The sequence below is a fragment of the Synechococcus sp. L2F genome (assembly GCF_024345695.1).
In the GTDB taxonomy this organism is placed as follows: Bacteria; Cyanobacteriota; Cyanobacteriia; order PCC-6307; family Cyanobiaceae; genus MW101C3.
This window is the reverse complement of the sequence record NZ_JAGQBP010000001.1, coordinates 889,392-945,539: the sequence shown is the minus strand read 5'-3', so window position 1 is coordinate 945,539 and position 56,148 is coordinate 889,392. Positions and strand designations below refer to the sequence as shown.

56 protein-coding genes and 1 tRNA gene (2 of these 57 running past the window's edge) are annotated in these 56,148 nt (G+C 66.3%); 23 read left to right on the top strand and 34 right to left on the bottom strand.

The genetic code is table 11. From position 1 onward, the window contains the following. The 3 genes from KBZ19_RS04725 to KBZ19_RS04715 all read right to left on the bottom strand — a co-directional run. Positions 1 to 1,035 carry the 5' portion of a WD40 repeat domain-containing protein gene (locus KBZ19_RS04725; RefSeq protein ID WP_255099970.1) on the bottom strand. It extends 66 nt beyond the left edge of the window, so only the first 1,035 of its 1,101 coding nucleotides appear in the window; it begins with the start codon at positions 1,033 to 1,035; its stop codon lies beyond the left edge, outside the window. A gap of 13 nt (positions 1,036 to 1,048) precedes the next feature. Further along, positions 1,049 to 2,032 carry a GTP-binding protein gene (locus KBZ19_RS04720; protein ID WP_255099969.1) on the bottom strand — a complete coding sequence of 328 codons (984 nt, stop codon included), beginning with the start codon at positions 2,030 to 2,032 and terminating at the stop codon, positions 1,049 to 1,051. A 191-nt stretch (positions 2,033 to 2,223) separates the two neighbouring features. Then, entirely contained in the window at positions 2,224 to 4,299 is a 2,076-nt protein-coding gene (locus KBZ19_RS04715) for a glycogen-debranching protein (RefSeq protein WP_255099967.1), read from the bottom strand. Between the two features lie 53 nt (positions 4,300 to 4,352). Here KBZ19_RS04715 and KBZ19_RS04710 point away from each other — a divergent pair, with 53 nt between their 5' ends. The 5 genes from KBZ19_RS04710 (at position 4,353) to KBZ19_RS04690 (ending at position 7,222) form a co-directional block, all read left to right on the top strand. Beyond that, on the top strand, positions 4,353 to 4,997 hold the full coding sequence (locus tag KBZ19_RS04710) for an MBL fold metallo-hydrolase (RefSeq protein ID WP_255099966.1): 645 nt from the start codon (positions 4,353 to 4,355) through the stop codon (positions 4,995 to 4,997). 228 nt (positions 4,998 to 5,225) lie between these two features. Further along, complete coding sequence (locus KBZ19_RS04705) at positions 5,226 to 5,501, top strand: HU family DNA-binding protein (protein WP_094510083.1); 276 nt, start codon at positions 5,226 to 5,228, stop codon at positions 5,499 to 5,501. Next, positions 5,501 to 6,469, top strand: coding sequence for a tRNA glutamyl-Q(34) synthetase GluQRS (gluQRS, locus tag KBZ19_RS04700; RefSeq protein ID WP_399220099.1), 969 nt, complete (start codon positions 5,501 to 5,503; stop codon positions 6,467 to 6,469). The genes KBZ19_RS04705 and gluQRS overlap by 1 nt, the downstream gene beginning before the upstream one ends. Positions 6,470 to 6,533: 64 nt before the next feature. Further along, positions 6,534 to 6,791, top strand: coding sequence for a hypothetical protein (locus KBZ19_RS04695; RefSeq protein WP_144036859.1), 258 nt, complete (start codon positions 6,534 to 6,536; stop codon positions 6,789 to 6,791). A gap of 149 nt (positions 6,792 to 6,940) precedes the next feature. Continuing rightward, the gene (locus KBZ19_RS04690) at positions 6,941 to 7,222 is read left to right on the top strand and encodes a hypothetical protein (protein ID WP_094510088.1); all 282 of its coding nucleotides are present in this window, start codon (positions 6,941 to 6,943) and stop codon (positions 7,220 to 7,222) included. 83 nt (positions 7,223 to 7,305) lie between these two features. On the opposite strand, the gene hypE is transcribed toward KBZ19_RS04690, so the two are convergent. The 16 genes from hypE to KBZ19_RS04610 form a co-directional block, all read right to left on the bottom strand. Continuing rightward, positions 7,306 to 8,388, bottom strand: coding sequence for a hydrogenase expression/formation protein HypE (gene hypE, locus KBZ19_RS04685; protein WP_255099964.1), 1,083 nt, complete (start codon positions 8,386 to 8,388; stop codon positions 7,306 to 7,308). A gap of 3 nt (positions 8,389 to 8,391) precedes the next feature. Beyond that, positions 8,392 to 9,564: a hydrogenase formation protein HypD gene (gene hypD, locus KBZ19_RS04680; protein ID WP_255099963.1), complete on the bottom strand. Its 1,173-nt coding sequence runs from the start codon at positions 9,562 to 9,564 to the stop codon at positions 8,392 to 8,394. Continuing rightward, a complete protein-coding gene (nifJ, locus tag KBZ19_RS04675; protein ID WP_255099961.1) occupies positions 9,561 to 13,181 on the bottom strand; it encodes a pyruvate:ferredoxin (flavodoxin) oxidoreductase in 3,621 nt (1,206 codons plus the stop codon). The genes hypD and nifJ overlap by 4 nt, the downstream gene beginning before the upstream one ends. Continuing rightward, positions 13,178 to 13,423 carry a HypC/HybG/HupF family hydrogenase formation chaperone gene (locus KBZ19_RS04670; protein ID WP_255099960.1) on the bottom strand — a complete coding sequence of 82 codons (246 nt, stop codon included), beginning with the start codon at positions 13,421 to 13,423 and terminating at the stop codon, positions 13,178 to 13,180. The genes nifJ and KBZ19_RS04670 overlap by 4 nt, the downstream gene beginning before the upstream one ends. A 48-nt stretch (positions 13,424 to 13,471) precedes the next feature. After that, complete coding sequence (gene hypF, locus KBZ19_RS04665; RefSeq protein ID WP_255099958.1) at positions 13,472 to 16,012, bottom strand: carbamoyltransferase HypF; 2,541 nt, start codon at positions 16,010 to 16,012, stop codon at positions 13,472 to 13,474. Then, complete coding sequence (gene hypB / locus KBZ19_RS04660) at positions 16,009 to 16,701, bottom strand: hydrogenase nickel incorporation protein HypB (protein ID WP_255099957.1); 693 nt, start codon at positions 16,699 to 16,701, stop codon at positions 16,009 to 16,011. Before hypB ends, hypF begins: the two co-directional genes overlap by 4 nt. Positions 16,702 to 16,821: 120 nt before the next feature. Then, positions 16,822 to 17,031, bottom strand: a complete 210-nt coding sequence (locus KBZ19_RS04655) for a hypothetical protein (RefSeq protein ID WP_255099956.1) — start codon at positions 17,029 to 17,031, stop codon at positions 16,822 to 16,824. Positions 17,032 to 17,375: 344 nt separating this feature from the next. Beyond that, positions 17,376 to 17,690, bottom strand: coding sequence for a P-II family nitrogen regulator (locus KBZ19_RS04650; RefSeq protein WP_255099955.1), 315 nt, complete (start codon positions 17,688 to 17,690; stop codon positions 17,376 to 17,378). Positions 17,691 to 17,742: 52 nt separating this feature from the next. Continuing rightward, positions 17,743 to 18,750: a sodium-dependent bicarbonate transport family permease gene (locus KBZ19_RS04645; protein WP_255099954.1), complete on the bottom strand. Its 1,008-nt coding sequence runs from the start codon at positions 18,748 to 18,750 to the stop codon at positions 17,743 to 17,745. A gap of 866 nt (positions 18,751 to 19,616) precedes the next feature. After that, a complete protein-coding gene (locus tag KBZ19_RS04640) occupies positions 19,617 to 19,859 on the bottom strand; it encodes a hydrogenase maturation nickel metallochaperone HypA (protein WP_094510120.1) in 243 nt (80 codons plus the stop codon). Further along, positions 19,852 to 20,343 (bottom strand): hydrogenase maturation protease, encoded by a 492-nt coding sequence (locus KBZ19_RS04635; RefSeq protein WP_255099953.1) that lies wholly within the window; start codon positions 20,341 to 20,343, stop codon positions 19,852 to 19,854. The genes KBZ19_RS04640 and KBZ19_RS04635 overlap by 8 nt, the downstream gene beginning before the upstream one ends. Continuing rightward, positions 20,340 to 21,854, bottom strand: a complete 1,515-nt coding sequence (locus KBZ19_RS04630) for a Ni/Fe hydrogenase subunit alpha (RefSeq protein WP_255099952.1) — start codon at positions 21,852 to 21,854, stop codon at positions 20,340 to 20,342. Before KBZ19_RS04630 ends, KBZ19_RS04635 begins: the two co-directional genes overlap by 4 nt. A gap of 3 nt (positions 21,855 to 21,857) precedes the next feature. Beyond that, positions 21,858 to 22,403 carry an oxidoreductase gene (locus KBZ19_RS04625; RefSeq protein WP_255099951.1) on the bottom strand — a complete coding sequence of 182 codons (546 nt, stop codon included), beginning with the start codon at positions 22,401 to 22,403 and terminating at the stop codon, positions 21,858 to 21,860. Beyond that, positions 22,400 to 23,113, bottom strand: coding sequence for a bidirectional hydrogenase complex protein HoxU (gene hoxU, locus KBZ19_RS04620; protein ID WP_255099950.1), 714 nt, complete (start codon positions 23,111 to 23,113; stop codon positions 22,400 to 22,402). Before hoxU ends, KBZ19_RS04625 begins: the two co-directional genes overlap by 4 nt. After that, on the bottom strand, positions 23,110 to 24,759 hold the full coding sequence (locus tag KBZ19_RS04615) for a NuoF family protein (RefSeq protein ID WP_255099949.1): 1,650 nt from the start codon (positions 24,757 to 24,759) through the stop codon (positions 23,110 to 23,112). The genes hoxU and KBZ19_RS04615 overlap by 4 nt, the downstream gene beginning before the upstream one ends. Next, positions 24,756 to 25,280, bottom strand: a complete 525-nt coding sequence (locus tag KBZ19_RS04610) for an NAD(P)H-dependent oxidoreductase subunit E (protein ID WP_255099948.1) — start codon at positions 25,278 to 25,280, stop codon at positions 24,756 to 24,758. Before KBZ19_RS04610 ends, KBZ19_RS04615 begins: the two co-directional genes overlap by 4 nt. A 244-nt stretch (positions 25,281 to 25,524) precedes the next feature. On the opposite strand from KBZ19_RS04610, the gene KBZ19_RS04605 reads away from it, so the two are divergent. After that, entirely contained in the window at positions 25,525 to 26,280 is a 756-nt protein-coding gene (locus KBZ19_RS04605) for an acyl-CoA desaturase (protein ID WP_255099947.1), read from the top strand. Positions 26,281 to 26,339: 59 nt separating this feature from the next. Here the strand turns inward: KBZ19_RS04605 and KBZ19_RS04600 are convergent. Further along, positions 26,340 to 26,413, bottom strand: a tRNA-Arg gene (locus tag KBZ19_RS04600). 40 nt (positions 26,414 to 26,453) lie between these two features. Here KBZ19_RS04600 and KBZ19_RS04595 point away from each other — a divergent pair. Next, complete coding sequence (locus KBZ19_RS04595; protein WP_255099946.1) at positions 26,454 to 27,410, top strand: hypothetical protein; 957 nt, start codon at positions 26,454 to 26,456, stop codon at positions 27,408 to 27,410. Here KBZ19_RS04595 and KBZ19_RS04590 read toward each other — a convergent pair. From KBZ19_RS04590 to rseP, 6 genes are all read right to left on the bottom strand, one after another. Continuing rightward, positions 27,389 to 27,631, bottom strand: coding sequence for a hypothetical protein (locus tag KBZ19_RS04590; RefSeq protein WP_094510144.1), 243 nt, complete (start codon positions 27,629 to 27,631; stop codon positions 27,389 to 27,391). The two genes, KBZ19_RS04595 and KBZ19_RS04590, sit on opposite strands and share 22 nt — an antisense overlap. 69 nt (positions 27,632 to 27,700) lie before the next feature. Further along, the gene (rsmI, locus tag KBZ19_RS04585; protein ID WP_255099945.1) at positions 27,701 to 28,678 is read right to left on the bottom strand and encodes a 16S rRNA (cytidine(1402)-2'-O)-methyltransferase; all 978 of its coding nucleotides are present in this window, start codon (positions 28,676 to 28,678) and stop codon (positions 27,701 to 27,703) included. A 51-nt stretch (positions 28,679 to 28,729) separates the two neighbouring features. Beyond that, a complete protein-coding gene (locus KBZ19_RS04580; RefSeq protein WP_255099944.1) occupies positions 28,730 to 30,850 on the bottom strand; it encodes a polyribonucleotide nucleotidyltransferase in 2,121 nt (706 codons plus the stop codon). A 102-nt stretch (positions 30,851 to 30,952) separates the two neighbouring features. After that, positions 30,953 to 31,255, bottom strand: coding sequence for a 30S ribosomal protein S14 (gene rpsN, locus KBZ19_RS04575; RefSeq protein WP_094510152.1), 303 nt, complete (start codon positions 31,253 to 31,255; stop codon positions 30,953 to 30,955). 34 nt (positions 31,256 to 31,289) lie between these two features. Further along, positions 31,290 to 31,973 carry an endonuclease III gene (gene nth / locus KBZ19_RS04570; RefSeq protein WP_255099943.1) on the bottom strand — a complete coding sequence of 228 codons (684 nt, stop codon included), beginning with the start codon at positions 31,971 to 31,973 and terminating at the stop codon, positions 31,290 to 31,292. Between the two features lies 1 nt (position 31,974). Next, positions 31,975 to 33,063: an RIP metalloprotease RseP gene (gene rseP / locus KBZ19_RS04565; protein WP_255099942.1), complete on the bottom strand. Its 1,089-nt coding sequence runs from the start codon at positions 33,061 to 33,063 to the stop codon at positions 31,975 to 31,977. Between the two features lie 265 nt (positions 33,064 to 33,328). Between rseP and KBZ19_RS04560 the strand changes: the two genes are divergently transcribed. From KBZ19_RS04560 to KBZ19_RS04540, 5 genes are all read left to right on the top strand, one after another. Further along, the gene (locus KBZ19_RS04560; protein WP_255099941.1) at positions 33,329 to 36,301 is read left to right on the top strand and encodes a hypothetical protein; all 2,973 of its coding nucleotides are present in this window, start codon (positions 33,329 to 33,331) and stop codon (positions 36,299 to 36,301) included. 103 nt (positions 36,302 to 36,404) lie between these two features. Beyond that, complete coding sequence (locus KBZ19_RS04555; protein ID WP_255099940.1) at positions 36,405 to 36,938, top strand: hypothetical protein; 534 nt, start codon at positions 36,405 to 36,407, stop codon at positions 36,936 to 36,938. Then, positions 36,935 to 37,504 (top strand): Tfp pilus assembly protein FimT/FimU, encoded by a 570-nt coding sequence (locus tag KBZ19_RS04550; RefSeq protein WP_255099938.1) that lies wholly within the window; start codon positions 36,935 to 36,937, stop codon positions 37,502 to 37,504. Before KBZ19_RS04555 ends, KBZ19_RS04550 begins: the two co-directional genes overlap by 4 nt. Beyond that, positions 37,501 to 38,127 carry a hypothetical protein gene (locus tag KBZ19_RS04545; protein ID WP_255099937.1) on the top strand — a complete coding sequence of 209 codons (627 nt, stop codon included), beginning with the start codon at positions 37,501 to 37,503 and terminating at the stop codon, positions 38,125 to 38,127. Before KBZ19_RS04550 ends, KBZ19_RS04545 begins: the two co-directional genes overlap by 4 nt. Position 38,128: 1 nt before the next feature. After that, a complete protein-coding gene (locus tag KBZ19_RS04540) occupies positions 38,129 to 39,778 on the top strand; it encodes a class I SAM-dependent methyltransferase (RefSeq protein ID WP_255099936.1) in 1,650 nt (549 codons plus the stop codon). Here KBZ19_RS04540 and serS read toward each other — a convergent pair. Together serS and KBZ19_RS04530 are read right to left on the bottom strand one after the other, a co-directional pair. Continuing rightward, entirely contained in the window at positions 39,720 to 41,006 is a 1,287-nt protein-coding gene (gene serS, locus KBZ19_RS04535) for a serine--tRNA ligase (protein ID WP_255099934.1), read from the bottom strand. The two genes, KBZ19_RS04540 and serS, sit on opposite strands and share 59 nt — an antisense overlap. Before the next feature lie 48 nt (positions 41,007 to 41,054). After that, positions 41,055 to 41,336, bottom strand: a complete 282-nt coding sequence (locus KBZ19_RS04530) for a NifU family protein (RefSeq protein WP_094510160.1) — start codon at positions 41,334 to 41,336, stop codon at positions 41,055 to 41,057. Between the two features lie 170 nt (positions 41,337 to 41,506). Between KBZ19_RS04530 and lepA the strand changes: the two genes are divergently transcribed. Then, positions 41,507 to 43,315, top strand: a complete 1,809-nt coding sequence (lepA, locus tag KBZ19_RS04525) for a translation elongation factor 4 (RefSeq protein ID WP_255099933.1) — start codon at positions 41,507 to 41,509, stop codon at positions 43,313 to 43,315. Between the two features lies 1 nt (position 43,316). On the opposite strand, the gene KBZ19_RS04520 is transcribed toward lepA, so the two are convergent. Next, the gene (locus KBZ19_RS04520; RefSeq protein ID WP_255099932.1) at positions 43,317 to 43,553 is read right to left on the bottom strand and encodes a hypothetical protein; all 237 of its coding nucleotides are present in this window, start codon (positions 43,551 to 43,553) and stop codon (positions 43,317 to 43,319) included. A 348-nt stretch (positions 43,554 to 43,901) separates the two neighbouring features. Between KBZ19_RS04520 and KBZ19_RS04515 the strand changes: the two genes are divergently transcribed. The 5 genes from KBZ19_RS04515 to KBZ19_RS04495 are packed head-to-tail and all read left to right on the top strand — an operon-like array spanning position 43,902 to position 46,494. Then, a complete protein-coding gene (locus tag KBZ19_RS04515) occupies positions 43,902 to 44,342 on the top strand; it encodes a hypothetical protein (RefSeq protein ID WP_255099931.1) in 441 nt (146 codons plus the stop codon). Beyond that, complete coding sequence (locus KBZ19_RS04510; protein WP_255099929.1) at positions 44,339 to 44,776, top strand: hypothetical protein; 438 nt, start codon at positions 44,339 to 44,341, stop codon at positions 44,774 to 44,776. The genes KBZ19_RS04515 and KBZ19_RS04510 overlap by 4 nt, the downstream gene beginning before the upstream one ends. Further along, on the top strand, positions 44,773 to 45,294 hold the full coding sequence (locus KBZ19_RS04505; RefSeq protein WP_255099928.1) for a GspH/FimT family protein: 522 nt from the start codon (positions 44,773 to 44,775) through the stop codon (positions 45,292 to 45,294). Before KBZ19_RS04510 ends, KBZ19_RS04505 begins: the two co-directional genes overlap by 4 nt. A gap of 17 nt (positions 45,295 to 45,311) precedes the next feature. Continuing rightward, a complete protein-coding gene (locus tag KBZ19_RS04500; RefSeq protein ID WP_255099927.1) occupies positions 45,312 to 45,992 on the top strand; it encodes a hypothetical protein in 681 nt (226 codons plus the stop codon). Positions 45,993 to 46,029: 37 nt separating this feature from the next. Beyond that, a complete protein-coding gene (locus KBZ19_RS04495) occupies positions 46,030 to 46,494 on the top strand; it encodes a PilZ domain-containing protein (RefSeq protein WP_315856317.1) in 465 nt (154 codons plus the stop codon). A gap of 45 nt (positions 46,495 to 46,539) precedes the next feature. Here the strand turns inward: KBZ19_RS04495 and KBZ19_RS04490 are convergent, their stop codons facing one another. Next, on the bottom strand, positions 46,540 to 47,124 hold the full coding sequence (locus KBZ19_RS04490) for a hypothetical protein (protein WP_255099924.1): 585 nt from the start codon (positions 47,122 to 47,124) through the stop codon (positions 46,540 to 46,542). Positions 47,125 to 47,551: 427 nt separating this feature from the next. On the opposite strand from KBZ19_RS04490, the gene KBZ19_RS04485 reads away from it, so the two are divergent. Next, a complete protein-coding gene (locus tag KBZ19_RS04485; protein ID WP_255099923.1) occupies positions 47,552 to 48,922 on the top strand; it encodes an ATP-binding protein in 1,371 nt (456 codons plus the stop codon). Here the strand turns inward: KBZ19_RS04485 and KBZ19_RS04480 are convergent. Further along, positions 48,885 to 49,619 carry a response regulator transcription factor gene (locus KBZ19_RS04480; RefSeq protein ID WP_255099921.1) on the bottom strand — a complete coding sequence of 245 codons (735 nt, stop codon included), beginning with the start codon at positions 49,617 to 49,619 and terminating at the stop codon, positions 48,885 to 48,887. The genes KBZ19_RS04485 and KBZ19_RS04480 overlap by 38 nt on opposite strands. A gap of 272 nt (positions 49,620 to 49,891) precedes the next feature. Between KBZ19_RS04480 and KBZ19_RS04475 the strand changes: the two genes are divergently transcribed. Continuing rightward, complete coding sequence (locus tag KBZ19_RS04475) at positions 49,892 to 50,698, top strand: ABC transporter permease (RefSeq protein WP_315856323.1); 807 nt, start codon at positions 49,892 to 49,894, stop codon at positions 50,696 to 50,698. Positions 50,699 to 50,953: 255 nt separating this feature from the next. Further along, positions 50,954 to 51,391 carry a prepilin-type N-terminal cleavage/methylation domain-containing protein gene (locus tag KBZ19_RS15095; RefSeq protein WP_315856316.1) on the top strand — a complete coding sequence of 146 codons (438 nt, stop codon included), beginning with the start codon at positions 50,954 to 50,956 and terminating at the stop codon, positions 51,389 to 51,391. Between the two features lie 215 nt (positions 51,392 to 51,606). On the opposite strand, the gene KBZ19_RS04465 is transcribed toward KBZ19_RS15095, so the two are convergent. Further along, a complete protein-coding gene (locus KBZ19_RS04465; RefSeq protein ID WP_255099918.1) occupies positions 51,607 to 53,790 on the bottom strand; it encodes a tetratricopeptide repeat protein in 2,184 nt (727 codons plus the stop codon). 242 nt (positions 53,791 to 54,032) lie between these two features. On the opposite strand from KBZ19_RS04465, the gene KBZ19_RS04460 reads away from it, so the two are divergent. Next, on the top strand, positions 54,033 to 54,221 hold the full coding sequence (locus tag KBZ19_RS04460) for a helix-turn-helix domain-containing protein (RefSeq protein ID WP_255099917.1): 189 nt from the start codon (positions 54,033 to 54,035) through the stop codon (positions 54,219 to 54,221). Between the two features lie 353 nt (positions 54,222 to 54,574). Here KBZ19_RS04460 and KBZ19_RS04455 read toward each other — a convergent pair whose 3' ends face one another. Beyond that, positions 54,575 to 54,736 (bottom strand): hypothetical protein, encoded by a 162-nt coding sequence (locus KBZ19_RS04455; protein ID WP_255099915.1) that lies wholly within the window; start codon positions 54,734 to 54,736, stop codon positions 54,575 to 54,577. 120 nt (positions 54,737 to 54,856) lie between these two features. On the opposite strand from KBZ19_RS04455, the gene KBZ19_RS04450 reads away from it, so the two are divergent. Beyond that, entirely contained in the window at positions 54,857 to 55,471 is a 615-nt protein-coding gene (locus tag KBZ19_RS04450) for an integrase core domain-containing protein (RefSeq protein ID WP_255099914.1), read from the top strand. 659 nt (positions 55,472 to 56,130) lie between these two features. On the opposite strand, the gene KBZ19_RS04445 is transcribed toward KBZ19_RS04450, so the two are convergent. After that, positions 56,131 to 56,148, bottom strand: partial view of an FkbM family methyltransferase gene (locus tag KBZ19_RS04445; RefSeq protein WP_255099913.1) — the end only. The gene runs 2,382 nt beyond the window's last position; only the last 18 of its 2,400 coding nucleotides appear in the window; its start codon lies beyond the right edge, outside the window; it ends in the stop codon at positions 56,131 to 56,133.

The following is a 56,148-nucleotide window of genomic DNA, read 5'->3' as shown; positions in this document are numbered from 1 at the left end:
CCACCAGCGGCCCTGGTCGCCGCCGGCCGCCAGGTGCCGGCCGTCGGGTCGCCAGGCCAGCGCCTGGAAGCCCTGGCCTTCCCCTTCCAGCGCCTGCAGCAGGCGGCCGCGGCCATCCCAGAGGCCCACGCTGCCATCGGCGGAGGCACTGGCCAGCAGGCGGCTGCCGGGCGCGAAGGCCAGGGCCGTGACGCGTTGCTGATGCCACAGCAGCGGTTCGGGCTGCCAGCCCTGTTCGCTGCGGTCGCGCTGCTCCCACAGCACCACGTGGTCGGCGGCGGCCACCGCCAGCGCAGGTGCCAGCTTCCCGGGCTGATCGCTCCAGGCCAGTGCGCGCACCTTGGCCGGGAAGCCGCTGAACTGCCACGGCCGCCCCTCGCCTGCCTCGGGCCAGAGCAGCAGGGAGCGGTCCATCTGGCCGCAGGCCAGCAGCTCGCCCACCGGCGAGAAGGCCAGGGACAGCCCCACCGATTCGGTGGGGGCGCGCCGGGGAGCCGGTGTGGCCGGATCGAGCGGTTGCCACAGCGCCAGCTCGCCGTGGCAGCTGGCCGCCAGCCGCCTGCCGTCGGCGCTCCAGGCCAGGCACTGGGCGGTGCCGGGCAGCTCGAGGCTGTCGGGGCGCCACTGGCGCAGCGCCCCATCCCAGAGCCGTACCCGGCGGCCGGCGGCCACTGCCAGCAGCAGCCCCCTGGGCTGCCAGGCCGCCGCATCCAGCCAGCCGGCGCCGAGCGGCTGCGGCGCGAAGGCGATCGGCCGCACCCCGGAGCCGCCCAGTTCCCACAGCAACAGCTCGCCGGCCTGGCCCACCGCCACCAGGAACTGCCCGTCGGCGCTGAAGCCGATCGCATCGAGGCTGGTGTCGCTCAGGCCCTGCAGCAGCTCTTCGCAGCCGGCGCGGAAATCAAGCAGCAGCAGTTCGCCGCCGGCCGTGGCGATCGCCAGAAACTCGCCATCCGCCGACCAGCTCAGCGCCGTGATCGCCTGCTGCAGCTCCCCGCAGAGCCGCTCCCGCACCAGGGGCTGCGTTGAGGTCATGGCGCTAGACCGCTCAGGCCACGCAGGCGGTGAAGCCCGCCCGCAGGCCCTCGGCATCGAGATCGCGGCCGATGATCACGAATTCGGTGCAGCGCCGCTCGCCTTCTTTCCAGGGGCGATCGAAATCGCCATCCAGCAGCATGTGCACCGCCTGGAACACATAGCGCTCATCCTTGCCTTCCAGCTGGATGATCCCCTTCATCCGGAACAGATCCGGCCCCCGCTCGGCCACCAGATCCGACAGCCAGGTGCCCAGCTTGTCGAGATCCATCGGCCGCTCTTCTACGAACGCCACCGAGCCCACGGCGTCGTCGTGCTCGTGGGCATGCTCCTCGGCCAGGAAGCCGGGATCGAGGCTCAGGGCCCGCTCCAGCTCGAACGCCCCCACGCCGAGAAGCTGATCGATCGGGGCATCGGCGTTGCGGGTGGTGAGCAGCCGCGCCATCGGGTTGATCGCCCGCACCCGTTGCTCGATCGCCTGGCGTTCGCCCTCCTCCACCAGATCCGCCTTGTTGAGCAGCAGCACATCGGCGAAGGCCAGCTGTTCCTGCACCTCCTCCGCCTCCCAGTGCTGCTGCACGTGCACCAGATCCACCAGGGTGATCACCGCATCCAGCCGCAGCTCATCCCGCAGCTCTTCATCCACGAAGAAGGTCTGGATGACAGGGGCGGGATCGGCCAGGCCGGTGGTTTCGATCACCAGGTGATCGAAGCGATCCCGCCGTTTCATCAGATTGCCGATGATGCGGATCAGATCGCCACGCACGGTGCAGCAGATGCACCCATTGTTCATCTCGAAGATCTCTTCGTCGGCATCGATCACGAGCTGATTGTCGATGCCCACCTCATCGAATTCGTTCACGATCACCGCCACCTTGAGGCCGTGTTCGTGGGTGAGGATCCGGTTCAGCAGGGTGGTTTTGCCGGCACCGAGATAACCGGTGAGCACGGTCACCGGCAGGCGATCGGCGGCTGGAACGGCGCTGGTGAAGGCCATGGCGAGGGCGGGGGCGCGGCGGGTACCGCAGAGTCCCCATCGGAGTGAGAATCGTTGTCGTTCTAGCAGCGGTGCTGCCGGCTGGGTGGGGATGGCTGACCTGGTGATCGCCGGCGGCGGGCCGCAGGCCCTGCGGCGCTGCGGCAGGGCCGCTGAACCAGCGCCCTTGGCACACCCGCCATCCGCACAACTCAGAGCGCCTTCCCGTTCAGCAGGTGGGGCGCGAGCATCAGCATCAGGCTGCGGCTCTCCAGCGGCGCGCCGTCGTGCATCCAGCGGCTGGGCTCATGGGGAATGTCCTGACCGGCCGGCAGGGCCGTGTCGATCACCCGCAGCCAGCCTTCCGGCGCCGTGGGCAGCTCGAAGTGCATGGGCTTGCTGTAGGCGTTCATCCCGCACCAGAGCAGGGGGCCGTGGGCGTGGTCGTGCAGGCTCCAGGCCAGCGTGTGCGACCAGCTGGCCCAGTCGGGTTGCTGCAGTGCCACGCCGTGCCACTCCCGCCACAGGTGATCGCCGGGCACGCCGGCCCCCTGGGCCCCTTCGGCGTAGGGGGTTTCCGGGTTCAGCAGGCTGAACAGATGGGTGCGCAGGTGCACCAGCCGTTGCAGGAAGAGCCTGAGGCCGAGGTCTTCGCCATCGGGGCGCCAGTTCATCCAGCCGAGTGGATTGTTCTGGCACCAGGTGTTGTTGTTGCCCCCCTGGCTGCGGCGCACTTCATCGCCCATCAGCAGCATCGGCACGCCCGGGGCCAGCAGCAGGGTGGCGAGCAGGTTGCGCAGCTGGCGGTTGCGCAGATCGTTCACCCCGTGGTCGGTGGTGGGACCCTCCACGCCGTGGTTCCAGCTGTTGTTGTGGTTGTCGCCGTCGCGGTTGTCTTCGCCGTTGGCGAGGTTGTGCTTGCCGTTGTAACTGACCAGATCCGCCAGGGTGAAGCCGTCGTGGGCGGTGATGAAGGTGATGCTGCGCCCCACCGCTGGCGGGCGGCCGCCGTAGAGATCGGGGCTGCCGGACAGGCGCTGGGCCATCGCCCAGCAGCAGCTCTCGTCGCCCTTCCAGAAGCGGCGCACGTCGTCGCGGAAGCGTCCGTTCCAGGTGCCCATGCGCCGCGCCGGGAAATCGTGGAGGCGGTAGAGGCCGCCGCAATCCCACGGCTCGCTCACCATCTTCAGATCGCTCAACCGCGGATCCGCCTCCAGTTCCTCGAACAGGGGCGGCTGGTCGAGCGGCGCCAGGTTCTCGCCGCGTGACAGGGCGATGCCCAGGTCGAAGCGGAAGCCATCGATGCCGAGTTCCAGCGCCCAGCAGCGCAGCGCTTCCATCATCAGCTGCCGCACCAGCGGGCGGTTGGCCGCCACCGTGTTGCCGCAGCCGGTCACATCGAGGTAGTCCCCGTCAGGGTTCTGGTGGTAGTAGAGGCGATCGGCGAAGCCGCGCCAGCTGAGCGTGGGGCCATCCTGGTTGCCTTCGCTGGTGTGGTTCAGCACCACATCGAGCACCACCTCCAGGCCGGCCTGGTGGCAGGCCATCACCAGCGCCCGCACCTGGTTGCGGGCCTGCAGCGGGTCGTCGCCCAGCAGGTAGCCGTGATGGGGGGCCATCCAGCTGATCGGGCTGTAGCCCCAGTAGTTGTGGCGGCCGGGCGGGGCATCCTGCGGGTCGAAGGCCATCACCGGCAGCAGCTCCAGGGTGGTGACCCCGAGGCTCTTGAGATAGGGGATGGTGTCGATCAGGCCCAGCAGGCTGCCGCGCCGCTCCGGTGCCACCGGGCTGCTCTCGCCCTGGCTGAAGCCGGCCACGTGCAGCTCGTACACAACGGTGCGCTGCCAGCTGTGGCGCGGGCGGGGCCCGGCGTTGAAGTCGAACAGGTCGCGTTCCGTGACCACCCCCTTCAGGCAGGAGGCGGTGTTGGGCGCGGTGCCGGTGGCATCGGCGCGGCGGTACCGCGACCAGCCGCTGATCGCCCGCGCGCAGGGATCCAGCAGCACCTTGGAGGGGTTGAAGCCGTGTGCCCCCGGCTGCAGCGGCCCGTAGATGCGATAGCCGTAGCAGCAGCCGACGCCCACCCCCACCACTTCCACGTGCCAGTGATCGCCGGAGCGATGGCGGGCATCGAGCGGAATGATGCGGAAGGGTTCGGGCGCGTCGCCGTCGGCGAAGAGCAGCAGCTCCACCCGGGTGGCCAGCGGTGCCACCACTGAGAAGTTCACTCCTCGCACAGTGACGGCGGCGCCGAGGGGCCAGGGGTGTCCCAGGTGGGTCGAGGACACGGGCTGTGAAGTGCTGCGGTTCAAGCTAGTCGTGTGTTGGCCCTCTGGTGCGGATGTCGGCGTTCTTGCCCGCGGCGTTGGAGGAGGGGCGGCCGCCGCAGCAGGTGCTGCCCGGGCTGTGGGTGTTTCCCCCCAACCGCGACACCCAGGGGGGCACCGCCTGGCTGCTGTCGTTGCCGCAGCGCCCGCCCGTGCTGATCGACTGCCCGGCGCTGACGGCGGCGAACCTGGCCGCGCTGGCGGGGCCGCCGGGTGTGATCGTGCTCACCGGCCGCGTCGGCCACGGCCGCTGCCGCCGCCTGCAGGAGGCGATCGGCTGGCCGGTGCTGGTGCAGGAGCAGGAGGCCTACCTGCTGCCAGGGCTGCCGGAGCTGCGGCCCTTCGGTGCCGCCCACGACCTGGCTGACGACCTGCGGCTGCTGTGGACCCCGGGCCCCTCGCCCGGGGCCTGCGTGCTGCATGCCACCGGAGCCCACGACCTGCTGTTCTGCGGACGGCTGCTGGTGCCCCTCGCTCCCGGACGCCTGGGGCCGCTGCGCACCGCCCACACGTTCCACTGGCCGCGGCAGCAGCGCAGCCTGGAGCGCCTGCAGCACTGGTTGCCGGCGGGGTCGCCCCGCTGGATCGCCACCGGTGCCGGCCTGGGTGCCCTGCGCGGCGAGAAGTTGGTGCCCGGCACCGCTCAAGCGGCACAATGAGGGGTGATCAGGGGCGGAAAATCGGGAAAAACCTTGGCCAAGCAAGCGGTTTCGGTTGCCCAGGTCGCCCTTCCCCCATACGATTAGCCCGCCAGGTGATCCGGCCGAGCGTCCAGCCGTTGGTTGGTCTCCGTGGTCGGTTCGTTTTCACCGCATGGCGGGAACGGCTTCTTCCGCTCCGCCCCACTCCCGCCCCTCTCCAGATTTCTGCCCCCAGATTCCCGCCCAATGAACAAAGCTGACCTCGTCAACCTCGTTGCGGCTCGCACCGAGCTCACCAAGACCGAAGTGTCGAAGGTCGTCGACGCCGCCATCGAAACCATCATTGATTCGGTGGTCGAAGGCAAGAAGGTATCCATCCTCGGCTTCGGTTCCTTTGAAGCCCGTGAGCGTTCCGCCCGTCAGGGTCTGAACCCCAAGACCGGCGAGAAAATCGCCATCCCCGCCAAGCGCGTGCCCGCCTTCACGGCCGGCAAGCAGTTCAAGGATCAGGTTCAGGGCTGATTCCTCCCGCCTCCACCGGTCTGCCCTCACACCTTCAGGGGCTGATCGCAACGGGAGAGCAACAGCGAAGCCGCCACCACCGCGGGCGCTTCGCTCCGTCTCCCACGGGCCCCCTGCACCGCGGCAATCTGCGCACCGCCCTCGTGGCCTGGCTGGAAGCCCGGCTTCAGGGGGGTGAGCTCCTGCTCCGCATCGATGATCTCGACACCCGGCGCAACCGCGCCGGTGCCGAAGAGGCGATCCTGGCCGACCTCCGCTGGCTGGGCCTTCACTGGGATGGCCCGCCGGTGCGCCAGAGCGAGCGCACCGGCCTCTACGCCACGGTGCTCTCCGCTCTGCGCCGCCGGGGTCTGCTCTATCCCTGCCGCTGCAGCCGCCGCTTGCTGGCGGATGTGTCTGCGCCGCAGGGGGCGGTGTCGGTGTATCCGGGCTTCTGCCGCACGCGCGCCCACGGCTGGGGCGTGGAGAACGGCCGCCTGCCCAGCTGGCGCCTGCGTCTTCAGGACGCTCCGCTCTGTTGGCCGGAGGCGATCGCCGCTCCCGGCCGGCTGGAGGCGGCGCGCCAGGTGGGGGATGTGGTGCTGCGCCGCGCGGATGGCTTCCTGGCCTATCACCTGGCCACCGCCGTCGATGAGCTGGCGCTGGGCATCACCACGGTGGTGCGCGGCGAAGACCTCTGGGCCGCGACGGCGCCGCAGGTGGCCGTGATGCAGTGCCTGGGTGCCACGCCCCCGACCTACTGGCATGTGCCGCTGTGGCGCGACGACCGCGGCGAACGGCTGGCCAAGCGGTCGGGAGCGGAGGGGGTGGCGGGGCTGCGCGCACAGGGGCTCGATGCGGCGGCGGTGATCGGCCTGCTGGCCGCCAGCCTCGGCCTGGTGCCGGCGGGAAGCCGCCTGAGTGCCGCGGAGTTGCTGCAGAACCTGAGCAACGCGGCGTTGAAACGGCGTTTATGCGGGAAGGCTTAAGGAAGTGGCGTCAATCCGGGGGGTCTGGCCGACCACACTGAAATCAACACCAAAACGGGGATTGATGGGCGAACCCACACAGGCGGGCCTGCCACAGGGGGTACTGCCGTCAGCGCGGCGAGAGACGGAGGCGCAGCGATGCCCCCGTTGTGGCGGCAGCGGCGTGCTGCGCCTCAGCGACCAGAAATTCCGCACCTGCCTGGATTGCCTCGGCCAGGGCCGACTGCCCCAGTTCAGCGTCGAGCCCTCGCTGGAGTACAGGCTGCGCCGTCAGGATGCCCGGGCGCTCAACGCCGACCCGCTGTCTTCTGGCGCCAGATGAAGAAAGCGGCAGTGGCCACCACAACGGCCAACGGCGCTGCGGTGAGCAGGAGCAGGATGACGGCGGTCCAATCGGTATACATCGCTGCAGGACGAACGTTGATCCATCATTCCAGTCGCCCTGCCACGCGGCGGTCGCAGGCCGTTGTGATGGCTGCTACCCGCCGCCTGGGCCGGACGGCGCTGCTGCTGGGTCTGGGAGCCGGGCTGCTCCTGCCCGCCGCGGTCCGGGCTGATGTGCGCTTCGACGACTGCGTGACCGGCAGCGACGGCAGCGTCACCTGCGACACCCGGCCGGAGGGCAACACCTTGATGGATGACGAAGCCGCCCGCTTCGGTCTGCTTGACGGCGGCGATCCGGGCTGGCCTGAGTTCGACCCGGCGGGCGACGGTGGCATGGGCGATGGCTTCGGCGACGGCTACTGGCCCTGAGCCGCAGCCGGTTTTCCGGGAAGGGCAGAACGCAAGGGTTGCAACCCAGCGCCGCCCCCAGGCCCGCGCCCCTTGCCTGGCGCTCAGCAGATGCGCGGCAGCTGCTCGCCCCGGCCCAGTGTCAGGCGCCGCTGCACGCCATAGGCGTTCCGCACCAGCACTGTCCCCCTGGCGATGGCGGGCAACAGGCGGTTGCCGGCCCCGGACTCGCTATCTCCAGGCATCCCGGCGTCAGCCACCGCGCCGATGATCGCGGCCTCGGGCTGGAAGCTCTGCAGCACGGCCAGGGCCTGCGCCGCCTCAGCGGCGGGCAGGAACAGCACCAACCGCCCTTCGTTGGCCATCGCCAGCGGATCCAGGCCCAGCAGCTCGCAGGCGCTCGCCACCGCCGGCGCGATCGGCACCGCCTCCTCCTCGATCTGCAGGAGAAGGCCGGTGTCGCGGGCGATCTCAAACAGGGCGCTGGCCAGCCCACCGCGGGTGAGATCCCGCAGGGCGTGCACCTTCAGCCCCAGCCTCAGCAGCGCCTGCACTGATGGCAGCAGCGAGGCCAGGTCGCTGCAGAGCTCCGTGCGGAAGCCCAGTTCGTGGCGTGCCGCGAGGATCGCCACCCCATGGCGTCCCAGATCGCCGCTCACCAGGATGGCGTCGCCCGGCCGCACCGCCGGCGGGCCGATGGCCGGACCCGGCCCCAGGCTGCCCACACCGCTGGTGGTGATGTACAGGCCGTCGCCCTTGCCCCGTTCCACCACCTTGGTGTCGCCGGTCAGCACCGGCACACCGCAGGCGGCGGCGGCCGTGCGGATCGAGGCGACCACCTGCCGCAGCGTGCTCATCGCCAGGCCTTCCTCCAGGATCAGGGCCAGGCTGAGCGCCAGCGGCCGGGCCCCCACCATGGCCAGATCGTTCACGGTGCCGATCACCGCCAGCCGGCCGATGTCGCCGCCGGGGAAGATCAGCGGCCGCACCACGTAGGCATCGGTGCTGAAGGCCAGCGGACCCGGGCCGGCCTGGAACGTGGCCGCGTCATGCAACACCCCATCGCCCGGCCCGAAGGCCGGCACCAGCAGCTCGGCGATCAACTGCTGGCTGAGGCTGCCGCCGCCGCCATGACCCAGCTGCACCCGCTCGATGGCCTCGCTGTCGCCGGGGCTGGCGCTGGCCATGGGTCAGGGCTCCGCCTTGTCGGACAGGCTGCTGGCCTCCGCCGCCCGGGCCAGGGGCCTGGCTGCTGCAGAGTTTTCCGCCCGATCGCCGTGGTGCCAGTAGGCGGCACACGCCCCTTCCGATGACACCATCGGCGCTCCGAGCGGGCGCTCCGGCGTGCAGGTCCGGCCGAAGGCCGGGCAGGCGGTGGGCCGGGCCAGACCCTGCAGCACCTGGCCGCTGATGCAGGCCGCGGCAGCATCGGGCCCAGGCCGATGCTCGGTGGCCTGGCCGGGCAGCCGGGCGGCGTCGAGGGCGGCGTAGGGGGGGCGCAGCCGCAGGCCGCTGGCGGGAAACAGGCCGAGGCCACGCCACAACTGATCCACCGGCTCGAACACCCGGGCGATCAGGGCCCGGGCTGCCGCGTTGCCCTCCGGGCGGCAGGCACGGCCATAGGCGTTCTCCACCCGGCCCTCGCCCCGCTCCAGCTGACGCACGCAGCACAGCAGCCCCTCCAGCAGATCCACCGGCTCGAAGCCCGTGACCACCACCGGCACATGGAAGCGTGCGCTGAGCGGCTCCAGCTCCTCGCTGCCCATCACCGCGCAGACATGGCCGGCGGCCAGGAAGCCCTGCACGCGGTTGTGCGGGGAGGCCAGCAGGGCCTCCATCGCCGGAGCAATCCGCACGTGGCCCACCAGCAGCGCCAGGTTGCTGCAGCCACAGCACCAGGCCTGATGGGCCAGCAGCGCCGTGGCCGGTGCGGTGGTTTCAAAGCCCACCGCGAAGAACACCACCTGCTGCCCCGGGCATTCACGGGCGATCGCCAGCGCATCGAGGGGCGAGGTGACGACCCGGACGCAGGCCCCCGCCGCCCGCAGATCCAGCAGGCTGCGGCCATCGGAACCGGGAACTCGCAGCATGTCCCCGTAGGAGCAGAGGATCACCCCCGGGCGGGCTGCCAGCTCCAGGGCGCGATCGATCGTGGCCGCCGGGGTGACGCACACCGGGCAGCCGGGGCCGTGGATCAGCTCCAACCCCTCGGGCAGCAGCCGGTCGAGGCCATGGCGCAGCAGCGCGTGGGTCTGCCCGCCGCAGACCTCCATCAGAGTCCAGGGGCGGCTGATGGCCTGCTGCAACTGCCCCACCAGCTGCTGCACCGCCTCCGGCCGGCGGTAGGGGGCGAGTGGGTTCACCCGGCCCCGGGCGCCGGCAGGGCGGCCAGCTGGCGGTAGTGCTCCCAGCGGGCGTCCACCTGCTGCTGGGCCAGCAGCGCCAGGCGCTCTGCCTGTTCCGGATCGCTGTCGCTGAGGCTGCGAAAGCGGTTCTCGCGCGCCATCGCTTCAGCCACCGGCAGCGAGGGGGTGCGGGAATCGAGCACCAGGGGGTTCAGGCCCGCAGCGCTGCGGCGCGGGTCGTGGCGGTACAGCAGCCAGCGGCCCGACTCCACGGCCTGCCGTTGCTGGCTCATGCCCTTGGCCATGTCGATGCCGTGGGCGATGCAGTGGGAGTAGGCCAGGATCAGCGAAGGCCCCGCAAACGCCTCGGCCTCCAGGAAGGCCCGCAGGGTGTGCTCGTCGCGGGCGCCCATCGCCACGCTGGCCACGTAGACGTTGCCATAGCTCATCGCCATCAGGCCCAGATCCTTCTTGGCGGTGCGCTTGCCGCCACTGGCGAACTTGGCGACGGCACCGATCGGGGTGGCCTTCGACATCTGCCCGCCGGTGTTGGAGTAGAGCTCGGTGTCGAGCACCAGCAGGTTCACGTCCTGGCCGCTGGCGAGCACCTGGTCGATACCGCCCGCGTCGATGTCGTAGGCCCAGCCGTCGCCGCCGATCATCCACACGCTGCGCTTGGTCAGATCGTCGGCCAGGGCGAGCAGCGCCTCGATCTCCGCCTGCCGCTCCGGCGCCTGCTGCACCTGCCCCAACCGCCCGCGCAGCTCCACAACCCGCTGCCGCTGCTCGAAGATCCCCGCTTCCCCGCTCTGATCCGCCTGGATCAGCGCCTCCGCCAGCACCGGCGGCACCGGCGCCTCGCTGCCCCCTTCGCCGGGTTCGGCCAGGCGACGCAGCAGGCGCACGGCGGTGGTGTGCCGCTGGTCGTAGGCGACGCGGAAGCCCAGCCCGAACTCGGCGTTGTCTTCGAACAGGGAGTTGGACCAGGCCGGCCCGCGGCCCTCGCCGTTGCAGCTCCAGGGGGTGGTGGGCAGGTTGCCGCCGTAGATCGACGAGCAGCCGGTGGCGTTGGCCACCACCATCCGGTCGCCGAACAGCTGGGTGGCGAGTTTGATGTAGGGGGTTTCGCCGCAGCCGGCGCAGGCGCCGGAAAACTCGAACAGCGGCTCCTGCAGCTGCTGCTGGCCGATGTGGCGCAGGTTCAGCTGGCTGCGCTCGGTGTCGGGCAGTTGCAGGAAGAACTCCCAGGCGCCGCGGGCCTGCTCGCGCAGGGGGCGCTGCGGCGCCATGTTGATGGCCTTGTGGCTGGGCGTGTCCCGCTCGCGTGCCGGGCAGACCTCTACGCAGAGGGCGCAGCCGGTGCAGTCCTCAACCGCCACCTGCAGGGTGAAGCGGTTGGCGCTGCCGTGCGGTTCGCGGGCCGGCGCGCTCAGGAAGCCCGGCGGTGCCGCCGCCAGCGCGGCCGGCTCCACCACCTTGGCGCGGATCACGGCATGGGGGCACACCATCACGCATTTGCCGCACTGCACGCACAGCTGCTCCTCCCAGACCGGCACGCTGTCGGCGATGTTGCGCTTCTCCCAGCGGGCGGTGCCGCAGGGGTAGGTGCCATCGGCGGGCAGGGCACTCACCGGCAGCCGGTCGCCCTGACGGGCCAGCTGGGGCACGATCACGCTGCGCACGAAGGTGGGGGCGGCGGCGAAGCGATCGGCCTCCGGCTCTGGTGGGCCGGCTGGGTCCTCCGCTGGAATCGGCACCGGCAGCAGCCGTGCCAGGGCGGCATCGACGGCCTGCAGGTTGCGCTGCACCACCGGCTCTCCCTTGTGGCCGTAGCTGTGGCGGATCGCGACGCGGATCGCGTCCAGTGCCTGCTCCAGCGGCATCACCCCGGCGAGCGAGAAGAAGCAGGTCTGCATCACGGTGTTGATGCGCCCGCCCAGCTCGAAGTCGCGCGCGATTGCGGCCGCATGGATGGCGAACACGCGCAGCTGCCTGACGCGGATCTGGGCGCGCACCGCCGCCGGCAGCAGCTCCCAGATCTGTCCGGCCTCCCAGGGGCTGTTCAGCAGCAGGGTGGCGCCGGGGCGCGCCGTGCTCAGCAGGTCGAAGCGGCTGAGGAAATCCCACTGGTGGCAAGCCACCAGATCGGCCCGCCCCACCAGGTGGGTGGCGTGGATCGGCCGCGGGCCGAAGCGCAGGTGCGACTCCGTGACCGAACCGGATTTCTTCGAGTCGTAGACGAAGTAGCCCTGGGCGTGCAGGTCCGTGCCTGCGCCGATGATCTTGATCGTGTTCTTGCTGGCGCCCACGCTGCCGTCGGCGCCGAGCCCGTAGATCACGGCCTGGAACTCCCCCTCCGTTTCGGCGCGGAAGCTGGTGTCCACCGGCAGGGAGCGGTGGGTGAGGTCGTCCTCGATGCCGACGCTGAAGGAATGGGGCGCCGCATGGCCGCGCAGGGCCTCCAGCACCGCCTTCACCATCGCCGGGTTGAACTCCTTCGAGGCCAGGCCGTAGCGCCCGCCCACCACCCGGGGCTGCGGTCTGGCGTCGGTGGCGGCCGTCCGCCCCCAGCAGCGCCGCACCGCATCGCTCACATCGAGGTAGAGCGGGTCGCCGCCGGCGCCCGGTTCCTTGCAGCGATCCAGCACGGCGATCGCGCGCACGCTGGCCGGCAGCGCCGCCACCAGCCGCTCGGCGCTGAACGGCCGGTAGAGCCGCACCTTCAGCACCCCCACCCGCTCGCCGCTGGCGATGAGGGCATCGACCGTGAGCTGGGCCGTCTCGCAACCCGATCCCATCAGCACCAGCACCCGCTCCGCCAGCGGATCGCCGTGGTACTCGAACAGCCGGTAGGCGCGCCCGGTGAGCGCGGCGAAGCGGTCCATCGCCTGCTGCACCAGCGCCGGGGCGGCGTCGTGAAAGGGATTGGCCGCTTCACGGGCCTGAAAGGCCACGTCCGGGTTATGGCTGGTGCCGCGGATCACCGGACGGTCGGGGCTCAGCCCCCGGGCCCGGTGGGTGGCGATCAGCCCCGCCGGAATCAGGGCGGCGAGGGTGGCGTCAGAGAGCGGCGCCACCGTGTGCAGCTCGTGGGAGGTGCGAAAGCCGTCGAAGAAATGCAGGAAGGGCAGGCGGGCGTTCAGGCTGGCCAGAGTGGCGATGGCGGCGAAGTCGCCGGCCTCCTGCACCGACGCCGAGCAGAGCAGGGCACAGCCGCTGCCGCGGGTGGCCATCACGTCGCTGTGGTCCCCGAAGATCGAGAGCGCCTGGCCCGCCAGGGCCCGGGCGGCCACGTGCACCACCGTGCTGGTGAGTTCACCGGCGATCTTGTAGAGGTTGGGCAGCATCAGCAGCAACCCCTGTGACGCTGTGAAGGTGGTGGCGAGCGCTCCGGCCTGCAGGGCGCCATGCAGCACCCCGGCGGCGCCCCCCTCGCTCTGCATCTCCACCACGGTGGGCACGCTGCCCCAGAGGTTGGGGCGGCCGGCCGCGGCCCAGCCATCGGCCCATTCCCCCATCGGCGTGGCCGGGGTGATCGGGTAGATCGCCATCACCTCGTTCAGCCGGTAGGCCACGCGCGCCACCGCTTCATTGCCATCGACGGTGATGCGGCCATCGGCGCGGGAAGGGCTCATGACTCCACCACCACGCTGAGCGCGAAACCCACGTGCACCAGCAGCAGATCGCCGGGGCGGGCCTCCGGCACGCAGGCCAGGCTCACCTCCCGCTGCACGCCGGAGAACTCCACCACCCCCACCCGCCAGAGCGCGTCGTCGTCGTTGTCTTCGCCGTCGCCGTCGCCGCCAGCGTCCGGCGCGAGGCCGGCCGGGCGGCGGTGCTCGATCCGGATCAGCTCACCCGGCACAGCCAGACACATCACGCTCCTCCGCCGCCAGCGGCGGCCTCCGCAGGGCCTGCCTCTCCTCTATAGGGCGAGAAGCGGCGCCTGAACCCCCGGCTCTGTGCCTTCCTCACATGCCGACCAGGCCAGCGCCAGCAGCTGGCCGAGGGCCAGGCCGCCGTCGTTGCAGGGCACCCGCTGGGGCCACACCGCTTCAACGCCGGCCGCCGCCAGCGCCGTCACGGCCAGTTCCAACAGCAGGCGGTTCTGGAAGCAGCCGCCGCTCAGCAGCAGGCGGTGCAGCTGCAACCGCTGCGCCAGCTCCACCAGCAGGGCCGCCAGGGCGCGGTGAAAGGCCAGCGCGATCGACGGCACGGGGCGGCCGCGGGCCAGATCGTCGAGCACGGAAGTCAGCAGGGGGTGCCAGTCGAGCAACCACGGTGCGGCCACGCCGCTGGCAGCGGCAGCTTGTGCTCCGGCGCAGATGGGGAGGCGGTACGCCGGCCAGTCCGGCGGCTCCGGCGCATCGAGCGCGGCCTGGGCCGCCGCCTGCAGCCGCAGCGCCCCCTGCCCCTCGAAGCTGCAGCGCTGCACCAGGCCGAGCAGCGAGGCGAGGGCGTCGAACAGGCGGCCCATGCTCGTGCAGAGCGGCGTCTTCAGGTCCGTCTGCAGCAGGCGCTCCAGCAGCAGCTGCTCCCCCTCGCCGAAGGCGGCCCGGGTGGCGGGCGGGGTGTGGGCCTGGCTGTCCGCCCCGAAGGCGGCGACCAGCAGCCCGAGTGCGGCGCGGCGCGGTTCCCGCAGGGCCCGTTCGCCGCCGGGCAGGGGGAAGGGCCGCAGCCGCGCCAGGTGCGTGAAGCCGAGCGCGGCGCCCGCCCGCGGGGGCTCCAGCCGCAGGCATTCGCCGCCCCAGAGCAGGCCGTCGGGGCCGAAGCCGGCGCCATCCCAGGCCACGCCTGTGGCCGGCAGGGGCAGACCGTGCTCCGCCAGGCAGGCCAGCAGGTGGGCGTGATGGTGCTGCACGGCCAGCACCGGCAGACCGCCCCAGGCCTCCGCCAGCTCCCGGCCGAGGCGGTGCGCTCTGTAGCCGGGGTGCAGGTCGATGGCGAGCCGCGACGGGCGCAGCTGCTGGCGCTCCAGCCAGCTGAGCAGGGTGGCGGTCAGCCGCCGTTCGCCGGCCAGCGTGCCGAGGTCGCCGAGATGGGGCCCCAGCTGTGCGAGCCTGCCCTGGCCGATGGCGATGGCGCTCTTCACCTGGCCGCCCATGGCGAGCAGCACGTCGGACTGTCGGGGCATTGCGGCCGGCGGGGGCGTGGGATCCGGCAGCGCGATGGCGGTGGGCGCGGTACCGCGTGCCTGGCGCAGCACCATCACCGCTCCGGCCACCACCTGGGCCACGCCGTCGTCGACGGGGTTGGCGATCGGCCGGTTGTGGCTCAGCAGACCATCGGCGAGGTCCGTGAGCAGGTCCAGCCCATCGGCCTCGCTGAAGCCCAGCGGTTCGCCCGAGCGGTTGCCGCTCGTGCATACAAGCGGCTCCCCCACCGCCTCCAGCAGCAGGGCATGCAGGGGCGAGGCCGGCAGCATCACCCCCAGCCAGGGGGTGTGAGGGGCCACTCCGTCGGCGAGGGGGGCGGCGCGCCTGCGCAGCAGCACGATCGGTGCCGCCGGCCCCACCAGCAGCCGCGCCTCCGCCGCCGATACCCGGCAGTGACGCCGCACCCAGGCCAGGTGGGGAACCAGCACGGCAAAGGGTTGCTCTGGGCGCCACTTGCGGCGCCGCAGCACAGCGACGGCCGCCGCTGAAGCAGCCCGCACCAGCAGCTGAAAGCCCCCCACCCCCTGCAGGGCCACCACCTGGTCGCGCTGCAACGCCGCCGCCGCTGCCGCCAGCGCGGCGGCGCCGGGCCCGCTGTCGCCGTCGCCGCTGCCGATCCCGCCGGCGTCCCGCTGCCGCCAGCTCAGCTGCGGTCCGCAGGCGGGGCAGCCGATCGTCTGGGCGTGAAAGCGGCGGTCGCCCGGATCGTGGAATTCGCGGTGGCAGGCGGCGCAGAGTTCAAATCCGGCCAGGGTGGTGTGGGCCCGCTCGAACGGCAGGGCGCGCAGCAGGCTGTAGCGCGGCCCGCAATGGGCGCAGCTGTTGAAGGCATACCCATAGCGGCGGTTGCGTGGATCACGCAGCTCGGCGCGGCAGGCGCCGCAGGGGGCCAGATCGGCCGGAACCAGGCCCGTGAGCGCGCTGGTGGGGTCGGAGCCACAGGCCGAATCCGGGTGCGGCCCGCTGGCGGGGGCTGCCGGCAGGATCCTGAACACGTCCGGCTCTTCCCCCAGCTCCTCGCGCTGCTCCTCTCTCGGCGCCCCCGCAGGCGCAGCCAGGGGCGTCAACCAGCGACGCGCCAGGCGGTCGATGCGGCTGTGCGGCGGGCGCCGGGCCTGCAGCGCGTGCAGGAAGGCCTCCAGCGCGGCGGCGTTTCCCTCTACCTCGATCGACACCCCGCCTGGGGTGTTGGTGACCCAGCCGGCCAGTTGCTGCTGCGACGCCAGCCGATGCACGAACGGCCGGAAGCCCACGCCTTGCACGACCCCCTCAATGTCGAGCCTCAGGCGCCGCCAGGGGGCGCCGCTCATGCGCAGGCCGGGACTGCACCCTGGCGCTGGTGCTCCAGCCAGTGCAGCAGCGCCTCAACGCCGGCACCGGTGCGGGCTGAGAGTTCGAAGAGGCGGGCGTGGGGCGCCACCGCTGCCAGGTGGGCCAGAGCGGCGGCGCGATCGAAGCCCACGGCCGCGGCGAGATCGGTTTTGTTGATCACCACCGCATCGGCGGAGTGGAACAGGGCCGGGTATTTGAGCGGCTTGTCTTCCCCTTCGGTCACCGAGAGCACGGCGATCCGCAGCTGTTCGCCCAGATCGAAGGCGGTGGGGCACACCAGGTTGCCCACGTTCTCGATCAGCAGCAGCTGCATGCCGCCGCAGTCGAGCTGATCGAAGGCTCCCGCCACCAGCGACGCTTCCAGGTGGCACAGGTCGCCCGTCTGGATCTGCACGGCGCGGGCGCCGGCGGCCTGCAGGCGGCGGGCGTCGTTGTCGGTGGCGAGATCGCCCACGATCACCCCCACCGGGCCGTGCCGCCACTGGCGCGCGACAGCTTCGAGCAGGGCTGTTTTGCCTGCGCCGGGGGCCGAGAGCACATTCACCACCAGCAGGCCGGCGGCCGCGAAGCGCTCGCGGTTGCGCGCGGCGTTGCTGTCGTTGCGCTCCAGCAGGTTGTGGCGCAGCAGCAGGGTTCGCGGTGCGGGGGCTGCCGCCACGCTGGCCATCGGCTGGCCGCAGGAGCAGTGGGAGCACATGGCGCAGCCGGCGGCGATGGTTCCAGTCTGGGGAGAGGGCAGGAGCCCGGCCCACCGGCGTAGCCCTTCCTCACCGTGGACCGGCGCCGGTCAGCGGTTCAGGCTGGCGGTCCTCAGGCTTTCCTCCAGCTTGATCGCCGGCAGAAACAGCGCATACTCCCACCCTTCTCCAGCCGGCTGATCTTTTTTGGCGATCACGTCCTGGCGCGGCGGGCCTTTGCCTTCAGCGCCTGAATAGCGCTCCACGGCATGAAAGACCACCGCTCTGGCATAGGCATAACCAAGCAGGTAGAGCGTCAAGGTTCCAACCAGAACGGCCGGGAGTTTGCTGAACTGAGACATGGGGCTGGGCGAACACATGAAAAAGCGAGGCCTGGCACTTACGCGTGCTGGCCTCGCTGATGCAGGGAACCTGCCGGTGACGCATCCCCCCAGAATTGAGTGAAACCAGGGTTTCAGCAACCCTGGGGAGACATGGGAATCAGGGGGCAAGAACCCCCGTGAATCCCACGGGCGCTTGAGTGAGCAGGAAGCCTGTGCCGAATGCGGAGGCTTGAAGGGCAAGGCCTCGCCGATCGCGCCGCTGAACTGGCACAGGATGAACTGACACGGATTCCGCGGCAGCCAGCCGCATCATTCCTGAATCAGAACTTGTGATCGCGCAGGGCTTCCACCGGGTAGATGTAGGTGATGATCGAGTAGTCGGCGTAATACTTTGCCGCGATCTCGTTGGTGATCTTGTCGGCCAGCTCGCGGGTGCCGGTGAGCACTTCGATTTTCACGTTGGAGAGGGTGTGCGAGACGCTTGGCTCTCCCGTGGAGCGCACGTTGCGGCTCCCTTCGCCACCGGCTGCATTGACGGTATAACCGGTGGCACCTGCAGCTTTGATGAGCTTGACGAGCTTTTTGGAGAGGATTTCCTCCCCAACGATCACCAGCTTCCAGACCTGTTGACTCATGGGTTTGTCCTCAAAGGATGGTAGTCAGGAATTGGATCAGTGGGTTGCGAATTTACTTGCCGAGCAGCACCTCTGCAATCCCGATGAACAGCGGAATGCAGATGGCGATCGCGACGGGTGTGCCGATGGCGGTGGAAGCGCCGATGTAGGCCGAGGGGTTCGCCGACGGGATGCCGGCACGAAGGGTGGGTGGGCCGGAGATGTCCGAGCTGGAGGCGGCGATCACAGCCAGCACAACCGCACCACCGATGCTGAAGCCGGTGATCTTGTGGATGAGCAGGCCTACGCCGAAGGCAATAAAACCATGCAGGATGGGGGAGATGAAGGCGTAGATGGCAAACCATTGGGCCACCTTGCGCAGCTCATTCATGCGCTGGGCCGCTTCCATCCCCATGATGATCATGAGAACGGCAAGGAAGCCGCGGAACAGGGGGTTGAAGAAGCTCTCATAGACGGGTTCGGGCTTGGTGAGGATGCCGAGGGCCACGCCCAGCAGCAGCGACGTGACGGCCGAGCTCTGAATGCTTTCCTTGATGATCGGCCAGATCTCCACTTTCTCGGCGGTGTTGCCGGTCTTCTTGGAGAGGTAGACGCTGGCCACCACGATCGCCGTCACCAGCGCCGGAATGTCCATGAAGGGATAGAGCGCCGCCGTCCAGGCCTCATAGGGGATCTTGGCGGAATCCAGCTGCGGCAGAACCGCCGCCAGCGTGGAGCCGCTCACCGCGCCGAACAGGCCGCCGGTGGCAACCGCGTCAGGCACGGTGATGCCAGGCAGTTTCCCCAGGGTGTAACGAGCGATGAACACGATCACGATGCCAATCCCCACGGCCGCAAGCGCCGGAAGAAAAATCTCCGTGGGGTTGGAGTTCCGAATGGCGATGCCGCCCGTCAGGCCGATCTTCATCAGCAGGAAGAAGCTGATGAACTTGTAGATCGAATCCGGAATGGCCAGCTGGCTGCCAAGCGCGGCCACGATGATCCCGCCGATCAGGAATCCGAGGGTCGGGGACTGAACCTGCTCCAGGAAGAGCGGAATGAAGTCAGAGAGGAATGTCACGTGGCGCTTTTGGTGATCTCAGAGAATTTGTCCGGCGGACTGTAGCAGTTGGCACAGGGGATTGGGTCTTTGCCGAAAACCACGGTAATCACTGGGTTCTTGGCCCTCTGCCGCCATCCGATGGCCGGGTGGCTTGGCCCATTCGAGCCTGGGTTCTTGATCGCCTGGACGCCTGCTTGGCTTGATGGCCTGAGCGGTTTGCCCGTGGTGGGGATCGCGCCCCATTCCCGACAACGGGGCGGGGAAAGTCCGCGACCGACGAAGGAGATCCTGCGAGAGGAAGAAATGCATCATCCCGCTACATTTCTTGGCCAGAGCTCTTCTGAGCCGGCGAGGTTCTCAGGCTTGCAAGGGGCTCGGGCGCTGAGGATTTGAGCCGTTGCGCTTTCTGGGCTCTTCCTTGTTGGATGCAGCAGAGTCAGTGCGCAGGCTGAGCAATCGTTGGCACTGATCAGCTTTTGCTGCTGGCACTCGGCCCTGCCTGTGGCCTGCCGATGTCGCTGCTCGGGTGCTGTCGCTATGCCGCTGAGTTGAAGGGGCCTCCGCCGGAAGATGCCTGGGATGCTGCACCCCCGTACAACCTCCCAGCCTCAATCCCCACTCCCCAATCCCGACTACCGAATCCCCAATCCCGGAGTCGCAAGTCCTGAGTCCTGAGCCCGCGCCACTGCCGGCACCATCACCCTCCTTACCCTCCACCAGCTGATGAGCAAGTCAGTGACCGCTTTCCTCGATCTTGAGCGGCCCTGGTTGTCGGAGCGGCTGGTGGCCTGGCCGATCCTCGCCAGCGGCGAGCTGCCGCGGGAGTCGGCGCTGAGCGTGCGGGAGTGGGGGGATTCCTCACGGCCCCCCAGTCCGATGAAACCTCACGACACATCCAGCCCGATCAGCTCCAGCTCCCGGCCTGCGGACAGCTCCAACTCCAGGCTGGCCCCCTCGGCGATGCCACCGGCCATCACCACCTCAAAGGCGAATCGCAGCGCGTCGGGATCCACCCCGGCCCGTTGCCCCACCCGCAGGCGCAGCCCATGAATCCGCGCGGCCCCTTCAGCCGCGGCGGCCGCCAGGGCGATCCGGTGCACCTCCTCCATCAGCGCCAGTTCATGCATCGCCGCACCAGTGCCGCACCGCCGCCAGGGCCTCGGGCAGCAGGGCGGCGGTGGCCGGCGTGAGGTGGCTGCCCAGCCCGCAGCGGTGCGCGCGCACCAGCAACTGCCAGGCCGGGGGGGTGCGGCCATAGAGCTGGCCGGCCAGCTGCAGCAGCGCGCAGGGGCTGGCGTGATGGCTGAAGGGGGGGGGGGCGGCCGCCGTTGCTGCAGCATCAGCCGCCAAGCGCTCCAGCCGCCAGCCCGGCGGCGGACAGGCCGGCGCCAGCGCGGCATCCACGAACAGCACCCGGCGGGCCTCCGCCAGCAGCGGTGCCAGCTCCGGGGTGAGCTGCCGGGTGGCCAGCACGGTGAGCTGCCGCTGGTGCCAGCCCTGCACCGCAGCGGCGATGGCCAGGCCCACGCCGTCGTCCTGCCGCAGATCATTGCCCCAGCCGATCAGCAGATCGCGCCGCTGTGGTGCCGGCCCGCCCGGGGCGGCGCTCAAGGCCGCCACCGCTCCCGCAGCAGTTCCCCGCCAGGGCCGAGCAGTTGCACGTGCAGCGGCATTTCGCCGGCGGCATGGGTGGAGCACGACAGGCAGGGATCGAAGCAGCGGATGCCCGCCTCCACCCGGTTGAGCAGGGCCTCGGCGATCTCCGGCAGGGCGGTTTCAGCCCCGCCTTCCGCACCGGCGCTGGGGCCTGCCTGGATGTGGTGGCGCGCGATCTGGGTGATCGTGCGGTTCATCGCCCGGTTGTTCTGGCCGGTGGCGATGACCAGGTTCACCGCCTCGATCAGCCCGTCGCCATCCACGCAGTAGTGGTGGAACAACGTGCCGCGCGGCGCCTCGCTCACTCCCACCGCCTCGAAGGCATTGAGGTGGGCGCGGGCGCGCACATGGGGGTCGCCGAGGGCCGGATCATCGAGCAGGGCTTCGATCGCCTCCAGCGCCGCGAGGATCTCGATGAGCCGGGCCAGGTGGTAGTGGAAGGAGCTGGTCACCACCCGCCCGCCGCGCTGGCGCAGCTCCAGCAGTTCGCTGTCGGCGCCGGTGGTGCCGATGTGATCGCACACGTTCAGCCGCGCCAGCGGCCCCACCCGGTAACTGCCCGCTTCCGGCCCCAGCGGCTTGTAGTAGGGGAATTTCAGGTAGGTCCACGGTTCCACCGCCTCGGCCAGCAGCGCGTCGAACGGCCCGGCACCCAGGCCATCGGCCGGCAGATCACCGCCCAGCGGCGTGCCGTCGCCATCAATCAGGCGCAGGCGGCCGCCGTAGTGCTCCCACGCGCCGCCTTCCCCCACCAGCGCCATAAAGAGAGAAGGAAAGTCACCGAACACAGCGGCCTCCGCCGCCAGCGGCCCATCCAGCAGGCGTTTGAAGAGCGCCAGGGCCGCGCGGGTGGTGGTGAAAGCCTCGGGTAGCCCCGCACGGATCGCGTCGCGGTCAGTGGTGGCGAGAGGGGTGCGCACCCCACCGGCCACCGCCCAGGCCGGATGGATTTTGCGCCCGCCCAGCCGCTCGATCACCGTCTGGCCGAACTGACGCAGCCGGATGCCGCCGCGGGCCAGCTCAGGATCGGCGGCGATCAGGCCGAACACGTTGCGCCGCGCCGGATCGCAGTCCCAGCCGAGCAGGAAATCCGGGCTGCTCAGGTGAAAGAACGAGAGCGCATGCGACTGGATGATCTGGGCCAGGTTCATCAAGCGCCGCAACCGCTCGGCCGCCGGCGGGATCGTCACCGCCAGCAGCTGGTCGCCCGCCTTTGCGGAGGCCAGCAGGTGGCTCACCGGACAGATGCCGCAGATCCGCGCCGTGAGCGCCGGCATTTCCGTGAACGGCCGCCCGGCGCAGAAGGCCTCGAAGCCGCGGAATTCGGCCACATGAAAACGGGCGGCCGCCACGCTGCCGCTGGCATCGAGGTGGATCGTGATCTTGGCGTGGCCTTCGATGCGGGTGACCGGATCGATCAGGATCGTGCGTGGTGTCCCGGCCGGGGGGGTGGGGCTCTGGTCCATGGGTCAGCCGAAGCGGATCAGCTCCGCCCCCTCCATCACTGGCGTCTCGCCCCGCAGCAGCGCCTCCAGCACGGCGCGGATGCGCGCGGCTGGTGGCGGGCAGCCGGGCAGATACACGTCCACCGGCACCACCGCCTGCACCGGCAGCACCTGCTCCAGCAGCTCCGGCACGATCCCGGGTGCCTGCGGCAGGCAGCCGCTGCTGTCTGACAGCTGCAGATAGGCCCGCTCCAGCACGGTGTCAGCGCCGGGATGGGAATTGCGCAGGCCGGGCACGTTGCTGGTGATGGCGCAGTCGCCGAACGCCACCAGCACGCGCGTGCGCTGCCGCACCTGCCGGATCAGCGCCAGGTTGTCGCTGGTGCCCACACCCCCCTCCACCAGGGCCACATCCACGTGCTCCGGGTAGGTCTTCACGTCGGAGGCGATCGGCGAGAACACCACCTCCACCAGTGCGGCCAGCTCGATCAGCCATTCGTCCAGATCGAGAAACGACATGTGGCAGCCCGAGCAGCCCGTCAACCACACCGTGGCGAGACGCAGTTTCATGGCGCCGTCCCCGCACGATGGGCCCGCAGGATCACGGCCAGCCGCCAGGCCTCCTCGTGTTTCTCCTCGGCGCCGTCGCCCTTGTGGAACAGGGCGCCGGTGGGGCAGGCCATCACGCATTTGCCGCAGTCGGTGCAGGCGTCCACCGCTCCCCAGGGCTGATTCAGCCCGGCGACGATCCGGCAGTGCTCACCCCGCCAGCCCACGTCCCACACATGGGCCCCCTCCACCTCATCGCACACACGGACGCAGCGGGTGCAGAGGATGCAGCGGTTGTGGTCGAGCCCGAAGCGGTGGTGGGAGAGGTCCACCGAGCGCTGGGGGTGGCGGTACGGCAGACGCGTGTGGTCCATGCCCACCGCCACGGCCAGGTCCTGCAGTTCGCAGTGGCCGTTGGCCACGCACACGGCACACACGTGGTTGCCCTCGGTGAACAGCAGCTCGATCACGGTGCGTCGGTGATCGCGCAGGCGTGGCGTGGCGCTGTGCACCACCTGCCCTTCCGCCACGGCGGTGACGCAGGCGGGCTGCAGCCTGTCGCTGCCGGCGATCTCCACCAGGCAGAGGCGGCAGGCCGCCACCGGGCTCAGGCCCTCCAGGTGGCAGAGGGTGGGGATGGCGATCCCTGCCTGCTGCGCCGCCTGCAGCACGGTGGTGCCGGCGGCGGCGGCCACCGCCTGGCCGTCGATCGTGAGCGTGCAGACGCTCATGGGGCCCCTCCTGTGGCGGTGGGCGCCGCTGTCGGGTCCGGCCGCAGGCGCGCCTCGTAGTCGCTGCGAAAGAAGCGCAGTGTGCTGAGCACCGGCTTGGGGGCGCTCTGGCCCAGCCCGCACAGGCTGGTGTCCCGCACCATGTGGCACAGCGCTTCCAGCTGGCTCAGGTCGGCGGCTGTGGCCTCGCCGGCCAGGTGCTTCTGCAGCAGCCCATGCAGCTGCACGGTGCCGGCGCGGCAGGGCACGCACTTGCCGCAGGATTCCTCGCGGCAGAAGGCCATGAAGAAGGCCGCCAGGGCCACCATGTCGGTGGCGTGATCGAGCACCACCATGCCGCCGGAGCCCATGATCGTGCCCAGGGCCTGCAGGCTCTCGTAATCCACCGGGGTGTCGAGATGGGCGGCGGGCACACAGCCGCCTGAGGGGCCGCCGGTCTGCACCGCCTTGATGCCTGCCCCGTCCGGGGTGCCCTCGCCCATCTCCACCACGATCGTGGCCAGGCTGGTGCCCATCGGTACCTCCACCAGCCCGCCGCGGCGCACGTTGCCGGTGAGGCTGAACACCTTGGTGCCTGTGCTGCCGGCCGTGCCGATGGCGGCGAACCAGTCGGGGCCTTCCCGCAGGATCGGCACAACGTTGGCGAAGGTCTCCACGTTGTTGATCAGCGTCGGCAGGCCGCCCACCCCCTGTTCAGCGGGGTAGGGGGGGCGGGGGCGGGGCGTGCCGCGTCCACCTTCGATCGAGCGGATCAGTGCCGTTTCCTCGCCGCACACATAGGCCCCGGCGCCCACCCGCAGCTCCACCGTGAAGCTGAAGCGGGTGCCAAAGAGCTGCTGGCCGAGCCGTTGCCACTGGTGGGCCTGCTCGATCGCCTGCCGCAGACGGGCAATCGCCAGCTGGTACTCGGCACGCACGTAGATGAACCCCTGATCTGCTCCCACTGCATGGGCCGCGATCGCCATTCCTTCCAGCACGCGGTGGGGGTCGCCTTCCAGCACGCTGCGGTCCATGAAGGCGCCGGGGTCGCCTTCATCGGCATTGCACACCACCACCTTGTGCTCGCCCGGCATGGCGGCCACCGTGGCCCACTTCAGCCCGGTGGGGTAGCCGGCGCCGCCGCGCCCGCGCAGGCCGCTGCGGCGCAGCGTGTCCACCACCTCGGCGGGGCTTAGGGTCTGCACCACGCGGCACAGCTGGGTGTAGGCGCCGCAGGCGATCGCCGCCTCGATCCGCTCCGGGTCGATCCGGCCGCAGTGCTCCAGCACGATGCGCTGCTGCCGCGCAAAGAAGGGGGCGCCGGTGTCGAGCCGTGCGCCGCGGGACGGCTGCCACTGGAGCGGTCCGTCCTGTTCGGGTGCCGCCACCTGCGAGCGCTGGGCCAGGGCGACGATCAGCCCGTCGGCCTCAGCCGCCTCGACGCCGCTGAACAGGGCGCCCTCAGGGTCCACCGCCAGCAGCGGGCCCTGGCTGCACGGGCCCAGGCAGCCCACAGGGGTGATCACAAGCCGCTGCTCCAGGCCATGGCGGGCCACGGCCGCTTCCAGCGCCTCGCGCAAGGGGCCCGCCCCGCTCACCAGACAGCCGGCAGCGCTGCAGCAGCGCACCTGCTGCAGCGCTTCACCGCCGGGATGGGTGCCGCTCATGGCGTCAGCGCTTGCAGGGCCGTAAGGGCGCGGGCCGGGCTCTGGTGCGGCAACGCCACGCCATCGATCACCAGTACCGGCGCGGCGCCGCAGGTGCCCAGGCAGCGCACGCCCTCCAGGCTCACCAGCCCGTCGCCGCTGCGTCCACCGAGGCGGAGCCGCAGGGCGCCCTCCAGGGCCGCCACCAGCTCAGACGCGCCGTTCACTTCACAGGCCGTACCGGTGCATACCACGCAGCTGTGACGCGCCGGGGGCTGGAAGCGGAACAGGTGGTAGAAGCTGGCGGTGCCGAACACCTGGCTGTCCGGCAATGCCAGGCTGTGGGCCACATGGCGCAGCAGCGGCTCGCTGAGGTGGCCATAGATCTCCTGCGCCCCGTTCAGCACCTCGATCAGGCCACCGGCGCTGTGGTGATGGCGACGCAGCAGCGGCTCCAGCGCGGCGAACGGCTGCGGGGGCTGGTCGACTTGCCCTGAACCGGGTTGGAGCCGGTTGCCCTCAGGCCCGGGTGCTGGGCTCATGGGACCACCGCTCCGCCGGCTTCAACGTAGGCAGCCCCGGCCCGGTGGCCCACGGCTGGGGGATTTCTTCGCGAACAGCGCGCAAGGGCGCCCACTAGCTTGAAGCCAGCGCTCACCTCTCCTTCTGAACTCCGGCCTGCACCGTTCCCTGTACCTGCTGGGACCGATCTTCATTGTTTCCTTTCACATCGGTTGCCTGCTGCTGCTGGTCACGGGCCTGAGCCTCGGAGCCCTGCTCTGGGCGGTGGGGCTGTATCTGGTGCGCATGCTGGCGATCACGTCGGTGTATCACCGCCTGCTGGTGCACCGCAGCTACCGCGCCCCGCGTGCCGTGCTCTGGATCGGCTGCGCTGTGGCGGCTTCCGCCGGCCAGATGGGCCCGAGCTGGTGGAAGGCCCACCACCTGCAGCATCACAGCCATGTGGACACCGCCGCCGACCCCCACACCCCGCTGATGCCGCTGCAGGGCTGGCGGGGGCTGTGGAACTCCCAGGCCGGCTGGTTGCTGCGCTCGAGCTTCTTCCCCGATGAGCTGCCGGCGGACGTGGAAGCGGATCCGGTGCTGCGCCGCCTCGATCGGCTCCATTTCCTGCCCCTGCTGGCCCTGGCCGGGCTGTCGTATCTGGTGGGCGGCTGGATGTACCTGGGCGCCTTCTTCCTCAGCACCACCGTGCTGTTCCACGGCGTGGCCACGGTGAACTCGGTGGCGCACGTGTGGGGCGATCAGCCCTTCCGCACCGACGACCACAGCCGCAACAACGCCCTGGTGGCACTGATCACGCTCGGTGAGGGCTGGCACAACCTGCACCACGCCTTCCCCTTCGCGGTGCGTCAGGGCTACACCGTGCGCGGCGGCCAGCTGCGGCTGCGGCCCGACCCCACCTTCCGCTTCATCCGGCTGCTGCAACGCTTCGGCCTCGCCGACCAGCTGCGCCAGCCCTCCGACGACACCCTGCTGCAGCGCGCCCGCGGCGGCACTCCACTGGCCGTTGCAACTTAAGCGCGACACGCTGCTCGCCGTTGCCCCCTGAGCTCAGGAGTCGGCGAACGGCGGAAAAACGGGCCGTGCTGGATTCGAACCAGCGACCGTGCGATTAGAAGTCGCATGCTCTATCCAACTGAGCTAACGGCCCACCGGCACAGCCTAAGGTGGTCTGCTGTGAAACCTTCCCAATGGCGTCCACCCGGCTCAGCGACGCTCATCGGCAGGAGCTCGTCGCCCGCTATCAGCAGGGGGACACTGCCCAGGCGCTGGCCGCTGCCTTCGGCTGCAGCGCCGCCACCGCCACCCGGGTGGTGAAGGCCGCCATCGGCGCCGATCGCTACGAGCAGATCAAGCTGGAGCGCGGCAAGGGGCCGGCAATGCGCAGGGCCGCCATTGCTCACCCGCTCGACGCCACCCCGATCCCCGCCGGGCCCCTGTTCGAGCAGGCCGAGGTCCAGGCTGAAGGGGCTGCCGCAGAGCCTGCCGCCAGCGGCGACGCCGCAGACCAGGCCGGCGCCACTGCCTGCGTTGCGGACGCCGGGGATGTCCTTCCCCAAGCCTCAGACACTGCGGAGCCCGGCAGTGATGAGCCCCTTGCTCCCTTCGGCTCCGGATTCGCCCCTGCCACCCTTGGCGATCCCGCCGGGCAGGATCCGGCCGCCGACGGCGATGACGATGACGATGCCCAGGTGCTGGCGATCGACGATGCGGATGATTTCGGCGATGACGCCGACGACAACGATGCCGACAGCGACAGCGAAGACGCTGACGATGAGCCCGACCTGTTCACGCCCGTGCCGGTCGGCGAAACCCTGCTCGACCGCCCTGCCGCCACCTGCCTGCCGTTCGAGGCGGCGCCCCTGCCTGACAGCCTCTACATGCTGGTCGACAAAACCGTGGAGCTGCAGGACCGGCCCCTCAGCGACTTCCCCGAACTCGGCCTGCTGCCGGAGGAGGAATCCCGGCGCCGCGCCCTGGTGGTGTTCAGCAACCCACGCCAGGCCAAACGCCACTGCGGCCGCACCCAGCGGGTGATCCAGGTGCCTGACAGCCAGGTGATCCGCCGCACCGCCCCCTACCTGCTGCGCAAGGGCATCACCCGTGTGGTGCTTGAAGGGGCGCTTTACTCCCTGCCCGGATCCTGATCATCGCCCGGCATCAGCAGCGCCGTGGCGGCCCCGCCGCTGATCACCCCCACCACCAGCGCCAGGCCCACCAGAAAACCGCTGGGTAGCGGGGCGCTGCGGCCGAAGCCGAGCCGCAGCTGGGGCCGGTCGTTGAGGTTCTGTCCGCCCAGGCACAGCACCACAAGCAGCAGCAGGCCGCCGGCCACACTGCCGGCCAGGAGTCGAAGGCGCACCAGCATGGCGGCGGCGGTGGTTGAAGGGGTCGCCCCCTGAGTGTGACGCGCCGGCGGCCTGCGGGTCAGCAGCGCTCAGGCGTTCGAGCTCCCTTCGTGGTCGCCACTGGCGCTGTCGCGCTGCTCGGCTTCCGGCCCGTCGCGGTGCAGCAGGGCGTAGAGGTCGCGGCGGCTGTGACCGGTGCGTTCCGCCAGGGTGCGGGCGGCTTCCCGCTTGCTGAGCCCATCCACCAGCAGGCTCTCCAGCTCGACCCGCAGCGCAGCCTCGTTCCAGGCGGGTTGCGCCGCTGGGGGCGCGCCGCCCAGCACCAAGGTGCACTCCCCGAGCGGCGGCACCCGGCGGAAGTGCTCCAGGGCGGCGGCCACCGTGGGCCCCACCTGCTGCTCATGCCGCTTGGTGAGCTCCCGTGCCACCCGCAGCGGGCGATCGCCCAGCAGCTCCAGCAGATCCTCCAGCAGGGCGATCAGCCGGTGAGGTGCCTCGAACAGCACCAAGGTGCGCGGCTCGGCCGCCAGTTCCTGCAGCTGACGCCGGCGCTGGCTGGGCTTGGCGGCCAGAAATCCCTCGAAGCAGAAGCGGCCACTGGGCAGGCCGCTGCTCACCAGCGCGGTGGTGACGGCGCAGGGGCCAGGAATGCACACCACCTCCAGCCCCGCCTGCCGCGCGGCGGCCACCAGCGGTTCGCCGGGATCGGAAATGCCTGGCAGGCCCGCGTCGCTGATCACTGCCAGACGCTCACCCCGCTGCAGCGCCTGCAGCAGTTCGGGCAGGCGGGTGGCCTGGTTGTGCTGGTGAAAGCTCAGCAGCGGCCGGCGAATGCCAAGCCGCGCCAGCAACTGACCGCTGTGGCGGGTGTCTTCACAGGCGATGCGATCGACATGCTCCAGCACCAGCCGGGCCCGGGGCGAGAGATCAGCGAGGTTACCGATCGGCGTGCCCACCAGATAGAGCACGCCGGCCGCCGGTTCGGCGCCAAGCGCACCCCTTGAGGATGTCGCCTTTGCCTCAGGTGCGCCGAGAGGAAGCGGTTCATCACCCGATGGTGCGGCCATGGCTGGCGGTGGGTTGGGGGCAGTGGGCTGCCAGGGGCAGCCCCGTTGACCTCAGACCGCCACCGGTTCCTGGGAGACGCCGCGCAGGGTGAGGTTGATGCGGCCGCGGTTGTCGATCTCACGCACGCGCACGGTGACGGGATCACCCACCTTCACCACGTCTTCGACCTTCTCGACCCGGGCTTCCGAGAGCTGGGAGATGTGGATCATGCCTTCCTTGCCGGGAAGGATCTCCACGAAGGCGCCGATCGGGATGATGCGGGTGACGGTGCCACTGAACTGCTCCCCTTCGCTGATGCGGCGGGTGAGACCTTCCACGATGCGCTGGGCCTCTTCGGCGGCGGCGCCGTCATGGCTGGCGATCGTGACGATGCCGCCGTCCTCGATGTCGATCTTGGTGTTGGTGCGCTCGGTGATGCCCTTGATGGTGCGGCCGCCAGGACCGATCACAGTGCCGATCAGTTCCGGATCGATGCGGAAGCTGAGCAGGCGGGGCGCATGGGGCGACATGGTGTCGCGGGGTTTCTCGATCGCCTCCAGCATCTTCTCGAGGATGTGCAGACGGGCGGGGCGGGCCTGGTTCACGGCCTCGGCCACGGTGGTCACCGCCAGACCGGTGATCTTCATGTCCATCTGTAGGGCGGTGATGCCCTTCTCGGTGCCGGCCACCTTGAAGTCCATGTCGCCGAGGAAATCCTCGATGCCCTGGATGTCGGTGAGGATCCGAACCTCATCGCCTTCCTTGATCAGGCCCATGGCGGCGCCGCTCACGGGAGCCTGCAGCGGCACGCCGGCATCCATCAGCGCCAGGGTGCTGCCGCACACCGAGCCCATCGAGGTGGAGCCGTTGGAGCTGAGGCACTCCGACACCACCCGCAGCACGTAAGGGAATTTCTCTTTCGGGGGCAGCACGGGGGTGATGGCCCGCTCCGCCAGGGCGCCATGGCCGATCTCGCGGCGGCCGGGGGAGCGCATCGGCCGGGTCTCGCCCACCGAGTAGGGGGGGAAGTTGTAGTGGTGCAGGTAGGTCTTCTCGCTCGACGGGTTGAGGTCGTCGAGTTCCTGTGCATCGCTGGGGGTGCCGAGGGTGGCGCAGGAGAGCACCTGGGTGAGCCCACGCTGGAACAGGCCCGAGCCATGCACCCGCTTGGGCAGCACACCCACAGCAGCGGTGATGGGGCGCACCTCGTCGAGGTTGCGGCCATCCACCCGCTTGCCTTCGCTGAGAATCTGGGCGCGCATCAGCTTCTTGGTGATGCCCTTGTAGGTGTTGCCCAGGGCCTTGCCGGCGGCGGCCACGCGGATCGGGTCGTCGTCGCTGAGGGCGCCGATCTTGACGGCCACCTCCGCCTTGATGGCATCGAGCTGGGCATCACGCTCCGCCTTGGTGAGCGTGAACTGCTTGAGCACCTCACCGATGCCCTTGCCGCATTCCTGCTCGAGGAAGGCCGGCAGGGCGGGATCTTCCACCTTCGGCTCGGGGATCACCTGCTCGATGCCCAGATCGCTCAGCAGGGTGAGCTGGGCCTTGATCAGTTCACCCACCGCTTCGTAGCCGAAGTCGATGGCCTCGATCACATCCTGTTCGGGCAGCTGGTTGGCGCCCGCTTCCACCATCACCACACCGGCCGGGGTTCCGGCCACCACCAGATCCAGGTCGCTGCGCTCGATCTCGCGGAAGCTGGGGTTGAGCACGAAATCGTCGCCCAGCAGGCCCACGCGCACGGCCGCCATCGGGCCATAGAAGGGCATGCGGGCCAGCAGGGTGGCGATTGAAGCGCCCGTGACTGCCAGCACATCGGGCGGCACCCGCTCATCCAGCGAGAGGGTGGTGGCCACCACCTGAATGTCGTCGCGCAGCCAGGAGGGGAACAGGGGCCGCAGCGGGCGGTCGATCAGGCGGGTGGTGAGGATGGCCCGCTCGGGGGGGCGTGCTTCCCGGCGAAAGAAGCTGCCGGGGATGCGCCCGGCGGCATACAGCCGTTCTTCGTAATCGCAGGTGAGGGGCAGGAAATCGATGCCTTCGCGGCCTTTGGCGCGGGTGGCCGTGACCAGCACGGACGTATCACCGCATTCAATCAACACCGATCCCCCAGCTTGGGGGGCATACAGCCCTGTGGTCAGCCGGATCTCCCGACCATCGAAGGAGACCGACTGAATTTTTCCTGGCACGTCGTCTTATGTCCGTTTTGTTGTCGAAAGGCAGTCTCGCATCCGGCCCTCCCTTAACCCCGTGGAGCGGTGGTGCAGGAGAGCCGGCGCAGGTTCAGCGGCTCACCAGCTGGACTTGGTGACACCCGGCAGCAGGCCCTTGTGGGCGCGCTCGCGCAGCTGATTGCGGCACAGGCCGAAATCGCGGTAGTAGCCGCGGGGCTTGCCGGTGGCCCAGCAGCGGTTGCGCACCCGGTTGGGGGCGCTGTTGCGGGGCAGGCCCTGGATCTGGCGGTGAATCTCCAGCCGTTCCATGGGATCGGCGGCGGCTTCAAACGCGGCCTTCAGAGCGGCGCGCTTGACAGCGAAACGAGCCACGATTTTTTTGCGCTTCACGTCACGCGCGATCATCGACTTCTTCGCCATGCGGCTGCTTTGCTGTTGCGGATGAGGACCAACCCTACCCTGCGGCAGGAACGGTGCGTCTGCCGCCCGGTCCGTGGTCGGGATGGCTGGGGCAGAGATCAGCCATCGGGCAGCTGCCGCAGCCGGGGTTGCGGGCCCGGCACACGGCGCGGCCATGGAAGATCAGCCGGATTGAGAGGTTTTCCCACTCCGGTTTCGGAAACAGCTTCATCAAGTCGGGCTCGATCTTCACCGGTTCGCTCTGGCGGGTGAGGCCGAGCCGGTTGCTGAGGCGCCGCACATGGGTGTCCACCGTGACGCCGGCATGAATGCCGAAGGCATGGGCCAGCACCACGTTGGCCGTCTTACGGGCCACGCCCGGCAGCTCCAGCAGCTCCGGCATCGAGGCCGGCACCTGGCCGCCGTGGCGTTCCAGCAGCAGCCGGGAGGCGGCCACGATGTTCTTGGCCTTGTTGCGGAAGAAGCCGGTGGATTTCACGTAGGGCTCCACCGCCTCGCTCTCCACGGCTGCAGCGGCGGCCGCGTCGGGGAAGCGCTCGAACAAGGCCGGCGTCACCTTGTTGACCCGCTCGTCGGTGCACTGGGCCGAGAGCATGGTGGCCACCAGCAGTTCCCAGGGGGTGCGCCAGTCGAGCGAGCAGGTGGCTTCCGGGTAAAGCGTGGCCAGGCGCTCCAGGATCAGCGGCGCCCGCTGGCGGGCGGTGGGGAAGCGGGGCACGTCAGCGGCCCAGCAGCTGCTGCACCGCGGAGAGCTGGCTGGTGTCCTTGACGATCAGCACCAGGCTGAGGCCCACCAGCAGCAGGAAGCCCGACTGCATGAAGGCCAGCTGCAGGCGCTGCGGCAGCGGGCGGCCGCGCAGGCCCTCCAGCAGCAGCAGCACGAACTGGCCGCCATCGAGCAGGGGCAGCGGCAGGGCGTTGAGCACGGCCAGGTTGATCGAGATCAGCGCCGTGAACAGAAAAAGGCTGCCGCCACCGTCGCGGGCGAGGGAGGCGCCCATCTCCACGATCTTCACCGGCCCCGATACCTGGGGGGCCGTCTCGCCGAAGTGGGTGACGAGGGAAACGAAGCCATCCACGGTGCGGCGGATCAGCTTGAGGCAGGTGCGGTTGGCATGGCCGATCACCTCCAGCGGGCTGCGGGCAGGCCGGAAGGCCTCGCTGCCGCTGGGTTGCAGTTGGGCGCCGATGCGGCCGATGCCGTTCTGGGCATCGGGCGTGAGCGTGAGCGCCACGGTGCTGCCGGCGCGTTCAGCCACCAGCTGCAGCGAGCGCTGTGGAGCGGCCTTGATGTCGGCCACCAGGCCCTCCACGGCGCTCTGGCCGCCGCCCAGGGAGGTGCCCGCCAGGCTGAGGATGCGGTCGCCGGGGCGCAGGCCGGAGGCCGCCGCCGGCAGGCCGGGTTGCACCGCCGCCACCACCACACCGGGGGTGGCGCTGAAGCCGGCGGGGATGCCGACCACGGCCCCCTGGGCCACCAGCACGGCCCAGGCCAGCAGCAGGTTGGCCAGCACGCCGGCGGCGATCACCAGGGCCCGCTGCGGCAGCGGGCGGTTGCGCAGCAGATCCGGATCGTCGGCCGGGATGTCACTGTCTTCGTCGTCGTCGGGAAAGGCCACGTAGCCGCCCAGGGGGATGGCCCGCAGGGCGAACTGCACGCCACGGCGCCGCCGCTCCAGCAGCACCGGGCCGAAGCCGATCGAGAAGCCGCTGACCCTGATCCCCTGCCAGGTGGCTGCAAAGAAGTGCCCCGCTTCGTGGACGACGATCAGGCCGGCAAGGATGGCCAGGGCCGCGAGGACACCCATTCCGTTGGCTTCAGGCAATTTGTCCATTGTGCGGGGTGCGCCGGGCTGCGTGCGTGCCGGAAACCCCTCCCCCGGCTCCCCCCACACCCTCTTTTCCCCCTACGCCTGCCCACCGGTTCCAAGGCGGCTGTCGGGCTTGTGGACCAGGGAACAGACTGCGTTGCGGGCGATCTTATGAAATGGTGAGAGATCCCCCAGAGCTTTGCTAGAGTTTTTCGATTGAGTCGGTCGTTACGGGATGCCAGGTAGGAATTCGCGCTGCGGCGTGCGTACTGTCATCCCCCCCCATGCTCGGGTTCTCAAGGCCCGATTGCTATTTCATCTCCTCAGTGGCTACGCCCGGGCGGAGAAGCAAACGGGCTCCGTCATGGTGGCGGGGATGCTTGTGATCCTGGCGCTGCTCGTGGGTTCGCTGGGTCTGGTGGCGGTCGTCACCGGCTCCAATCTGGCGTCATTGGGCAGTGGTGAAAGCCGTGATGCCCAGCAGGTGGCGGAGGCAGGCGCCGATCAGATCATTGCCACTTTCAACCAGCCGGAAAACCGCCAGCTGCTGGTGGCAGGGAGCACGCCTCCCAACCAATGGACCACAACCAACGCGGCCCTGCAAAGCCCCTGCATCTCCACCAGCAATGAGCGCCCCGGTGGCACCGGCTTTCCTTCTGCCCGAGCCGTTGGCCTGGCCAATGGCCAGTTCCGCAACCTTGAAAACCTTGCCCAGGTGAACCAGGGCAACCGCCGCTTCGCCCTTCAATCGGTTCGTTATTCCGCTGGCAATCAGGGCGCTCTGGATCGTCGATCGGTGTTTCGAACGTTCGCAGCCAATGGCACAGCGTTAAGCCAGGCCGGAATCATCCCCGCAAACACCAACTTCAACGCTTTGGTGAACCTGGATGATCCCGACGGGAGTGGTGCACTCCGGCCGGGCACGAACACGGGATTCATTGCGGTCACTGTGGAGGGGCGGGTGTACCGGCCGGATGGCACCTTCTCCTCCTCCACCATCACCAAGGAATTTGAGGTGGTGCCGAAATGCTGCGGCGGCTCGTTTGGAACGAATGCCTCTGGTGGATCCACTTCAGGGGCTTCGGCGCCTGGTGATCTGGGGGCCGACAGCCGTTTCTGTGGCATTGAATTCGGCATTATCACCGGCATCAACGGCGGCAGGTTCTTCTCCCAGCTGGCCAACGACCGCTACACCCGTAGAAACACGAACAATCAGGTGGTCAACATTGGATCGATCCTGGGCATCATTGCCGATCCCAGCCACACCTGGGACCGAACCACGGATCAGGTGGTCGGCGGCCGGCAGGTTGGCTTTCGCATGGTTCCCAACACCAGAGACACGGCCAATGATTTGATGCCAGGCGTTCCGGCTGGCAATCTCGCCGCCTTTACTGTCCCAAGCGGTGCGCCCAACCCCTGCCCGACCAGCTGGGGCGATGCGGCATCGATTGCCGGTAGAGCGGCCTCCTGCATTCCAGTGGTGCCGCTGTTCCTCTCGGCCGGGCTTCCATCCATCACCAGCAACTACACCTACAACTGGACGGCCGGCGGCTACCCAGACACCGTCAGCAAGCAGACGGTGAACTCCGCCAACCTTGGCGGTTATCCCCAGATCCGGGCGGATACGGTCGCTGATAACACCGTTAATGTGTGGATTCGTGGCAACGGCGCTACTGGTCTTAACCAAGTAACGCCGGGCCCCTTCCTGGAGTACTGCAACACGAAGTACCTGGCAGGCAACGCCTGTGCCTCAGTGTTCAATGGTTCAACCAATCACACCTGGGCGGTGATCTCCAGGCCAGGTCCTGTAGATGGGGGTATTGGCGATAACTTTGCCTCCAACAGTCTTACTGGCCGCACACCAGACAGCACACCCCGCTGGCCCACCCCCTGGGCGGAGCGTGATACATCAAACGGAACCCCCTCACTTACCACGGGGGATTTGACCATTTCAGGTGGGCAAGTGACCTTCCGGGACGTAGGTGGAGACTTTGGTACCACATTCACCAATGCACCGGCTTTGGCCCGCGCTGTGAATCTTTTCGGCTTGCAAACTCCTGTGTTGGAGTTCACCTTCAGTCGCACAGGTGTAGGCAGCTTTGCCAACATATCCGCACTGCGTTTGGATTATAGTTTTGGATCAGGTGTTACCACTGATGCGGCCATAGACACGGATACCGGCTGGGTTCAGCTGGCCACGTTCAGGGCTGACGGTGACGTTGTGGAGTCGGGAGGTGCTGATGCTGATGACTGTGTTCTTTCCGGATCGACATACACCTGCCGGGTTGAGTTCCCCGAAGCCGCCATGACACCTGCGGCAGACATTACTTCAGCCAATCGCTTCAGCCATTTTGTGAAGTTCAGACTTCGCGCCAACAGCAACTTTGCCACGGGCACGAATCGAATCGACACGGTAACTCTGGACAACGTTGCCATCAAGAGTTCCCTTGCCGGGCAGGTTCCTCAGTATCGAAACGTCTGTGAATATAGTTCCACCTTTCCTGTAACCTCCAGTTTCACTGGTGGATTTCATTGCCTCGGCCCAACTGTGGACATGATCAATCTTGGCAATGTGCTCTGGATCGATACAACTGATCGCTCCACCACGTTCTACTACAACAGAGCAGGAGATACCAGGGGTATCAATGGCAACGACCCATTGATCAATCTGGTTGGTGGAGCAACAATGGCGAATGTGGCATGCGCGAGGGGTAATCCGCTCACAACGGCTCCGGTGGAAAACTGCAAGACCCTGGTGCCTGAAAATGAATTCAATCCCGTCGGCGAGTATGACCGATTCAATATGTTCGGGCGTGACACCGCACCTGCGAACAACTGCACCGATCTGAATCTCAGTAACCAGCCCTGCAACCAGATCATTGCCATTGGTGCCGATTCCAGTGCCAGTTCCGCGAATCGTTCGCGCATTGCAGGGGCATGGTTCTATTTCCCTTGGGGCCTGTTCTCCTTTGCTGTGAATGGATGTTCCAGTATTCCTGCCATTCCCGCTGCAGAGTTTGCTGGCGATGACAGCTGGAACTTTGGCGGCAGGCTCTGGGCCCGCACGATCTATGCCTGCGGACAAAACCACTTCAGGGTTCCGCCTTCGGCATCCACCGACCTCACGCAATTGGTAGGCGCCTCCAACTCTGCCGATCTCACGTTCATTCGCTGGGATGGAATCGACTGGGTGGCGCGTTCCTCAACGGCTGCACGCAAAGGATCCCTGGATTGAGCTGATGCGCAATTCACGCAATCACAGAGGCCATCGCCCAAGCCATGGCCCTTCATCTGCAGCACAGGGGTCCGCCATCGTGGAGGTGTTGGTTTTCACCGTGATGATCACGATTGTGTTGGTCTCCACGGGTGCCATCTTCAACGGCATCAGCCGCAGAACAGTGTCCACGCGGCAGCAGGTGGTGATGCAATCGAGCATCGACGACAACCTGCGCGAAATCAAGACATTGGCCCGCCGCTACACCTGCTGTTCTGGTGTTTGCACTACGACCCCCCCCACCACCTTTGGGGTGATCTCGGGAGTGACCCAGCCCTGTGCCACCAACAATCCTTTGGATGATCGTTACTACTTCCCTCAGGTTGATCTTCTCTCCACCACCGCCAATTTTCCGAATACCACCACCCCTTCTGAGCCCCTTGCGGTGGAGCAGCTCTGTGCGGCGAACAACAACACCGCCTTTCTCACACCCTTTCAAACGGCTGTGAATGCCATTCCGCAGCCTGCTAACGCCACCCGCACCACATCCATCCAACCCGAGCGCATCTTGCGGGTTACCTTTACAGATAACACCCTCAACAACCGCGTTGTTCGCGTTGAGAACATCATCCCCCAGATGGCGTATTTCTGCCCATGAAGTTCAACGTTGCTGGCTCCCTTCGCGCATCCCGTAAGCAGGCCTTCACGCTCGCCGAGCTGATGATCACCGTGTCAGTGATCGGCGTCATCGCCCTGGGGGGCGTGTATGCCTCCTCCCAGGTGATTGCCCGCCGGGATTTTGCCAACACAGCCGCCGCCGAGTTGGTTGGCTGGTTGGAGGCCATTTCTGCACGCTCGGGATCCGTTGGGCCCTGCCGCGTGCAATTCACAACGGGCAATGCGCTGGAACCAGGAGCCACGTTTGCTTCCCTCCAGACCAGCGATGCCAGGTGCACCCCAGAGCCCAACCTGAGGCTTCCCTCCGTCTACGGCAATCGCGTCTACGACGTTGCCGTTACCTACACTCCCGTAGGCACAACATCGTTGGCCTTCACTTCCAGGGGTGGGGTTGTGGCCGGGAATGTGCAAGCCACCGTAAAGATTGCTGTGAGCAATCAATTGCCCTTGCGTTGTGTAAGGATTTCATTCGGCTCGATCAGCACCGGCATCAACAACGCCACTGGGAATGTGGCTCAAACCTGCACCGTTTGGGAGCGCACATGATCAGATCTGCTGCTGCCAAACCCAGGCACGCGAATGGCTTCACCCTGGTTGAACTGCTAGTCGGAGCGGTGCTTTCCATCCTGGCGATGGGATCTGTTGCCTTCCTTTCTGTCCAGCAGATCCGCATCGCTGACAATGTCTATGCGACCAGCACCATCGATCGCAGCTTCAGGCGCGTATCCGATCTGTTGAAAGTGGAGGTTGCAGAAGCCTGCCTTCTGCGCGGTGGGGCCAATCCACGCACAACAGCCACCCTGCCCGATACCCCCTGCAAACCTCAGAATCCTTCTGTGTGCGCGCCCGCTGCCGCCGCTGAGGATCTCCGTCTGCTGGTTCCGGTTCAGGCCCCAGGTTCTAACGCCATCACCTACACCGTGATCAGGTATTACCGCACCGGAACCGAGTTGCTTCGCGATGGCCCCCAAGTGGGAGCCAATGGCCTGCTAACGGCAACAGCAGCCACTGGCAGCCGGGTGCTTACCAACGTTTCCGCTTTCTCAGCCACCGTTTCAGCTGACTGCACCTGGGTGCGGTTAAACGTAGGGCTCACCGTGCCGGGCTCTGAAAACGTGGTCACTCGCACGCTCGATCTCTATTCTGGAGCCTCCCTGAGCATTCACTGAATTGGCTCATGCTGGCTGGGATCACGGCTATCACTCCTCAAGTTCTTATACGAGTGTTTTTTTCCGTGAGCTAACGCCAAGTTGGCTTGATTTTGCAGCCTTGCTCAAGGGCCACTTGCCGCCCAGAGAATCTGAAGGTGAGCCCTTCTTTTTTCTCGATCTTGGTTGCGGCACAGGATTCTCCCTGGTGGTGCTGGCCTCGCTTTATCCAGAAGGCCGCTTTTTTGGGGTGGATTTTCATCCTGATCATGTGGCCCACGGCCTGGATCTGGCCCGCCGCGCCGGGCTGAAGAACGTGGAGATCATCGAAGCTGATTTTCTGGGCTTGGCTGCTCCAGGTGCGCTCCTTCCTTGGTCTGTTGGAGGCTGCCATTACGTGGTAGCCCATGGCATCGCCACCTGGGTCACCGAGCCCGTTCAACAGGCCCTGCTGGCTGTGGCGGCCGCTTCTTTGCGTTCTGGCGGGTTGTTTTATTGCTCTTACAACACCTATCCCGGCTGGCTGGCAAGGAGCAGTTTTCAGCAGCTTCTTACGCTCGAGGTTCCTGCAGCGCACCAGGGGGGCAAAGGGCTCCACTTCCATGCAGCAGCGCGCGTGCTCACCCAACTGCTTGGCGATGAATCGCAACCTTCCCAGTTGGGCGCCTCGTATCCAAACCTGAGAAGAGAGCTGCAGTCCGTTGAGTTTGCACCTGTCGATTATCTCTTTGGTGAGTATGCGAATGCGGGTTGGTCTCCGCTGTATTTCACCCAGATGAGTGCGCGGTGCAAGCAGCACAAGTTGTCTTTTCTAGGTTCGGCCACCTATTCCGAATCGTTCATCGAACTCCTGCCAGCTCCAATGCGCGAGGTGGTGATGAAGGAGCCAAGAACAGAGGCCCGTGAATTGCTGGCTGATCTCGGCACCAACAAGGCATTCCGCAGGGATCTCTTCACCAAGGGCCATGTTCGGCTCACGCCACAGGAATGGAGCCAGCGCCTCGGCACGATCTCTTTTCATCTGCTGCAGCCGCAGGAGGGTTGGTTGTCGCACCCGCTGGAGGCCCTGCGCTTCAGAGCCTGCTTTGGCGAGATTCAGGGAGATCCGCAGGCTTACGGACCCGTTCTCTCCGCCCTCTCGGCCTCACCGGCATCGATTGACTCCCTCTTGCCCATCTGCCAGCAACCGCACGGTGAGCTCGTCGTGATGCTTTCGCTCTTGCTGGAGGCCGGAGCCATCGGCTTCGAGCGTGGCCCCGCTGGTGCCAAGGCTGCTGCGCAGGTTCAGCGCCTCAATCTGTTGCTGCTGGGTCGCATGCAGGAGGGGCGTTCCTACACGCAACTGGCCTTGCCCGCCGTGGGTTCCGCTGTTCCCTTTTCCGTGCTTGAGGCCTTGATCTACCGGGCCCAGCGCGAACAGCTTCAGGAGCCCATGCTCAGCAGCTGTGTGCTGCTGGGGCTCAAGGATCTCGATGTGCAGTTGCTTGGCCGTGATCATCAGGTGGTTGTGGAAACACCCGCTCAGATCGCGAGGATCCAAGAGATCGCTGCCGTGGTGATGGGCAGCAAAGTGCCCCTGCTCCAGCGTTTGGGTGGCCTGCCAACCGCGCCGCTCACGGCTTCCCGATCCACTCGGAGCCGAAGTAAGGCACCAACGCGTAAGGAATCCTGACGCTGCCGTCGCTCTGCTGGCCCGCCTCCAGGAGCGCGGCCATGGTGCGGCCCACGGCCAGGCCGCTGCCATTGAGGGTGTGCAGCAGGCGCGTGTGCTTGCCCTCCCGGTAGCGGATCGAGGCGCGGCGCGCCTGGAAATCACCGCAGGTGCTGCAGCTGGAGATTTCGCGGTAGGTGCCGGCCCCCGCCAGCCACACTTCCAGGTCGTAGGTGCGGGCGGCCGAAAAGCCCAGATCACCACTGCACAGTTCCAGGCGCCGGTAAGGCAGCTCCAGGGCTTCCAGAATCGCCTCGGCATCCCGGGTGAGCTGCTCGTGGGCCTGCTCTGATTGCTCGGGCAGGCAGAACCAGTAGAGCTCCACCTTGTTGAACTGGTGCAGGCGGATCAGTCCACGCGTGTCGCGGCCGTAGGAACCGGCCTCGCGGCGGAAGCAGGGGGTGTAAGCCGCATACTTCAGCGGCAATTGCTCGGCGTTGATCACCTCGCTGCGATGCAGGGAGGTGATGGGCACTTCAGCTGTGGGAGTGAGCCAGAGGTCGTCCTCTGCGCAGCGGAAGCTTTCCTCGGCGAACTTCGGCAGCTGGCCGGAGCCGGTGAGGCTGGCCGTGTTCACCAGGATCGGCGGCAACACTTCGGTGTAACCCCTGGAGGAGTGGCGATCCAGCATGAAGCTGATCAGCGCCCGCTCCAGCCGCGCACCCTGGCCCATCAGGGTCACGAAGCGGCTCTGGGCAATCCGCACCGAGCGTTCGGTGTCAACGATGCCGAGCCGTTCGGCAATCTGCCAGTGCTCTTCGAGCTGCTCTCCCTCGGCGGCCAGCCGCGGGGTGCCCCAGCGCTTCACCTCCACGTTGTCGGCCTCGCTGCGGCCCGTGGGGCAGAGGGGCGAGGGCAGGTTGGGCAGCACCATCAGCTGCTGCATCAACTGCGCTTCGAGGCCCTTCTCCTGCTCCTCGATCTCCCCCACCCGCTGCTTGATCTGCGCGCCCTGCTGGCGCAGCTCCTTCACCTCCGCGCCGCCGGGGGCGGCGCCGGCCTTGATCAGCTCTCCCACCTCACGGCCGATGCGGTTGCCTTCTGCTTGCAGCTCACTGCGTTGCTGTTCCAGATCACGCGTTTCAAGGGCGAGCTGGTGGCAGCCATCGAGATCAGCCACCGCGCCCCGGCGGCTCAGGCCTTCGGCGATCTGCGCAGGGTTGTCGCGCAGGAGGCGCTGATCCAGCACGGCGGGGCTTGCAGATGGGGCGCAGGCTAGTTCTGCGCGGTCCCCCGCTCAGAGCACCTGCACCACTTCGCTCACCTCGGGAATCGATTCGCGCAGCTTGCGCTCGATGCCCATCTTGAGCGTCATGGTGCTGCTGGGGCAGGAGCCGCAGGCGCCCTGCAGGCGCACCTTCACGATCGGCCCGTCGATTTCCACGATTTCCACGTTGCCGCCATCGGCCATCAGATAAGGGCGCAGCTCATCGAGCACACGCTCCACGTTCTCGACCGTGAGGGCACGGGGATCGGCGGCCGGTGCCTCAGCTGTGGGGGCGGTGGTTTCGCTGGACATGGATCGGGTTCGCGGATGCGATCAGCTTAGGCAGGGCAGCCGAAGGCAGGGCTGTTCGGCACGGCCGGCTTGCCGCTCTTCTGCAGAGGGCCTGCGGCGTGGTGTCCCGGCGACGCAGGGACCGCTTTCTAAGATTCGGACACTTCCTCTGAACGGGCTGACCCGCTGCGATGACCGACGTTCCCGTTCAGCGGATCCGCAACTTCTGCATCATTGCCCACATCGACCACGGCAAATCCACCCTGGCCGACCGCCTGCTGCAGGAAACCGGAACGGTGGCGGAGCGCGACATGCAGGCCCAGTTCCTCGACAACATGGAGCTGGAGCGGGAACGGGGCATCACGATCAAGCTGCAGGCGGCGCGGATGGAGTTCCGTGCGGCCGATGGCGAGCTCTACATCCTCAACCTGATCGACACGCCGGGGCACGTCGACTTCTCCTACGAGGTGAGCCGCAGCCTGCAGGCCTGCGAAGGGGCCCTGCTGGTGGTGGATGCCAGCCAGGGGGTGGAGGCCCAGACCCTGGCCAACGTGTACCTGGCGCTGGAGAACGATCTCGAGATCATCCCGGTGCTCAACAAGATCGACCTGCCCGGCGCCGATCCCGCCCGGATCAAGGAGGAGATCGAGGCGATCATCGGCCTCGACACCTCCAAGGCGATCGACTGCTCCGCCAAGACCGGCCTGGGCGTGCCCGACATCCTGCAGGCGGTGGTGGACCGGGTGCCGGCGCCGGCCGACCGGGTGAGCGAGCCGCTGCGGGCGCTGATCTTCGACTCCTACTACGACCCCTACCGGGGCGTGATCGTGTACTTCCGGGTGATCAGCGGCGTGATCGCCCGCAAGGACAAGGTGCTGCTGATGGCCAGCGGCAAAACGGTAGAGCTCGATGAGGTGGGCGTGATGGCGCCCGACCAGCGGCAGGTGGACAGCCTCCACGCCGGCGAGGTGGGCTACATGGCGGCCTCGATCAAGGCGGTGGCCGATGCCCGCGTGGGCGACACGATCACCCTGGCGGCCAATCCAGCCGCCGAGCCGCTGCCTGGCTATGCCGAGGCCAAGCCGATGGTGTTCTGCGGCCTCTTCCCCACCGATGCCGATCAATACCCGGATCTGCGGGAAGCGCTCGACAAGCTGCAGCTCTCCGATGCGGCCTTGAAATACGAGCCGGAAACCAGCAGCGCCATGGGTTTCGGCTTCCGCTGCGGCTTCCTGGGGCTGCTGCACATGGAGATCGTGCAGGAGCGCCTCGAGCGCGAATACGACCTCGACCTGATCGTGACGGCGCCATCGGTGATCTATCAGGTGAATATGATCGACGGCAGTGTTCAGATGGTGGACAATCCCGCCACCCTGCCCGATCCGCAGAAGCGGGAATCGATCGAGGAGCCCTATGTGAAGCTGGAGATTTACACCCCCAACAGCTTCAACGGCGCCCTGATGGAGCTGTGCCAGGAGCGGCGCGGTGAGTTCATCGACATGAAATACATCACCACCGATCGGGTCACCTTGCACTACGAAATGCCGCTGGCTGAGGTGGTGACGGACTTCTTCGATGTGATGAAGAGCCGCACCAAGGGCTATGCCTCGATGGAATACAGCCTGATCGGCTACCGCAAGAACGAGCTGGTGCGCCTCGATGTGCTGATCAACAGTGAGAAGGCCGATCCGCTCACCACGATCGTGCACCGCGACAAGGCCTACAACGTGGGCAAGGGGCTGGTGGAGAAGCTCAAGGAGCTGATTCCACGCCAGCAGTTCAAGATTCCGATCCAGGCTTCGATCGGGAGCCGCATCATCGCCAGCGAAAGCATCAGCGCCATCCGCAAGGATGTGCTGGCCAAATGCTACGGCGGCGATATCTCCCGCAAGAAGAAGCTGCTCAAGAAGCAGGCCAAGGGCAAGAAACGCATGAAGGCAATGGGCCGCGTCGACGTGCCCCAGGAGGCCTTCATGGCGGTGCTCAAGCTCAATCAGTAACTCAGGCCAGCACCCCAAGGTGGCGCAGCAGCGGCAGCCCGGTGGTCTGCAGATCAACCGCCACCGTTTGCAAGGCCTCCAGCTGGGCGGCTGGATCCTCCAGCGGCTGGCCTTCGGCATCTCTGATGGTGGCGCCCAGCGAGGCCAGGCCAGCCTGCACGCACACCGCCAGCAGTTCCCCCTCCATGCCCTGCTCCAGGCCCTGGACCACCATGGCCTGGATCGTGCTGAAGCTCACGCCGTTGCCGAGCAGCGGGCTGGCCAGGGTGGCGAGCGGTGCCCTTTCACCGTGCAGCGAAATCGGGCCAGTTCGGCGCCATCTCCCGGTAGTAGCCGATGGTGTAGCAATCACTGGAGTAGTAGCCGTGATCCCATCCCATCGGTGGTGCCCGGTTGCGTGATCGTTGGGTAGCGGGCGAAGCCTACCGGGTGTTTCCTGAGCTGCCGGGGAGCAAATCAGCCACGGCCGGGAACACTCCCAGGGTCGTGATCATCCATGCCCATGGAGCCGAGGAGAACACGCTGCGGCAGACGGCAACTGACGCTGCAACGGGCCCAGCGGCGCGCGCCCTCGCAGGGCTTTCTGATGCCGTTCAGCTTTGCCGCCTCGCTGGTGCTGCTGCTCAGCGGTCTTTCGGTGCAGACGGCCGCGCTGCAGGCGCGGGCAAGGCTGGAGGCCGAGCTCAAGCGCGATCGGGCCGAAGATGCCCTGGCTTCCGCCGCCCAGCAGGTGGTGGCCCAGCTCAGCGGGCCGTTTGCCTGCCTGCTCCACCTGCCCTCGGAGCGCTGGTCGGGGCAGGTGTGCGCTGAAGGTGTCACAACCGCTGCGCTCGTGGCCGGATCGGTGGCGGGGCTGTCCTATCAGGTGGTGGCCTGGAAACCTGCCGCTGCTGCGGAGCCGGCCCAGCTGCTGCTGCAGCTCGTCGGCGAGCAGGATGGCGATGGCCTGCAACGTCGTTTTGCCGTGAGCCTGGCCGAGGAGGCCGGCGCGGCTCCGATCAGCGCCGTGCGGGGCATGGGGCTGTGACGCTCACCGAAGCGATCATGGCTGTGGTGGTGTTCAGCCTTTCTGCCACCAGCTCGGTGCGGCTATGGGGCTCCAGTGCCGCCTGGAGCCAGGCCGCCGCCGCACGCGAGGCCTTGGCCAGTGGCATCGAGGCGGATCTGCTGCGACGCACCCACCACCTGCGGGCGAGTGTGGCGCGCGACCAGCCCGCTCCCGCCTCTTGCGAAGTGGCGGCGGCATGGATGGTCTCCCGCCTGGCGAGCGGCGCCTCATCCCTGCCGCAGGGCGTGCGCAAGGCGCTGGAGCTGGTTCCGGATGGCGGTGCCGTGTGGCTGATCTACACCGCTGCCGAGGGGCAGTTGGAGCGGCGGCGGTTGTTCAGTGCCGCAGCCCATGGCCTTTGCCCGGTGGTTCCCGAGCTGCCAGAGATGACGGATCTGGAGGTGGGGGCGTGACCCCGCGACGGCCGCAGGCCGGGTACACGGTGCTGGAGGGGGTGATCACGGCGCTGATCCTCGCTGTGCTGGCGGCGCTGGCCCTGCGCGACAGCGGCGAAACGCTGGCCCGCCAGCGGCTGGAGGCGGCGACCCGGCGGATCGCCCTGGCGATCGAGCACGGCCGGGCGGTTGCTGAGGCCAGCGGCCAACCCTGTGCTCTGGAGCTGGGGGAGCAGGGCTGGCAGGCGCCCACGGGGGGCGAGCTGCCCGGTTGCGCGCAGCCGATCACGGGCCTCGATGACGGTGGGCAAGCGGCCGGTGTGGAGCTGAGCCACAACCTGCCAGCCGCCCTGCGCTTCAGCAGCACCGGGCTGGTGCTCGATGGGGGAACGGTGGTGCTGAGCAGTGAGGGCACGGAGTTGCGTCGCTGCCTGGTGATTGCCCTTCCCCTGGGGTTCGTGCGCCTTGGCCGTTATCTGGGCCCGGGCCAGGCCCCTCCCGACAGTGCCGCCTGCGGCCCCGACCCCACGCTTTGAGCCCAATGACGCTGCGTTTGACTGTCGCCTGCACCCGCCGCCCTGCCGCGACGCGCTGGGGGTTCGGGCTGGTGGAGATGCTGCTGGCGATGACCCTGGGCCTGGGCTTCTGCGGGGTGGTGATCCAGGCCCTGGTGGGAGAAGGGCGCCATGCCCAGCAGTTCACCCGTGCGCTGCGCGAACGCGGCAACCAGCAGCGGGCGCTGGCGTTGATCCGCAGCGACCTCGTGCGGGCCCTCTCGGTTGCCGACGACCCTGCCAAGGGCACCAGCCGTTGTGGCCTGGCTGGACGTACCGCGGTGTTGCGCCTGCACACGCCCGAGGGCACGATTGATTACAGCGTGGGAGCCGCGCCGAGTGGCATCTGGCAGGGGCGGGTGCTGGTGCGCTGCGGACCCGCCTATGGCCTCCATGGCCAAGTGAACCCCGGCAGTGTGTTCCAGAGCCGAGTGGTGCTCGACCGCCTTGCTGCTGAGGCCACGCCATGGAAGGGATGCGCCGCCCTGCTGGGGAGACCGGCGTCGCCAGTCGGGGGCCTCCATCCCCACGACCTTGCCGGTTCTTCGCGGTTGCCGTTCTCTGCCTGCCTGGATCGCGAGAGTGAGGTGGTTGGCCTGCGGCTGGAGCAGAGCTTTCCGGGCGGAGCGGGGCGCAGCGCGCAGCGCCTGAGCACAGAGGCGGCGGCCGGAGCGGGCTGATTGTTCTAATGTTGACGCATTATTAGCGTTCAATGGTGTGGGAGGAGACAGCAACAATCCTCTCCACAGCGAGTCTGCTGGTGAGGTGATTTCCGGCCAGGCGACACCTCCCCAGCCAGAGGGGTATCTCCCGTCTGACCGCGCCAGTGTGCGCCGCGTCTTGCCGGAGCCATTGAGCGCCATCATCAGCTTCCCGTCCCTGGAGGGCCAGCCCTGGTTCAACGTGGATGTGCTGGATTTGAGCGAAGGTGGCCTGCGCCTTCAGATCGCCCTGCCTCCTGGCCTGAGCCTCGACAAAGGGCAAGAGGGGGTTATCAGCCTGATCCTTCGGCGTTCAGACCCACCGTGCATTTCCAATTTCACAGTGCGCTGGGTCGAGATCAATTCGCTGATCTCGGTGGCAGGTGTGGCCTTTGAGCAGCCGTTGACCCTGCCGGTCTTGCCCTTCGGGAGCAGCGGCGAAGCGATCCCTGCGGCGAAGCTCTCTGAGCCAACACCCTGAGCCCCGGCCGGGTTCAGATGCCACTGGGTTCATGGGCCACTCGCTTCAGCGGCAACCCGTAGCTGCATCGGGAATCAGGTTCACCACCCTTGACATCATCGTGACGCCGTCCACCGAGACCGTATAGGTCCACTGCAGCCGGTTGAGGTCGGAGTCGGAGATGGTGGGGCCCGTGCGGGTGAGGGAAACACCCGGCGGGGCGGTGGGCGGCTCCGGGAAGGCAGCAATCATGCGTTCCGCCATGCCCCCGTCCGGGCAGGCGTCGCGCTGGTTTTCGGCCGCTGCAAGGGCGGCGCTGCCGCAGGCGCCAGGGGTACCGCCGGGAATGGCCGCCTCGGCACACTCCTCGCCACAGCAGCTGAAGCGACTGTTGAGCTCGCGGATCAAGGCCAGATCCTGAGCGATGAGCCGCTCCAGCTCATCAGCGTTGTCTATCGGGCGACCAGAGCGGTTGTTCGCCATCAACGTGACGGTGGTGCCGCTGACCACGATGGTGATCAGAATGGCTGCCAGCAGAAACTCCATCAGGCTGAAGCCTTCGTTGGCGGTGGCCGCGCCATGGCCTGCCGCGTCAATGAACCGCTGGCGCCGCATCCTCAGGAGCCGCAACCGCAGGAGGTCTGTGGTCATACCGGGCCGAAACGTATGAACCTGAAAGATCGGGAAGAAAGGCGGCGAAAAGTGGGCGAAGTTTGGAAATAGATGAGAGTTGGGCATTGAATGCCTAACCCCTCCTCAGCATAAGCGCGAAAACTTGGTGATGTGTTCAACTTGATGTGTTCCGGACACGCAAGCCATCGTGCGCTGATGACGTTGTCGGGCCGGCTTGGTTGCCACCAGAATCCTGGAGTCTTCCTTGCTGAGCGCCATAGCGGGCCCGTAGAGGGACACTTACACTCTCTTCATACTTGGCAGCTAGGCCCGTCCGGCATGAGACGCCCCTCGCCCGGTCCGCGCGTTGGCTGAGAACCCAGCACCAAGGAGGCGGCGCTCACGGGCCTCGATCCGCCGCCAGCTGCAGATCACAAGCCTGCTCGCCATCCTTGTGGGGTATGCGGTGTTGGTCTTTTCCAACGGGCTGATCGCCAGCAAGGTACGGCGTGACCGCCATCGCCAGACGGTGTTTGAAGTGCATCAGGCGCTGCTGCGCGCCCCGGTTCCCCGCAACGCGGCCGAGATCCAGGCGCGGCTGGATCGGTTGCTCACACCAGGACTGCTGATCTGGGTGGAGACGGCCGCCGGAAAGCCCTACAAAGTGACGCAGCGGGAGAACACCTTCGGGCTCGGCCCACTGGGGCCCCTGGCGGCCCAGCTGGCGCTCATCGCTCGGGGGAAGCCCAATGCGATGTCGTTGCGGCTGAGCGGCAACACCTTTCTGCTCTCCACCCAGCCGGTGCGCCTGTCTGGAGGCGGCGCGCTGGTGCGTTACATGGAGGATTTCACCGCCGATGTGAGGCGCCAGATCAATGCCCAGGACCTGCTGATCGCGGTGGCGGTGCTCACGGCTCTACTCACCAGTGCGTTGATGCGGTTGGCGTTGGATCGGGGCCTCAGCCCGCTGGGCCGGCTCAGCGCCCGGCTGGAAGACGTGACGTTGCCGAACCAGAGCCTCTCGGCGGAGGGCCTGAAGGTGGACGAGCAACCGCGGGAACTGCAGCAGATCGCCGCCTCCTTCAACGACCTGCTCGACCGGCTGGCCACCTCCTGGGAGCGGCAGACCTCGTTTGCAGATGGCGTAGCTCACGAATTGCGCACGCCGATCACGCTGATCAGTGGGTATGCGCAGCGTCTGCGGCGCCAGATCCCTACCAGCGCCCCGGAGAGCCGGCCTCTGGCTTTGATCGAGAGCGAATCCGCCCGCATGGGACGCCTGGTGACCGACCTGCTCGACATCGCCAGAGACGATGCCGGCCGTTTGGATCTGGCCTTGCGGGAACTGGATCTCGACCAGGAGCTGTTGGAAGCCTATGAACGCCTCACCGTCTACACCACCGGTCGCCTGCGGCTGATCCCCTCAGAGGAGCGGGAGCCGCTGCGGGCCTGGGGTGACGCCGATCGGCTGCAGCAGTGCCTCACCAACCTGGTGGAGAACGCGCTCAAGCACACACCGGTGGGCTGCCCGATCGAGCTGTTCGCCGACGGCAGCCAGCGCGAGGTGGTGGTGCATGTGCGCGACCACGGCCCGGGGGTGCATCCCGGCGACCGACGCCGCATCTTCGATCGGTTCGTGCGGGGGGCACCGGCGAGTGGAGTGCCAGCCAACCTGGTGGGCAGCGGCAGTGGCCTGGGGCTCTCGGTGGTGAAGCTGCTGATGGAACGCATGGACGGTACAGCGCGGGTGGCGGAAACCCCGGGCGGCGGCGCCGATTTTCAGCTGAAGTTGCGGCGGATCAGCCCGCACCTGCAGGAGGACCCTCCTTCAGCATGAACCCCACACCTCGCACCGTCTGAATCAAGGTGGGCTGGCCCTCCTGCTCAAGCTTGCGACGCAGGTAACGGATGTAGACGTCGAGCAGGTTGTCGTCGCCGTAGTGGTTGTCGCCCCACACGGTCTGCAGGATCGTTTCGCGCTTGAGCACGCGATTGGGCTCCGAGAGCAGGCAGAGGAGCAGGTCGTACTCACGAACGGTGAGGTTGATCGGGATGCCGTTGCGGGACACCTCGCGGCTGCCGGTGTCGACGCTGAGGTTGCCGAGGCTCACCACCGCGGCGTCGTCGTTGGTGTCTTCTTCGTTGGGGATGGAACGGCGGATCAGGGCCCGCACCCGGGCGAGCAGCTCCTCAAGCGAAAACGGCTTGGTGACGTAGTCGTCGGCGCCGGAATCGAGCGCCTCCACCCGCTCGCGCACGTCATCGCGGGCGGTGAGCATCAGCACGGGGGTTTTGATGCCGCTGCGGCGGATGCGACGGCACACCTCCACGCCTGAAAAATCAGGCAGGGTCCAGTCGAGCATCACCAGATCGAACACTTGGTCGCGAAGCAGCGAGAGGGCGTTCTGGCCGCTGTCGGCCTGCTCAAGGCTATAGCCCTCCACCTTCAGCTCCTGGCTGAGAAAGCGGCGCAGTTCGGGATCGTCATCGACGATCAGGACACGATGGTTTTGGGGGTCCACCAGGTCGGTCATCGCAAACAATCCCGTGTTGGTCAGTGTGCCCTGCAAAGGCCTGGCCGGGAGCTCGGCGCTCCACCACGGAAACGTAATGGGTAGCGGCCGCTGCAGTTTGCCGCTGACCGGTGGCTCTCACCCCTTCCTCACCCTATACTCAGTGCATCTTCTCAGTCAGAAGCCCTGGCGCTTGTGCTGCTGCTGCCGATGAGCCGGTTGTGACCCCCCTCTCCTTTCCACCCTTGAGCCTGCGGCTGTTCAACGGGCGGCCAGCCGGGCTGTCTGGGCGCATCGCCCGCTGGGGCCTGGTGGTGGTGCTGGCGTACGCGCTCGTGGCCTTGCTCACGCCGCTGCTGGTGCAGGCGGGGATGCTGCCGGATCCAAACGCCGGCCTGGAGAACCCGATCTATGCGGGGCCTTCGCTGGCCCATTGGTGCGGCACCGACCGCCTCGGCCGCGATGTGTGCAGCCGCACCCTGGCAGGCAGCGGCGTGGCCCTGCAGGTGGTGCTGCTGGCGCTGGTGGTGGCGCTCACGATCGGTGTGCCGCTGGGCATGGTGAGCGGCTATCTGGGTGGCCCGATCGATCGGCTGCTGGTGCTGCTGATGGACACGCTCTACACCCTGCCGGTGCTGTTGCTCTCGGTGGTGCTGGCTTTTCTGCTGGGCCGCGGCCTGCCCAATGCGGCGGCGGCGTTGTGTGTGGTGTATGTGCCGCAGTATTTCCGTGTGGTGCGCAACCAAACGGCCCAGGTGAAAGCCGAGCTGTATGTGGAGGCGGCGCGTTCGCTGGGGGCTGGCCCGTTATGGATCCTGCGCCACTATCTGCTGCGCAATGTGATCACCTCCGTGCCGGTGTTGCTCACCCTCAATGCAGCCGATGCTGTGCTGGTGCTGGGCGGGCTTGGATTTCTTGGCCTGGGGTTGCCCGAATCCATTCCCGAGTGGGGCGGTGATCTGCAGCAGGCACTCACGGCCGTGCCCACAGGGATCTGGTGGACGGCGCTTTACCCCGGCTTGGCAATGTTTTTGCTGGTGCTGGGCTTGTCGTTTCTGGGTGAAGGGCTGGAGAGCTGGTTGAGCGGCGAAGCCACCTGATTTCTCCAGTTGCCAACTCCTTTTGGGGGCGCTGAAGGTGTCAGCTGATCCGGGCAAATTTGAGGGGCAGGGCACAGCTGAAACTGGGCAGATCGTGGACCTGCCTGCTGAGTGGTTTGCTGGCAATTTCAGGGTTGTTCCTGTGTGTGAAGATCTCCACATCAAGCCACCATCCCTCTACAAAGCCCCCATTTTGGCCGATCCTTTGCTACCATAAGCATGGTTATTCACCAGCTCAACGCCCCATCCAGGCCCATGAAACTTTCTTCCCAGACCCAGATCCAGTTGATTCGCTCCCTCAACGCCCGCCGCGGTATCGCCAAGGCGTTCACGCTCGTCGAGTTGATGATCGTTGTGGCAATCGTCGGCGTGCTGTCCGCTGTTGCCCTGCCCACCTACCTGAACGCCCGTGACGCCGCTCAGGCTGGTGCGGCAGTTGGAGAACTCATTGGTATCGCCAAGGAATGCGCCACTTCGGCAGCGTCGGATGTTGCCATCGGAACAACTGCTGCAGCCGGCACGGGAGTTGCCTTTACGGCGACAAGTAACTGCATCGGTGGTGGCTCTGGTACTGCCGCTCTCAATGGTGTTGAGGGTGTGCGGTGCCTAACGTCTACCTCAACTTCAGCTTTAAACACAACAGCTACTGTTACCGTCTCAGCTGATGGTGTCTTGGGTTGTACTATTTCCTGACTCCTGAATATGCCCGATCTGTTTCGAGTGTATTGATTTAGTTATTGCTTAGGTAGGGCTGAGGGATCTTAGTGATCCCTCATTTTTTTTGACGCATTGTCCCTATTGCTTGTGTTCGCTATTTGAAGTTAAACAAATCTTGTCATCCTTCTGCAAGTTGTTGGTGAGAGTGGCTATTCATCAGTTGAAAAAATTCTAATCACTGAGGCTTTGATTCAGTACGATTTCATTTCAATGATTGCGCTGTCGAGGTGATTCGCTAGGTCACGTGCGTCGAAAAGACAACTGGATAAGACCTCAGTTTGAAGGTGTTCTTTGTTTTCTCGGAGTAACTTCCAGTCTTCTGAAAGTTGTTCAAGAATGCAGCTAAACTGGTGTGGAGTCTCGGTGATCCAATCATGTTTAGCCAAACCTTTGACAATTGAAGAGCTCATTCTCGCCGCCATACATTTTCCGCGGATTGCGATGAGTGGCACCCCCATGGATAATGCATCAAAAGCTGTAGTGGCACTGCTCCATGGCGTTGTATCAAGTGCAATATCAATTTGATTATAACTTTCAAGATGATCTTCCCATTTCCAAGACCAAGGGAGAAAATGTATACGCGATGGATCAATCCCCTTCTCTCTTAGCGAGTTAAGAATTCTTTCTCTTGCAGTTGCTATGTCAGTGTTTCGATCTTTAATCAGGAGCGTGGCAGATGTTACACGTAACATCGCTGAAGCCCAGAATGTCAATGTTTCTTCGCGGATCTTTGCAAGTTGACTGAAGCATCCAAACACAGGCCCTTCAATAGTGTTTGTAGATTTTGCCGTAGGTGGTGCCGTGTAGGGGATGCAGGCCAACCAAGGGCGCTTGAGGCGCCATAATTCTTCTGTGAAGAATGGCTGAAAAGAAGAGTCCGCTGTTTCTTCGTCGCCGATGAAGAAATTTATCGTGTCGAGTCCCGTTGTCGCATGATATCCAATGTAATGGCATTGAAGTGGCGCACATTGGTGTGCGAGCAGTTCAAGTGCTGTTCCACTCGTGTGCCCAGATGTGTCAATAAGTACATCGTAATTCTGATTCTCTAGTAGAAGTCGACTTTCATCCATTGACATGCTATGCAATGAATGGGTGAAACTTGCTTTTCGGGTTATTGACTCTGTTCTGAGGTCGCTCCGAGTCGATGTCAATAAAAGATCAACTTCGAACTTTGAACGATCAAAAAAGCTGAGGTAGGAATCAATGAAACTGCTGACACAATGAAATCCGATGTCGCCAGAAAGAATGCCAACGCGAATTCTTTCTGATGATGTGCGTGTGAGCGGGATATGAAGACCTGGCTTTTTGGTGATTGATGTGCTCCTGATATGATTCCAGTAATCAGTTGATGTAGCTAGCATTTCTGCTTCATACCTGTTTCCGCAAATCGAGTAGCTAAACAAAAGACCTTGAGTAGGCTCTTTCGTGTGAGGCTGATGCATAAGCGCCTTCTTGAATAATGAGATTGCGTTCTCGATATTGCCTTGATTGCGCATGGCAAGGGCTAGGTTGGTTAGCGCAGATGGATTGTCGCCGTTGGTTGCCAGAGATCTGTGATACCAATCAATTGCTTCTTCAAGCTTTAATTGATTTGTGCAGCATAATCCCATGCAATTCATGGCGACGCTATCCTGAGGGTTAAGTGCCAATGCTGATGAGAAATGCTTTTCAGCTTGCTCATAATCACCAAGCTGCTCAAGCGAAGCTCCTAGATGTAGATACAAGCCTGCCTCGGCTGGATTCGAAGCCAAAAGGTATGAAAAGATTAGGGCAGCTTCTGCATGTCTGCCTTGTTCCTGAAGGATCAAGCCAATGTTCCGAGATGCTTGAAGGTGATTGGGCTCGTATCTTAGAATTGCTTCAAATGCCTCAATGGCTTGGTTGAACCTGTTTAGTTCAATAAAGGCTAGGCCAAATTGGAACAAGGCTTCAGTATTTGTTGCATCTAAAGAAAGGGATGCGAGCATCTCGAGTGCTGACATATCCTGATCGAGCTGCAAAAATGACTTGCTTAGATTTAGGTATGCAGCTTTGAAGTCCATCCTTAGTGAAATTGCCTGTTTGCATTGAGCTATTGCGGCATCAACCATTCCCTCGTCGTGGAGTGCTACGCCGTAGTTCAAGTGTCCTTCTGCGAATGAAGGATCAATCTCAATGCTTCGCTTAAAGAGAGACATTCTTTCTGATTTCCGGTTTGTCAGTCCGCAGATGATTCCTAGATTGTTGTGTACCTTTGGATCCATGCAGCCATTTTGCAGCAGGCTCCGGTATGTCATTTCAGCTTCAAGTAGGTTCCCGGCTTCTAGATGCTGTTTTGCTGAGGCAATCTTTTCGATTTCTACGCTTTTATCAAATGACGAATCAAGTGGGGCCAAGGCGCCTAGGGACTCAGTATCTTTATTCTATATGCAAGTCCGAGCGGTGGCCCCATTCTCTGGCGTTACGTCGTCGACACTACGCAAGACTGACACCGCAAAACATTGTCCACCCTGCTCAACCCCCTCTGCCAGAAAAGTTGACGCCTCTCCATCCCGACCAACTAATCCATCAGGGGGCTTGATGGAGCAGAGCAATGCGGCGATACAGCGAGGCCGTCAAGGCTGATGTGAGAAGACGGATGAGTCCACCGCACCGGCAGGGCGTGGCCCAGATCTCAGCAGAGCTGGGCATTCACGTGGTCACCCTCTACAACTGGAGGAAGGCCTGGCGGTTGCAGGGAGAGGTGGTGCCGGCATCCGAGAAAGACCCTGACGGTTGGAGTGCTACTGACACGTTCACGGTGGTGCTGGAGACCGCTGGGTTGTAGCCACAAGGCTTCTGCGAAGCAATACGCCACCGAGCTCAGCGCCTACTGCCGGGAGCGGGGCTTGTACCCAGAGCAGGTGGAGCGCTGGCGGCAGGCCTCCCAGGATGCCAACGAGAAGCCAGTGCTCACCTTGTAGACGCAGTCCGGCGAGCTCCCGCGCCGTAAGAGCAGAAGGAGCTTGAACGACTCCGTGCCCAGGATCAGCGGGAGATCAAGCGGCTCAAACAAGAGCTCAGGCGGAAGGAGATGGCTCTGGCGGAGGCGGCAGCGCTGCTGATCGCCTCAGAAAAGATTCAGGCCTTCTGGGGAGAGGACGGGGACGACTGACCTGCCCGGGAGACCGCCGGAAGGCCCTACAGATCCATGATGAAAGAATTGTTGATGGCGCCCGTGCCCATGAGCTGGCTGTCCTTCGGGGCGTTGGGCTCACCACACTGCAGCGCTGGCGCCGGCAGTTCCCTGGTGCCGGTGATGGTGGGGACCGTCGCAAGGGCAACTACCGCCACGTCGCTCACCGTCTCAGCGAAGAGGAACGCCAGCGGATCCTGCTGACCTGCAACGAGACCGAATTCGCCGCGCTGCCGCCGGGGCCGAGTCAGGTGTGGAGCTGGGACATCACCTATCTCCCCACCACCGTGCGCGGCGTGTGGCTGTACCTGGTGATCGACGTCTGGAGCCGCAAGGTGGTGGCCTGGGAGGTCGCTGAGCGCGAAGATCCAGCCATCGCAGCGGATCTGGTGTGCAGGGCTTGCCTCAGAGAGCGGATCAGCAAAGGTCGCAAGCAACCGCTGATTCTCCACGCTGACAACGGCAACGCAATGCGTACCTCAACGCTGGAGAGCGGGCTGGAGGAGCTGGGCGTGCTCAGATCCTTCTCCAGGCCACGGGTATCAAACGACAACCCCTACTCCGAATCCCTGTTCCGCACGACCCAATACCGGCCTGACTACCCCCGCCGGCCATTCACCAGCAAGGAGGCCGCCTGCCAGTGGGTGACCTCGTTTGTGGACTGGTACAACCAACGGCACCGCCACAGCGGTATCAAAATCGTGACGCCCCATCAGCGCCACTGTGGAGATGCTGTGGAGATCTACCGTCACCGGGCTGTCGTCTACGAACAGGCACGCCAAAGGCATCCCCTCCGGTGGTCACGATCTACACGCTGTTGGCGTCAACCGGAAGTGGTCAGGATCAATCCGCCAACACCGGAAATCCAACACCAACCCGCTACGTTTGCCATGGCTGCCTGAACAGCAGCAGGGGCGTCATCTTTCCTGGCAGTCACCGCGCCAGGCTTCCTCTGCATTGCAGGAGCCAGTAGCGTCAACACAACCTCTGAACCCTTTAGCACTTGTCTCTGCTTCATCCATCGGCTGAACCGGTCGGTTAAAAGCGGGCGTTCACAGTCCCCAGCTCTTTGATGAATCTGGCCGTAATGGCCGTTACTTCGCCAACAACCTGCTTCATGCTGTTGGGTTAGCTCCGCATGTTCAAAGACTTGAAGACATTGGCGACGGGGCCTAGACGCCTGATGCGCTACTGCACGGCGTGCCGCAGTTGCGGATGATCTCCGCTGGATTGTGAGCCTCGCCGCTCATCGCTGCTCCTCTGGCCACAGCAGCTGGCGAGAGGAGTTTCCCATGCCTTGGTGAGTGTTTGATGATCAACGCAGTCGCCGTTGTCTCAGGGAGCACTGGCATAGATCCTGCCAAGACACGTTGGAGCCATAATGTCACAAGGGATCATTCCTCCTATCCATCCATCAAGTGGCCTTGCAGTGCATGGCGAACCCATGATTCCAATCCTTCTGTGATTCCTGGCCGTTCGTAATGGGATCTGTCTATTCGAGCTTTCAAAGGGTTGAATTGACAGGGCTCATTGTTGGACAAATCGAACACTTGGTGCCTTGCTATTGCAGGCTGCTGAG

Coding starts and splice junctions, on each gene's coding strand:
- rseP (WP_255099942.1), bottom strand. CDS start 33,063: ATGGGTGTCCTCGCGGCCCTGGCCATCCTTGCCGGCCTGATCGTCGTC.
- KBZ19_RS04490 (WP_255099924.1), bottom strand. CDS start 47,124: ATGACCACAGACCTCCTGCGGTTGCGGCTCCTGAGGATGCGGCGCCAG.
- KBZ19_RS04650 (WP_255099955.1), bottom strand. CDS start 17,690: ATGAGTCAACAGGTCTGGAAGCTGGTGATCGTTGGGGAGGAAATCCTC.
- KBZ19_RS04545 (WP_255099937.1), top strand. CDS start 37,501: ATGATCAGATCTGCTGCTGCCAAACCCAGGCACGCGAATGGCTTCACC.
- hypF (WP_255099958.1), bottom strand. CDS start 16,012: ATGAGCGGCGCCCCCTGGCGGCGCCTGAGGCTCGACATTGAGGGGGTC.
- KBZ19_RS04625 (WP_255099951.1), bottom strand. CDS start 22,403: ATGAAACTGCGTCTCGCCACGGTGTGGTTGACGGGCTGCTCGGGCTGC.
- lepA (WP_255099933.1), top strand. CDS start 41,507: ATGACCGACGTTCCCGTTCAGCGGATCCGCAACTTCTGCATCATTGCC.
- KBZ19_RS04615 (WP_255099949.1), bottom strand. CDS start 24,759: ATGAGCGGCACCCATCCCGGCGGTGAAGCGCTGCAGCAGGTGCGCTGC.
- rsmI (WP_255099945.1), bottom strand. CDS start 28,678: ATGGCCGCACCATCGGGTGATGAACCGCTTCCTCTCGGCGCACCTGAG.
- nifJ (WP_255099961.1), bottom strand. CDS start 13,181: ATGAGCCCTTCCCGCGCCGATGGCCGCATCACCGTCGATGGCAATGAA.
- KBZ19_RS04555 (WP_255099940.1), top strand. CDS start 36,405: ATGATCACGATTGTGTTGGTCTCCACGGGTGCCATCTTCAACGGCATC.
- KBZ19_RS04710 (WP_255099966.1), top strand. CDS start 4,353: ATGTCGGCGTTCTTGCCCGCGGCGTTGGAGGAGGGGCGGCCGCCGCAG.
- hypE (WP_255099964.1), bottom strand. CDS start 8,388: ATGGCCAGCGCCAGCCCCGGCGACAGCGAGGCCATCGAGCGGGTGCAG.
- KBZ19_RS04705 (WP_094510083.1), top strand. CDS start 5,226: ATGAACAAAGCTGACCTCGTCAACCTCGTTGCGGCTCGCACCGAGCTC.
- KBZ19_RS04720 (WP_255099969.1), bottom strand. CDS start 2,032: ATGGCCTTCACCAGCGCCGTTCCAGCCGCCGATCGCCTGCCGGTGACC.
- rpsN (WP_094510152.1), bottom strand. CDS start 31,255: ATGGCGAAGAAGTCGATGATCGCGCGTGACGTGAAGCGCAAAAAAATC.
- KBZ19_RS04595 (WP_255099946.1), top strand. CDS start 26,454: ATGGCGTCCACCCGGCTCAGCGACGCTCATCGGCAGGAGCTCGTCGCC.
- KBZ19_RS04695 (WP_144036859.1), top strand. CDS start 6,534: ATGGGCGAACCCACACAGGCGGGCCTGCCACAGGGGGTACTGCCGTCA.
- KBZ19_RS04515 (WP_255099931.1), top strand. CDS start 43,902: ATGCCGTTCAGCTTTGCCGCCTCGCTGGTGCTGCTGCTCAGCGGTCTT.
- hypB (WP_255099957.1), bottom strand. CDS start 16,701: ATGGCCAGCGTGGCGGCAGCCCCCGCACCGCGAACCCTGCTGCTGCGC.
- KBZ19_RS04610 (WP_255099948.1), bottom strand. CDS start 25,280: ATGAGCCCAGCACCCGGGCCTGAGGGCAACCGGCTCCAACCCGGTTCA.
- KBZ19_RS04640 (WP_094510120.1), bottom strand. CDS start 19,859: ATGCATGAACTGGCGCTGATGGAGGAGGTGCACCGGATCGCCCTGGCG.
- KBZ19_RS04590 (WP_094510144.1), bottom strand. CDS start 27,631: ATGCTGGTGCGCCTTCGACTCCTGGCCGGCAGTGTGGCCGGCGGCCTG.
- KBZ19_RS04480 (WP_255099921.1), bottom strand. CDS start 49,619: ATGACCGACCTGGTGGACCCCCAAAACCATCGTGTCCTGATCGTCGAT.
- KBZ19_RS04550 (WP_255099938.1), top strand. CDS start 36,935: ATGAAGTTCAACGTTGCTGGCTCCCTTCGCGCATCCCGTAAGCAGGCC.
- KBZ19_RS04460 (WP_255099917.1), top strand. CDS start 54,033: ATGAGTCCACCGCACCGGCAGGGCGTGGCCCAGATCTCAGCAGAGCTG.
- KBZ19_RS04630 (WP_255099952.1), bottom strand. CDS start 21,854: ATGGACCAGAGCCCCACCCCCCCGGCCGGGACACCACGCACGATCCTG.
- KBZ19_RS04670 (WP_255099960.1), bottom strand. CDS start 13,423: ATGTGTCTGGCTGTGCCGGGTGAGCTGATCCGGATCGAGCACCGCCGC.
- KBZ19_RS15095 (WP_315856316.1), top strand. CDS start 50,954: ATGAAACTTTCTTCCCAGACCCAGATCCAGTTGATTCGCTCCCTCAAC.
- KBZ19_RS04530 (WP_094510160.1), bottom strand. CDS start 41,336: ATGTCCAGCGAAACCACCGCCCCCACAGCTGAGGCACCGGCCGCCGAT.
- hoxU (WP_255099950.1), bottom strand. CDS start 23,113: ATGAGCGTCTGCACGCTCACGATCGACGGCCAGGCGGTGGCCGCCGCC.
- KBZ19_RS04690 (WP_094510088.1), top strand. CDS start 6,941: ATGGCTGCTACCCGCCGCCTGGGCCGGACGGCGCTGCTGCTGGGTCTG.